The following is a 57,671-nucleotide window of genomic DNA, read 5'->3' as shown; positions in this document are numbered from 1 at the left end:
AACCGGGATATGTTTTCCGGTTTGTTCTTCTCTGTTTATACATCTTTTACGGAGTTCTTCAAGGCTAAGGTCAAAAAGTTTAAAAGATATGTCTGCATAAGAGTTAAATTTCTTAATGTATTCGGTAATATACTCTTTTTTACAATGGGTAGCATCTATAAGCACATTAGTCTTTTTTTTAATTAATTCCTGTATGGAAGCATCTACCAATTTTGTTATCAGATGTTCTTTTTCTCCTGAAAGATTTTCCTGGGAAAAGTTCATATGCCTAAAGTCATCCCGACAAACTCTCATCCAATTTTCTTCCGTTCTCAAAAAATATTTGGCAAATGTCGATTTTCCGCTTCCGGGTGGCCCTATCAAGAGTAATATCTGTATGTTTTTTTTCATTTTAAATCAGTCTCATTTATTTTAATTAATACACAATTTGTTTATTACAACCTTCTATCTAAATTTATTTCTGCTTTTTCCCCCATAATACGATCATATACTAAATTTTTAAGATAATAATTATCGGACTTAATTTCAGCATAAGGCACTTTAAGTAATTCCCAGTTAATCATCCAATCGTTGATAGAGCATTGTAACTTTCTTTCTATTTTTCTTTTTCTCAAGTAATAGTCATAATCTTCTAAAAAGTTAACTCCATATATCATGGTAAGGTATTGATCATTCCTTATTTTAAATGCGGGGGGAATATTTTTAATAAATGCTTTCCGTGGTTTAATTACAATTCCTTCTTCGTTTTCCGCATTTAATGTTTTATACCATGCATAAATTTCTTCAATGATAATGTCTACATTCTTTTCATTAATTTCTTCCAGATATAATAACCCGTCGTCGTTTACTTCCTGATAGCTCAGATTGTCATTTACCAAAATTTCCGTTCCGTCCTCATATACTTTTTTAAGAATGTTAAAGGGTTTAAAAAACATTTTTTCGGTTTTTCCAAAGTGAGCAATCTGTTCTTCATAAATGTCAATTCCCTGTTTATAAGCTTCAAGATTTTTAATTGTAAAATTTTCTACCGATGCGTATTGACGTATTATATGAGCAGGATACTTTTTAGCTACTTCTTTCTCGGAATGGCTGGATGTAAAGCTTATGAAATTTTTATATTCTTCAGACTTTTTAACCTGTTCAATTTTATGATATAATTCTGAATTTTTTAATTCATTGAAATGATTTTTATGCACGGTTAGATAGCCTCTAAACTCATTTTCAATTAAACCTTTACCTAAAGTACTCCAAGGCATGAGTTCAGATTGTATAATTGCAAGCTCCATAGTACTCCAATCGAGCTTTTTATATATCTCTTTACAGGCATTTAGCGCTTCTTCCTTGCTTATATGCTCTATTCTGAATCCATTGCGACTCACAAAATAGGTGTCCTCTATATTTTTATGTAAATATATATCACAATAGGAACCCATATATTTTCTCTGAACCACCAGTTGTGAGACACCATTTCGTAAAAAATAATATACGGCTTCATAAATACTTTCAATTTCTTTTCTTTCAGCTGATTTGGGTGCTGGAGAAATAGTTGGAGAAAATGCATTTACTTTACTTTTACAAAACCAATCGATTCTGCTTTTTAATTTCCTTAATTCACTGTTTTGCTGCATTTTTCTAATGTTTTGAAATTATTACTGCTTGTGTGGGTTGTATTCCGTTTATAGAGTCTCCTATTCCGCTATATTTTGTTATAATACCAGGAATTGAACTTGCACATTCTTCTATCAACTCTTTAAATTCTTTTTCACTGAGTTCAAAATCATGATCCTCATGTCTTTTATCCAAACTTTCCGAATAGTAAACATTAAAATCTGAATTCGGAGTAGTTATAATCATTTCGTTTATATTAAACTGTAATGCTTGTTTAATTAATTTTTTTGCTTCTTCTAAAGTATTATGTTCAATGACTTCAGTCATAATCACATTCACGAATTCATCGGTTCGAACTTGTTCTAAACGCGTATAAAATTCAAGGTTTTCTGCTTGATAACGCTGGGGAAGATATTCTGCCATACTTGCAAAATTTTCATTTTCATCCACAGCTATATAATGGGATCTAAATCCTTTATTCATCATTTTTTTATAATAAATAAACTCACCACAGCCTATATCCACAATTGGCCGGTCCAACTCAAGCTTATCCGTTATAAACCGAACCCTGTCAGCATGTGTTCCCAACCAGCTTAGTTCTGCTTCCATCCCGTATTTTCTTAAATATTCTTCAAAAACCGGTTTTATATTTTTAAACTGCTTCTCTGATTTGGTTGCCCTTTTAATAAATAAATAAAACACAAAGTACGGCACATGGTCAATATTCGTTAAAATTCGTGCATATTTTTGTGCAAACTGATCATCAATAAAGGTAAATAAGCCGTAATCATTAGTTATATGAGTTAAAAGCGCTACTAGGTTTAAAAGATTTATTGCTTCAAATATAGATTTACCTTTAATTTTAAGATTAAATACTTTACCCTGTACCTGTGTTAACTTAATCCCTTCAAAGTATTTGCTTAACAGAAATTCTTCGTCTCTATACCAGTTGGAATGTATAAAAAATGAGGGAATTTCAATAGTACATTCTTGCGTATCTGCTTCTCCTTGTGTAATTCCTAACCAGGAAATTTCTTTTTGAACATATTCTGATTTTTCTTTGAGTATATGATTAAACAATTCATTAGATATGTGTAATATTACTAAAGGATTGCAGTAACTCTGAAAATCTATCTGATTGGAATCTTCAGGTAAATAGCTGTATTTGGTATCCTGAAAGATTACTTCATATTCATAACTACTCACTATATTCCCTACTATAATACCTTTTTTAAGTGGTTTAAAATATAACCCGGCATCGGTTTCAGGATTTTTATGTAATATATCTAATAAATACTTATTAGCACTCTTTATCTTTAGAATCATGATTTATTTATTTTACCATGCAAAACTAAAATAAAAATGCGCAATACAACTACGCAATCAATCAGATAGTAAAATTTACACTATCAAAAAACGAAATCATTGACTTTACTTATATCATTTCCTATTAAAATCACACCATTAAAACAAATAAAAAATTAATATAAAATAATAATAAAATAAAAAAAACAAACAATTAACAAAGTTTTTAAAATAAATAATAACTTAATTATACTTTTATGTTGCAAAGAATTAAATTTTATCTTATATTTGGTTTAAATAATTAATCCTAATAGCCTATGAATTAAAAGTACTCATTTTCAAATATAAATTTTTCAAATTTATATAAACACTAAAAATAAGATACATTCAATTATCTTCTTACATTTAAGCCCATTAACTACTCTATCTATCGTTTACGAACCCTCTCTTGTCATAGATTAGACATATAACTTGTATACATTAAAAAACAAAAAATTAACCCTACAAAAAAAAAATTATGAGAAAATTACACCTGATATGTTTATATCTTAGTTTTCTTCCCTTATCAATTATTTCACAAACTAAGGAAGATATTGCAGTCATTCAAAAAGAAAGCAACACCAATCATTTGGAAGCAATATCCAAGCTGTTTGATGTGGAGGCAAAAGCTAATAAAGAAAGAGCTTTACAATTAATGAAAACCCGAAAGCTTCAGGAAAAAATTTATCATGAAGACGGAAATGTGTCGGAATTAATTGGTGTAACTGCAGATATGCGTCCTATATATTATATAACGGAAAATATCAAAGCCGCGAAATCAACAAGAGCCAATTACTTAAATTCAGGAGGAGGTTTACGACTAAATTTAGACGGTCAGAATATGACTGCCTACATTTGGGATGAAAATGCAGTGAGATCTACACATCAGGAATTAAAAGGACGAGTTTCCATAGGAGATGGTTCCACGGGAATGAGCAACCATGCCACCCATGTGGCCGGAACTATGATTGCTTCCGGAAAAGATCCTAAAGCCAAAGGAATGGCTTCTCAGGCAAAAGTGATAAGCAACAACTGGAACTCGGATGCTTCAAAGGCTGCTACTGCTGCCACAAACGGTATGACCCTATCCAATCATTCGTATGGTTTCCGGTTTTCGTCTATTACTCCCTGGATGTTTGGAGCCTACTCAAATGAATCAAAAAGCTGGGATGAAATCATGTTTAACGCCCCTTTTTATCTTATGGTATGTTCAGCCGGTAACGACGGATATGCTACCAATCCTAATCCTCTGGCTACAGGGTATGATAAACTATCCGGTTTTAAAACTTCTAAAAATAACCTTGTCGTTGCCAACGCAGAAAATATTGTTATTGATGCGAATGGAAAATTAGCACAAGCAAGCATCAATGGTTCCAGTAGTCAGGGACCTACGGATGATTTACGTATAAAACCTGATATTGCCGGAAATGGTACTGAAATTTATTCTTCCGTTGCTTCAAGCGATGTAAGTTATGCTACCTATACCGGAACTTCCATGGCATCTCCTAATGTTACAGGTACGCTTATATTACTTCAACAGCACTATAAAAATTTATACGGAACCCTTATGAAAGCTGCTACCCTGAAAGGACTCGCGCTACATACAGCAGACGACGCAGGAACGCCTGGCCCGGACGCCAAATTTGGATGGGGGCTGCTGAATGCTAAATTTGCCGCTGAGACGATCTCTAAAAAAAACAGCAATTCCCTCATTGAAGAAAATATCCTAACCAGCGGTTCTTCATACAGCATAACCGTAAATTCAGACGGCATCAATCCTTTAATTGCTTCCATTTCCTGGACAGATCCGGCAGGTAATGTTGTAAATAGTGGTACAATAAACTTATCAACCGCTGTGTTAGTTAATGATCTTGATATAAGAATTACAAAAAACGGAACCACCTACTATCCTTATTTACTTACCTCAGCAACTACCAGTAGTAAGGGGGATAACAAAGTAGATCCTTTTGAAAGAATTGATATACCAGGCGCGTCAGGGAGTTATACGATTTCCATCAAACATAAAAATAATTTATCCGGAGGAAAACAAAATTACTCTCTTATTGTTACTGGAATTATAAAAAGCAGTTGCTCGGCTCCCACAGGTTTGAAAGCTGAAAGAACTACTTCTTCAGGCACTATCCTAAAATGGAATGCAATTGCAGGTGTCGGAAATTATACGGTAGAATATAAAAAAGCTTCCTCTGCTTCATGGTCCGTTGCCTTAACTAATGACAATTCCTACACTTTAACAGGCTTGCAATCTGATACTTCGTATGACTGGCGGATTAAAGCTAATTGTTCGTCCGGGTCAAGTTCCAATTATAGCCAATCTAACTTTAAAACTTTGACAGTTGTTTCCTGTATTCAGAATTATGAGCCCAATGAATCATTTACCACTGCTGCTCCTATAAATACTAACACCAATTATTATGCGGGAATAGGAAGTGCTACCGATAAAGACTATTACAAATTTACAATAAGCGCTGTTTCAACTATCGTTGCCACTTTGGCTAATCTTCCTAAAGATTATGATTTAAAAATTTATAACAGCTCATTTATTCAAATAGGCAGCAGTACCAAGAGCGGCACATCCAGTGAATCCATCACTTTAAACAACCTCCCGGCAGGTACTTATTATGTACTTGTTTACGGTTATAATGGAAATTTTGATTTGTCTCAATGTTATCATTTAAAAGTAAGCACTACCCCTGTAACTTCATCATGTATCAATAATTACGAACCTAACGAATCTTTTGCAACCGCAGTGGCTTTACGTACAAATACGACCTATTCCGCAGGTATTGGCAGCGCAACGGATAAAGATTACTATAAATTTATTTTAGGTTCAAAATCTAATATCAATATTACATTACAAAATTTACCTAAAGATTATGATTTAAAACTTTATAACAGTTCGAAAACTCAAATTGGCAGCAGTACATTCAGCGGTACTACCAACGAAACAATTGCCATGAATAACTTAGCACCGGGCACCTACTATATATTAGTGTATGGGCATGCAGGAAATTTTGACTTATCAAAATGTTATAATTTAAGAATCAATGTTTCAAGTACGAATTCTTCAAATGCTGAATCAGAGTTAGCAAATCCTAATCCTGAGAATACTTTTATAAGTCCTTCTCTGTACCCAAATCCGGTAGAGAACACACTTTTTATAAAAGATATTAAGTATAGCTCCAACGAAGTGGAAGTAATAACTATTACGGACAGAAATGGAAGAGTGGTTAAAACCGCAACCGTTAAGTCTGGTACTGAAATCACCTTAGATGTATCCGAATTGCCTTCAAATTTATATTTTTTACGTATTCAAGATTATAATTTTAAATTTTTCAAAAAATAACTTCTTAGGGAGTATCTAAAATAAAACCGAAGGATTAGTTTTCTTCGGTTTTATTTTTCATTAACTATTAAACGAAAATAAACAACATTTAAATAGTATTTATTTCACAATCATTTATTATCATACTATAAAATAATTATTTAAATTAACTATTTAAAAGAATATAAAAAATATATATTTTATATAAATAAAAAATGAATTCTGTATATTTGAATACTAGTAATTCTAACGTATATGCTTATGAAATAACCTTTACTTTCTATTTCCCACACACTCTTTACTATTTTATTTTAAGTAATCTTAAACCAATTTATGCTGACCTGTTGATTGATATGTTTTTAATTCAATCTTAAGGACACGGATTCATTTAAATATTTTGTAATTAATCAAAAAACTAACTATGTGCAAATTCAAGCATTTTTTAATTGTTATAGGAATTCTTACTTCCTGCTTTTTTAAAGCTCAGGATATTTCTGAGGAAAAAGCTCAAATAGTAGCGAAAAATTTTATATCGCTTTATTCTAAAAATGGAAAATCATCTGAAATTCAATTAATCAACATAACTCATCGAATAAATAATAATTACAACGGTTTTTATGTGTTCAAAAACGCTACCGTAAACGGTTTCTATATCATTTCCGCTACCCGTAAAAACCATCCTGTTTTAGCTTATTCATTTGATTCTAATATAGATGAAAATAAAATTCAATCTCCTGAGTTTTTGTATTTACTTAACGGATATCAGGAATGCAATGCATATTTAAGTAAAAATAAATCAAGCAAAATCAGCTCTGAAGAAGACACAAAAATTTTTGATGAATGGGAAGCTTTACTTTCGGCAAGCAACCTTCCTCCTTCTCAAAATTCTAAAGTAACTTTTGCTTCCAGTGTTTCACCACTTATAAAAACTAACTGGAGCCAGTCAACCTACTACAATAAACTTACCCCCGTTACGTATGAAGGAAAATCATCTATGACCGGATGTGTAGCTACTGCCATGGCTCAAATTATGAAATTTTGGAATTATCCGGCTAAAGGAAACGGTAGTCATACCTACACCATTTCTGACCAAAGCTATAATTGGAAAGGAAAAACCTTAACTGCGAACTTTGGCAGTACTAACTATTCCTGGAATAACATGCCTAATTCACTCTCAGCTTCTTCATCTACCCAGCAAGTAGATGCAGTCTCCACTTTAATGCTTCATGCCGGAATTTCCATAGATATGATGTATGGCCCCACTGCTTCTATAGCTGGTAATTCAAATGTTGTTTCGGCTTTAAAATATTATTTTAAATATAGCTCTGATATTAGTCTTATATATAAGTCCCGTTACACTAGTGACTCCGAATGGCTAAACCTGATTAAAGAACAATTAACAAAAGGATATCCGGTTTATTTTACCGGAACTTCTTCTTTGGGGAGTGGACATGCATTTGTTGCTGACGGTTATGATGCTAATAATCTTGTCCACTTCAATTTAGGATGGGGAGGTTATGCTAACGGCTACTATCAGATTACCAATCCCGGGGGATTTTCAAATAATCAGGCTATAATTACCAACATTTCCCCTTTTACTCCAACGTGTACTTCTCCAACAGGGCTATCTGTTTCAAATATTTTAGCGAATAGTGCTACCCTTAAATGGTATGAGGTAAACGGGGCAAAAAGCTATACGGTAGAGTATAAGCCTGCTACTGCTAACAGCTGGACAGTTGCTACGGCTTCTACTTCTGCTTCTTCATTTACCTTATCCGGTTTAAAACCAACTACCGTTTATCTTTGGAGAGTAAAAGCCAATTGTTCCGCCTCTGATACTTCCCTATATGCTCAGAATGATTTCACCACTCAGTCCAGCTGTTCTGTACCTACAGGACTTTCCGCTTCCGATCTATCCGCCAACAGTGCTACCTTTAATTGGTATGTCGTAGACAATGCGCAAAACTATACCTTAGAATATAAGCTTGCTACTGCTTCAACGTGGACCGTTGCTGCTACTTCTACTAACGCCACCAATTTTACCTTATCCGGATTAAAACCCAACACGATTTATCATTGGAGGGTAAAGAGCAATTGTTCTACTTCCGTTAGTTCAGGATATGCTCTAAGTAGTTTTACTACTTTATCTAGTTGTACTAATCCAAAAGGTGGTGTTTATGCAGCGAATATCTCATCCAATAGTGCTGTTCTTAAATGGTATCCGGTAAGCGGATCTCAAAGCTATACTCTTGAATATAAAGCAGGTAATACTGCTAACTGGACAATTGCAAATGCTTCTATAACCACTCCTTATTTTAACTTAACCGGATTAAAGGCCAATACTGCTTACTACTGGAGAGTAAAAACCAATTGTTCAACCTCTAATAGTTCCGGATATACTGAAGGCTACTTTACCACTTCGAACAGCTGCCCAACTCCAACCGGCGCTTCCACCTACAATATTTTGACTACAAGTGCTGTCCTTAGGTGGCATGCCATGAATAATGCAAAAAGCTATACGGTAGAATATAAGATTGCTTCGGCAACTCAATGGACCGTTGCAGCAACATCTATTACTTCTACCTCTTTCACTCTATCCGGATTAGCGGCTAATACAACATATTATTGGAGAATAAAGACGAATTGTTCGGCTTTCGATAGTTCCGGATATGATCTCAATGCTTTTACCACCTTACCTACCTGCACTACTCCAACTGGTTTCACTATTTCAGATATCTCTTCCACCAGTGCTATACTCAGATGGTATGCAATGAGCGGAGCTCAAAGCTATACAGTAGAATATAAGCTTGCAACGGCTGCTAACTGGACCGTTGTTTCTGTTTCTACTAAAGCTACCTCATTCAGCCTATCCGGTTTAAAAGCAAATACCATGTATCATTGTAGAGTAAAAACCAATTGTCCAACCGATAGTAGTTCAGGCTATGCTCAAAGTGGTTTTACTACTTTAAGCAGCTGCCTTACTCCAACAGGAACTTCTACCTCTAATGTCTCTGTTTCGAGTGCTATCCTTAAATGGAATACAATGAGCGGTGCAAAAAGCTATACCATAGAATATAAGCTTGCAACAGAAGCATACTGGTCTGTTGCTACAACTTCTACCACCGCAACTTCTTTTACCTTATCCGGTCTAAAAGCCAATACAGCTTACCAATGGAGGATAAAAACTAATTGTTCAACTTCCGATAGTTCCGGATATGTTCAAAACGGTTTTACTACTTTTAGTAATTGCACAACTCCAACCAGTATTTACGCTTATGACATCACCACTACCAGTGCAGTGCTTAGATGGTATGCAATGAGTGGTGCCCAAAGCTATACATTGGAATACAGACCTGCTACATCAACCAACTGGACGATCGCTACGACTTCAACTACCGCATCCTATTTCACCTTATCCGGTTTAAAGGCTAATACTTCTTACTATTGGAGGGTAAAAACCAATTGTTCTGCCTCCGATAATTCAGGATATGCTCAAGGAATGTTTACTACTAAAAATAGCTGTTCCACACCAGCTGGTGTTACTGCCTCTAAAATTTCTTCTACGAGTGCCGATCTTACCTGGTATGCCGTGAGTGGAGCTCAGAGCTATACCGTAGAGTTTAAGCAATCTTCTGAAACTACATGGAAGGTTGCCACAGCTTCTACAACTTCTACTTATTTCACCTTATCCGGCTTAAAAGCTAATACAGCTTATGATTGGATGGTAAAAAGTAATTGTTCGGCTAACAGTAGTTCCGGATATGCCCGAACTGGTTTCACAACTTTAAGCAGCTGTGTTACCCCAACAGGTATCTCCGCCTTTGACGTCTCCTCTGGCAGTGCTGTTCTCAGATGGCATGCCATAAGTGACGCAAAAGGCTATACGGTGGAATATAAAATTTCTTCAGACATTAACTGGACAGTGGCAACTGCCTCAACTACTTCAACGTCTTTTATCTTATCAGGACTGAAAGCCGGTACAGCTTATCAATGGAGAGTAAAAACCAATTGTTCCGCTTCCAGCAGTTCCGCATATGCTCAAAGCCGTTTTTCTACTTTACCTGGTTGCTCTACACCTGAAGGTATTTACCTATATAATATTTCAGCCAACAGTGCCGATCTTAAATGGTATGCAGCAAGTGGTGTAAAAAGCTACACTGTTGAATACAAGCAGACTTCAGCAACCAACTGGACCTTAGCTACAGCTTCTACTACAACTCCTTATTTTACCTTCTCCGGATTAAAGGCTAATACAGCTTATCAATGGAGAGTAAAAACTAACTGTTCCGCTTCGGAAAGTTCCGGATATGCTCAAGGAAGTTTTTCAACTTTGAATAATTGTTCTGCCCCAACAGGGCTATCCGCTTCTAATATATCTGATTCAAGCGTTTCGCTTAAATGGTACGTAGTAAACGGAGCTCAAAGCTATCGTATTGAATATAAACTACCTACTGAAACTAATTGGACAGTGGCAACTGCTTCTACCTCCTCATCCTCTTTCACCCTATCCGGCTTACGAGCTAACACATTTTATATTTGGAGGGTAAAAACCAACTGTTCTACTTCCAATAGTTCTGAATACACCCAAAGTAATTTTACTACTTTGAGTAGCTGCACTACTCCAACAGGTCTTTTAGCCACTGATATCTCTGACAACAGTGTTATCTTTAAATGGTACGCCACAGCCGGAGCTCTAAGCTACACTGTTGAATATAAAACATCTTCAGCAACTAACTGGACGACTGCTACTTCAATGCCTACCTCCTCCTTTTTCTCCTTAACAGGATTAAAAGCGAATATAGATTATTATTGGAGGGTAAAAACCAATTGTGCCGCTTCTCATAGTTCAGACTATAATCAAAGTAGCTTTAGAACAAATTCATCTTCTACCAGTACTGACTTTATTGAGGATAATCCATATAGTAATAAAAGTAATGCTATCCCTTCCTCGATTTTAGTATACCCAAATCCAGTTGAAAATACAATTTTTATAAAAGGATTAGATTCTAATATTAATAACTATTATTTAATAACTATTCTGGACAGAAACGGAAAATTAATTAAAACTGCTACAATTAAACCCGCCAAGGAAATAACCTTAGATGTATCAGAGTTAACACCTAATCTATATTTCTTACGTATTAAAGATCGAACTTTTAAATTTATAAAAAAATAAAATTTACTAAAATTGTATAAAAAACCGAAGAAATTATTTTCCTCGGTTTTTTTTATTTTTAAATGTTGTACTTAGAAAAAGTACCAAACTAACAAAACATTAATAAAATAATTATTAAGAAATTTTTAAGTATTTCATAGTTTATTTTATAATATAAAAAGTTACAAATATTAAAAATCATAGCTGTTTTTTCTTTCTCTTTTTATAAAGCAAATAATAACAATAAATTTTATTACAAAAAATTGCAGCTAAACATAAGTTACATATATTTATTATTAAAATATATCATAAATTAAACTTATTTTATATATATTAATTATAAAATTAGTATATTTGAATAGACCAACATTAATTACTACTGCCTATGATAATGTAATATATCTAATCTCTGTCTTATATTAATTATACTCGGATTTAAAATTAAGACGACCCTGAACCTTTATATTCTATTTTGTCATTACTATTTGTTACTCTTATATAGAATACTTATTATTTTTTACCAATTATTATTACTAATTTACAAATAAGCATTTATGAATAATTATAAGTACATTATTATAGTTATAGGTATTCTTATACCTTATCTATTCCATGGACAAGATGTTTCCAAAGAAACTGCGGAATATGTTGCAAAAAATTTTCTAAATTTTAAATCAGAAAAGCATAAGTCTGGAAATATTGGATTGACGAATGTTACAGACCAACTTGATAAAAAATACGATGGTTTTTATATTTTTAAAAATACTGATGGAAATGGTTTTATTATTATTTCATCAGAAAGTGAAAATCACCCCGTTTTAGCTTATTCTCTTGATTCTCCCATTCCCCTAGACCAATCAATTTCTCCTGAATTACTATATATTCTTAACAATTACCAATTGGCTAATGAATATTTAAGAAAAAACAAAGCTCAAAAAGTTATCAATCAAGAGAATTCGTTAATCAAAGAAGAATGGAAAGCTTTACTTACAGGAAAAGCACTTCCTCTAGCTAAAAGTTCCAAGGTTTCTCTAGCTTCTAACGTTGATCCTCTACTTAAAACCATATGGAATCAGTATCCATACTATAATAAGCTGGCACCTGTTACTTATGAAGGAAAATCTTCTCTGACCGGGTGTGTAGCTACAGCTATGGCTCAAATAATGAAATTCTGGAATTATCCTGACAAAGGGAGTGGCTCACATACGTATACAATAGCTAATAATTTTTACAACTGGAAAGGTAAAACGTTAACTGCTGATTTCCAGAATACAAACTACCAATGGAATCAAATGCCTAATTTTCTTTCGAGCTCCTCATCCGCCCAACAGGTGGATGCTGTGGCAACTTTAATGTATCATGCCGGAGTTTCAGTGAATATGATATATGGACCTTCAGCTTCCGGAGCTTTTGACGCTAATGTTGTCCCCGCATTGAAAAATTACTTTAAATACAGTCCTTCAGCTGAAATAAAGTACAGATCAAACTATACCAGTAATGCGGAATGGCTAAACTTAGTAAAAGATCAGCTAACCAAAAACTATCCTGTTTATTTTATGGGAAGGTCATCCTCCGGCGGACATGCATTTGTTGCTGACGGTTACGACTCAAACAATCTGATTCACTTTAATTTAGGATGGGGTGGAAAGGCTAATGGATATTATCAAATAACCAATCCTCAAGGATTTACCAACAATCAGGCTGTAATTATCAATATTTTTCCTCCCGTACCCACATGCTCTTCTCCAGATGATCTTAGCATTACTTATATAAATGGTAGTGGTGCTATACTTAACTGGAAAGCAGTGAACGGAGCTAAGAACTATACCGTTGAATACAAAATGGAATCAGAGGATAACTGGATTGCCACTACTATTGAAAACACTGCTACATCTTTCACTTTATCTAAATTAAATGCAGGTACATCGTATCTATGTAGAATCAAAACAAACTGCTATAATTCAAGCAGTTCTATATACAAACAAAATTCTTTTACTACAAGAAACTGTCCATTTACTACCGGACTTAACGTTTCCAATATATCCGATACGAGCGCTTTACTTTCATGGAATCCTGGTAATAGAGTTAATAAATACTCAATTGAATTTAAAGCTTCTTCTGATACAATATGGACACGTGCCTATACAACTTCCAATTCATTTGAACTGAAGGGCCTACAAACTAACACATCGTACGACTGGAGAGTAAATACGTATTGTGATATGAGAATGAATTCAGGATATTCACAAAGTAGTTTTATGACCTCCGGTGGCTGTATATCCCCTTCTGGACTAAACACAACCAATATTTCAACTAATAAAGCAACTCTTAATTGGAATTTGGTAAATGGCGCAGTAAATTATATAGTGGAGTATAGATCTCTTTCAGATACCAACTGGAATACAGCCAGAACAACATCTAATGTTTATACAATTTCAGGATTAAAAGAGAATACTTCATATAGCTGGAGAATAAAAGCAAACTGTACCACGTCATCAAGCTCCGCTTATTCTCAAAGTAATTTTAATACTTCCGGGACTTGTATAAATCCTTCGGGGCTCAATACTAATAATATATCAAAAAATAGTGCTACTGTTAATTGGGAACAAGTTCCCGGTGCCTTCAGGTATAAAGTTGAATACAAAAATGAGACACTTACCAATTGGGTAACAGCTACAGTAACAACGGATAATTCTTTCACATTTACCGGACTTGAACCGAATACCTTTTATAACTGGAGAGTTATAACTTACTGTTCTCCCTCAATCAGTTCCGGATTTTCTCAAAGTGTTTTCAGGACTGCTGGCGATTGCTCAGCCCCATCGGGACTTAGGGTAATTAATATCACAAATAACAGCGCTTCACTTAACTGGAATCCAATTGCCGGAGTCGATAAATATAAGGTTGAATATAAAGCTGCTTATGATACTATATGGATAATGGTTAGAACAAAATCAAATGCTTTTACCATATCAGGATTGAAAGAAAACACTTCTTACACCTGGAGAGTGAAAACATACTGTTCCACGTCTTCAACCTCTGCTTATTCTCAAAGTGATTTTATTACACCAGAAACCTGCATTACTCCTTCAGACTTATCCGAAACAAATATATCAAGCAATAGTGCTAAACTTAGCTGGTTATCGGTTAACGGAGCCTACAGATACAAAGTTGAATTTAAGCCTACTAATACTTCTTTTTGGACCACAGCTGCTGTAACAGCTAACAATTATGCATCTTTAACTGGTTTATTACCTGATGCATCTTATGATTGGAGAGTAACAACCTATTGTTCTCCTTCAGTTCAATCCAGATACGCTCAAAGTAGTTTTAGAACCAATTTATCATCTACAAGTGATATAACTTTTGGAGACACCCTATCTTCCTCAGTTTCATTGCATCCTAATCCTGTAGAAGATATTATATATATTAAAGGGATTAAAGTGGAAGGAAGTAAAAATATAATAGCTACAATTATTGATAGAAATGGAAAAATTGTTAAAACTTTTGCCATTCAACCTGATAAAGAAATTTATTTGGATGTATCCGAATTAACCTCAAATGTATATTTTTTACGTATAAAGGAGCAAACTCTTAAATTTATAAAAAAATAATATTTATTGGGTATATATAACAAAAAACCGAAGGCAAGGATTCCTTCGGTTTTTTATTAATTTTATCTACTGTTTGTAAAAAATACAAAATAGCTATTTTTTAACAAGACTTTCGTAACAATCATTTATCCAACCTACTATTTTACTTGTTAATTTAAATAATTTCTTTTCAGACATAAATTCTAATATATCATCCGTATCACTCAGCATAATATAATTTATATATACTGTTTTTGTATCTACCCCTGATTTTAGATAAACTTGAACATCTGGCATATCTGTCATTACGAACTTTTCAAAATCATATTTTTCTTTAATAGTATCATATTTTTCTTTCATTAATGATGAAACCAATTGCCTAATATCATTGGGTAGATGGGTTTCTATTACAAAATGAAGACCATGTTCTGTGCTATCTTTAAATTTATCAAATGAGCCTAAGTAACATAAAAGCTTAAAATTTTTATCAATAAAAAATCAGCAGACAATAATCGTTCTGTAAAACCGTCAGAATATCTAAAAGCCATTATAAAGTCTTCATGCAAACTCCATAATTTATTTTGATTATCATAGTTTAAATAATTGCAAGCTATATACTTACTCATCTTAATTCTAATTTAACACTAATGTTAAATTTACAAATATTCCAATTATTATATCTTATTTTAATTAAAAGACTATTTTATTCTTTAATCATTTTATTCTTATCGAAAAAATACAAGATACCTCCAACTAATACTATACCTAAACCTATAAAACTTTCTCTTGGATGATTTGCAAAAGTAAAGTACAGAATGTAAAAACTAAAAAGTAAAAATATACTGGGTAATAGTAAAAACCAGTTACCTTTGAATAAAGTCCGGTCTTTTTTCTTAAGAAATAAAGAAGTGCTTACTGCCGCAGTGGCAAGTAACTGAAGTACAAAAGCGGTATAGATAAAAATTTCCTCGAATTTTCCACTAAGTATAATTATTATACTTATCAAAGTATGTATTAATACTGCCCGAATAGGGATTCTATTTTTATTTTCTTTTTCAAGATATTTCCATAAACGATTTTCTCTGGCTGTAGCTTGAGTAACTCTGGAACCTACCCATAAATATCCGCTTATAGTTGCTACTAATTGCAATGCTATAAAATAATTTACCCATTTTACGCCATCAGCTCCCAATACGTTATAAAATGTTATATTGGCAACGTCTTCCTTTCCGCTTAATTCACTGATAGAGGCGTGATACAGAAATACAAAATTGACCAGTACATAGCTTATGGTTACAAATGACGTACCTATAATTAATGCTTTGGGAAGGTTAACCTTTGGCTTATCCAGTTCTTCGACTATATAGGATGCTGAATTCCATCCGGTATATGCATAGGTAACAAAAACCAAAGAACTGGCAAATGCGGGCATCACTAATTCATTTTTCCATGTTGAATCCCACAATAAAGCATTAGGCTGACTGGGAAAAATAATAAAACCTATAATGATCAAAACTACTATAAAAACCACTTTCAGTATGGCAAAAATGTTTTGAAAATGACTACTTACTTTAAGGCTAAAACACTGAAAAACAGCAATAAATATAATAACAAAAATAGCAAATGTTTTAACTTGTTCTATTCCCAGATATTTAGCCATAGCCAATGCAGCTAAAGAAACGGGAGCAGAAAAGCCGACTATTAAAGACACCCAGCTGGTTAAATACCCGGCTAACGGATGATAGGTTCGGGAAAGATAAATATAATCACCACCGGATTGCTTAAAATGTGTTCCTAATTCTGCATATACAAATGCCCCAATTAAGGCCAATACCCCTCCTGCAAACCAAAGTAAAAGTAAGGTAAATGTATTATGCAATTCAGGAACCTGATACCCTAAACTGGTAAATACTCCTGTTCCTATCATATTGGAAACAACAATAGCCGTAGCTGTTTTCCATCCAATTTTTTTCATTTTACTTTTTTCGTGGTGAATAATTAAAAGTTCATATTTAACCTGGCAAACCAGTTGGCTCCTGTAATCCCCATTTGGACAGGAGCATATTTAAATACATTATAATATGAATTTTCATAAATTTGTTTATCAGGAAATATATCAAATACATTATTACCTCCCAAAGTAATTCCCAGATTTTTAGTCAAGCTATAACTGATACTAAAATCAGTAACGTACTTGGGGGAATGGTATTGTATTCCTCCATATGGATAACCGTTACGCGTAACTTTTCCATAATAAGTATTTCTCACTAAAAAATTCCATTTATTAAGCGTATATATTAATCCCAGACTTGCTTTTGATTTAGGTGTCAGCGATTCAATGATGTTTACCTGATCCGGGCCAAAGTACTCATTTCTGTCACCTCCGAAAACTTCAGGAAAATGATAATCAATGATTTTAGTTTCCGTATAATTACCTGACAAACTGACATCTAATTTTCCTGCCCCTACATAAAAACTATAAGCAGCTACCCAATCAATACCTTTAGTTTCTGTATCTACGGCATTCGTAAAAAACCGTGCCCCTTCTACTCCGTAAGATTGAATCAGGTCATTTACAAATTCACTGGTTAAAACAATTCTGTCATTTACTCTTATATAGTATCCATCTAAAGTTATATAAAGTTTATTTACAGGACGAAAAGTTAAACCTACACTCACATTTACAGACTTTTCATCTTTTAATTTTTCTATTCCTAAAGCTTTTGCCAGATTACTATCATTTGTAAAAATACCTTTAGCTACAATTTTATTTCCTGTAGTTGAAATATCTGTATATGAATTATTAAAATATTGTTGTTGAAGAGAAGGGGCTCTAAAACCAGTACTAACCGCGCCTCGTATTGCAAATCCCTGAGCATATTCATATCTCACAGCTAATTTTCCGGTTACTGAATTACCAAAATCACTGAAATGTTCATACCTGCCCGCTATATTTCCTGACAGACGCCCTAAAGTAAAAGCTAAATCTGCATAAGTAGCCACACTTGTCCTGTTTTTATTTATAGAATTTAATGGTGAGAATCCGACAAATCCCTGTGAGCCTCCTGCTCCTATTATATCTTCAGGCTTGGTTACTTCAGATACAATATTTCCATATTTATCATATCTGGCCCATGAAGCTTCTTCTCCTGCTGTTATTTTATATTGTTCATATCTGAATTCAGTACCTAAACCCAAAGAAAAATACGAATTTATTTTTTTTGAAACATCAAGGTTTATAGTGTTTTGTAAAAAACTGTGTCCGCCTGCATTAAATCTGGTTGGAGAATGTATTCCTAAAGAAGCATTGTTTGTATTTGCAACCTGATAATTGAAAATATTCTCTCCAAAAGTATTGCTTAAATCAATAATCCAGTTATCGTATTTATATTTGATCCCAGCTACCTGTGAGATATCATAGATGTTCGATTTTAACAAAGGCTGAAATCCATTAGGATAAATTTCTGATACGACATTATCCGTTTCACTGGGTAATCTTCTGAATTCGGCTCCTTCCCCTTGCCTTAGACTAGCTCCTCCGAAAATGTAAAACTCCAATTTCTGTGATAATGGATATATTACATTTATAAAAAATTGTTGATTTTTTATTTTGGCATCTCCTATTCTAAATCTGAAATCTTTTTGTGATAAACCTCTTGCAGCCATAATCGTTTCATCATTGGCACGAGCTTGAGCTGGATCCGGAGCAAAGTCATATGCAAAATTATCTCCAAATTTATCCAGATTATTTTCGTATGACCTATTTGTAGCATTCCTTTGACTAACGACAAATGATAAATTTATAGATCCTCCATCATTACCTAATTTAGTACCATAGTTACTACTTAAACTGTAGTTTTCTCCATCATTTCTGTTAGTTACCCCATAAGTAGCAGATATACTACCTCCGAAGCTTTTTTTTAGGACAATATTTATAACTCCTGCAATTGCATCAGATCCATACTGGGCGGCTGCACCATCCCGTAGGACTTCAATTCTTTCTATTGCTGAAGCTGGAATAGCACTTAAATCGGTTCCTACAGAGCCGTTTCCTACTGTATTCTGATAATTGACTAATGATGTTGTATGTCTTCTTTTCCCATTTATAAGAACCAGAACCTGATCCGGCCCCATTCCTCTTAATGTAGCCGGATCAATATGCTCCGTACCATCGGATGAAGATTGTTTTACGGAATTGAATGAAGGTACCAAATAGTTTAACAAATCATTAACAGTCGCCTGAGGTGATAATTTTTCTATTTTTTTCACATCGATAACATCAATAGCTACAGGAGAATTAATGGCTGTTCGCGCAGTATTTCTTCCCCCTACTATCACTATATTCTCCAAATTACTTATATTTTGCTGCAATGAGTCTGACTCTTGAGCATTTAATGTGAATAGGGAAAAAATAATAACACTTGAAGTAAAAAAATATTTGATTTTCATTCTTTAATTTTTCAATAATTTATACAAAAATGAGACTTGCTCTTCAAGAAAAGAAAAAACGAAATATCCCTGTGTAACATTTTTGTAATAAAATTGTTATCTTTCCCAAACCGGGCAGGAATTAGCACCTTGTTTACTAAAATAACCGGTTGCCAAGGTTTCTCAGGGCCTGTCCCTCCGCCTTTCTCGATAAGCTATGACAAAAGTATTACTTTTTTTCTTTAAAGAAAACTTGTTTCTTTTTAATTTCATTCAGGAAATTTTTATTTATAAAAAATTGAATATCAAAAAATTAGATATTTAAAATTAATTAACTAAAAAAAAAACAAGATAAATTAAATGTTTTTTAGTACATTTGTCATATAAATTATATTTTTTTAAACATCAATTATTAATCCATAAATACAGCTCTTATGTCATTTAAAGCAAATTTACAAGTAGCAGGGAAAAAGTATAACATTCTGAATGTTAATTATTCACTAGCTCAAGAAACAGACCCAACCGGACGTCCTTCTTCTCAGACAAGAGGAGGAAGAATTGAAGTAACTGTTGAATCTACCGGAGAAACTGATATCTTCGAGTGGATGACTAATAGTTTCGAAAGAAAAGACGGTAAAATAACTTTTATTAAAAGAGATTCTGATGCTACGCTGAAAGAATTAAACTTTTCTGAAGGTTATGTTGTTAAATACCGTGAAAATTTTGATTCTATCGGAAGAAATCCATTAACTGAGACTTTTGTTATTTCTGCAAAAGGTATCAAAATGGGAACAGGAGAATTCATTAATGAATGGGTTTAGTGTTACAACACAAAATTTAGGAAATATAAAAAAGAGGTAGTATTACCTCTTTTTTTTGTTCCAAATCTTTCATAAATAAAAAAAATGCCGATATGTATATATCGACATTCATCTATTCTATTTTATTTTTTTAATTATTAGTACTTGAAGAAGTCTCTTTTCCTTCGATTATTTTAATCACCGTATTGTCTTTTTCTTCATTTACTCCTACTTCAATAGAATCTCCTTCATGAATGGATGAACTTATAATTTCTTCCGCCAATAAGTCTTCGATGTATTTTTGAATAGCTCTTTTTAACGGACGTGCACCAAAACTTTTGTCCCAGCCTTTATCAATAATAAATTCTTTAGCTTCAGAAGTTAGTGTTACTTTATATCCGATTTTTTCAATTCTTTCGTAAACTTTCTGCAATTCCAAATCTATAATTTTAGAAATGTCATCTTTTTCAAGACTATTGAATACAATTACATCGTCAATTCTATTTAAAAATTCAGGAGCAAAAGTTCTCTTCAGAGCATTTTCCAATGTCGACTTTGCTCTGGCATCGGAAGATGTCTTTTTAGCAGATGTACCAAAACCTACTCCATCTCCAAAATCTTTTAGTTCGCGTGTACCGATATTAGAGGTTAAGATAATGATGGTATTTCTAAAATCAATTTTTCTTCCCAAACTATCTGTAACATGTCCATCGTCTAAAATTTGTAAAAGTATATTAAATACATCCGGATGAGCTTTTTCTATCTCATCTAACAGTATCACGGCATATGGTTTTCTTCTTACAGCTTCAGTAAGTTGTCCTCCTTCTTCGTAACCGACGTATCCCGGAGGCGCTCCTACTAGTCTTGATACTGCAAATTTTTCCATATATTCACTCATATCAATTCGTATTAATGAATCATCAGAATCAAACAATTCTTTGGCCATAACTTTTGCCAACTGAGTTTTACCAACTCCTGTAGAACCTAAAAATATAAAAGTACCTATGGGTCTGTTTGGATCTTTTAATCCGGCTCGGTTTCTTTGTATTGCCTTAACTACTTTATTCACAGCTTCATCCTGACCAATGATTTTTCCTTTCATCAAATCTTTCATTTGGGCAAGTTTCTGAAGTTCACCTTCAGCAACTCTCTGTACAGGAACTCCACTCATCATTGAAACAACTTCTGCTACATTATCTTCAGTAACAATCTCTTTGTGTTCTCTGGAAGATTTTTCCCATTCTCTCTGAGCATTTGCAAGCTTAGCTTCAATTTCTTTTTCTGTATCTCTGAGCCTTGCTGCCTCCTCATATTTCTGACTTTTAATTACCTTGGTTTTTTCTTCTCTAATTTTTTCCAAGTCTTTTTCATAAGTTAGAATTTCCTGAGGAACCTTAATGTTTTTTATATGAACTCGCGACCCTGCTTCGTCCAAAGCATCTATAGCTTTATCCGGCAAGAAACGATCGGTTATATATCGGGTGGTTAAATTTACACATGCTTTAATTGCATCATCTGTATAGGTAACATTATGATGTTCTTCATACTTATCTTTAATTTGATTCAGTATAATTACGGTTTCTTCCGGAGAAGTCTGCTCTACCATTACCTTTTGAAAACGTCGCTCAAGGGCACCATCTTTTTCAATGTATTGACGATATTCGTCTAAAGTGGTAGCTCCTATGCATTGAATTTCTCCTCTAGCTAAAGCCGGTTTAAACATATTTGAAGCATCAAGAGAGCCGGTAGCTCCTCCTGCTCCTACTATTGTATGTATTTCATCTATGAACAAGATTATGTCTGAATTTTTTTCCAATTCATTCATAATCGCCTTCATTCTTTCTTCAAACTGTCCTCTATATTTGGTTCCTGCCACCAGACTAGCGACGTCTAAGGTAACTACTCTTTTATTGTATAAAACCCTGGACACTTTTTTCTGTACAATTCTTAAAGCTAACCCTTCAGCAATGGCGGATTTACCCACTCCAGGTTCTCCTATTAACAAAGGATTATTCTTTTTTCTACGGCTTAAAATCTGAGAAACTCTTTCAATCTCTTTTTCTCTTCCTACTACTGGATCTAATCTTCCTTCTATGGCAGCAACTGTTAAATCCCTTCCGAAGTTATCAAGCACCGGAGTTCTGCTTTTTGCAGAAGCTCCACCAGTATTTCCTGAAGGTTTTGAACTTTCGTATTGACTACCTTCTGATGGTGAATCCTCTTCAAATTCTGCTGACGGTTGATCTGTAAAATCTTCCTGAAACTGAAATCTGTACTCTTCTCTCACTGTATTTGCATCTATGTTATACTTTTTAAAAACCTGAGTTACCGGATCGCTTTCAATTCTAAGAATGCATAGTAACAGGTGTATAGTTTCTATCTCAGGACTCCTGAAAAGCTTAGCTTCCAAGAAGCTTGTTTTTAAAGCTCTTTCTGCAGCTTTAGTGAAAGGAATATTATTTCTATCTACTTTTATAATTGAGTTCGATGTATTTAGATTTTCAATTTGTTGTCTCAAATCACCCAAATCAACATTCAGACTTTGCAATACAGTAATTGCCTTACTATTACCTTCACGCAAAATTCCAAGAATGAGATGTTCGGTTCCTAAATGGTCATGCCCCAATCGTAATACTTCTTCATTACTGAAGCTTATTACATCTTTTACTTGTTGTGAAAAATTCTCGTTCATGTATGACTCTTATATTCTAAATTATCTGAATTATACAAATATAATAATTCCGTTAAGATAATTGCATTTATCATGCCAGTTTATTATTCGGATATTCTGTCATATATATCTCTGAAAACAGGCTGTGTATTGCATCTAAAATAATTTTTAGTCCTTAAAATTCTAAAATTTTAAGGACTAAAACTTCAGGCAATATACAAAATTTACTTTATTTTATTTTAGTACAAAATATATATTTTTTTAATATAATTACTAATTTTCCGGAATATAAATAATTTCACCGTTTTCCATTTCATAGGCAATTCCAACCTTTTTCCCTTTTTTACCGGAAGATTTCTCCTGAGAGGGAGTGTATTTATTAATTTTATTGCCTTCTTTAGTGATTATTTCCATATTATCTTTACCCGGATTTTTTACAACAGTGAAATCTTCTTTGGAAAAAACCTCAGTCATATTAAGATTCATTACCATAGCCACCATAAGAGCAACTGCAAATACCATAGCCACGTCAAATAAATTAACAACTACACTAAGCGGATCTGTATCTTCTTCTTTTGAAAATTTATTAATTCTCCTTGGTCTTCTCATAATCTGTCTGATTTTCAGTTAAAACACGAGCAACAAAGTCCAAATTATTAAGATCGTTTGAGTACCATCGTTGCTTAGTCTGAAGAGTAATTAAACCAATCGCACTGACTACTAATCCTACAACAGTGGTAGCAAAAACCACTTGCATATTATAAGCCATATCTGCAATATCTCCGGTGGATAAGCCTACTAATGCAGGACTCATTGCTATTAAAGTTCCTATTAATCCTAATACCGGCCCTAATTTTGCTAATACTTTAGACAAGGATAAGTCTTTGTCTGCTTCATTTTCAAAATTTGAAATTGTATAATCTGAATATGCTTCTGTTAAAGGTTTATTTAAAATATTTCTTAAATATTTTATGTATAATGAATTATCATTTTTTGGCAATATTTCTTTAAGTTTATTAACGTCTGATTTTGAAAATGTTTCAATTAATCCGTTAATTTTTTTGTTGTTTTTACCTCTAACTATAAATTGATTGTAAAAACTACCTATTAAAAGTAAAGCCCGGGCAAATAAGAATAAAAGTATTATAATATCGGGTATTAATAAACTGTTAGCTACCCAAAATAATATTTTTGAAATTAGTTCCATTTTTTTATTTAATTTTCTTTTTTTATTTTTCTTGATTTAAGTATCCAGCTTATTTTATTTCCATAAAAACCAATTATTAATGCAAAAAATAAACCTGTAAGCGTATAAGCTAAATGTTTTAAATTTAAAGGTTCTTCTACTGCCTGATACACTACTTTTTCATTTACTGTTACAATTAACCCGGCAAAAGCTGTAATTAATCCTATTAGAAAATGCATTTCCAATCGTAATTCATTTTCAGGGATCAATTTCTTAATTAACAAACTTCCTATATTGATTAGTAGGCATACTGCAATCGCTACCACCATAGTTATCATTAAAAAATTTTCTCCGGTAAATATGAAAATGGCTTGTGTTTCTACATAAAATAATACAGGAAACAACAGAATACTTGGGTATGCTCCTAAAATTCTCTGCCATTTATTGGTTTTATTTTTCAATATTCCATTCAATGATACAAAACAAAAAGCAATACATACAGCTGACTCTATAGTTACTAAAACAGCCGTATCCTGCATCATGATGTTATTATTAAGAAATTCTGTAATCTGAACTTTGGATTGTTGAATGGCGTAGGGATAGCTTAGCAGAATGAAAACACCTGCTGCTAAGCTAAAAATTCCAGTTTGCCACCATTTCCAGAAACTAAGCTTTATTATACTATTAAAGACTATAAAGCCCATTACTATCTGAACAACTATTTCCATTCGATTAATAAATGTATATTATTGGTTATCCTGATGTTTTTTTCTTCTTTTAACTATAAACAAAATAATAAGAATGACTAAAACAGCTACTATTGAGACGATAATAAGTCCATTGAATGATTTTTTTCCAGTAATTGATTCACCTCCTTTTCTTATTTCATCTTTTTTAAGAACCATAGCATCTTTATTATTAGATCCAGCATCTACTCCTTTTTCCATAGCTGCTAAATTTTTCTTGTATTGGTCTGCTTGTTCCTTATTTACTTTTGTAGTAATAAAATTCTGAAGCTTAGTATTACTTCCGGAAAAACCTGATCCGGAATGACCAAATTCCTTAACTATTTCTGTATGTAGTAAGGCTGTTTGTTTCAATTGATCTTCAGAAGCTTTCCACATTCCTTTACGTGCTGTTTCCAACATGATTGCTGTTATTTCTTCTAAAGCTGCAGGACTGGAATTTTTGAAAAATTCTTTTGTTCCCAGATTTTTTTCATCTTTCACATAAGTACTATATATCTGATTCCACATTTCATTATCAATTACTTCCGGCTTCATTACATTCCAACCGTACGTATTTGTTATAATTTCTGTGAAATTAGCAGCACTACTAGCCCCACCTTTCATTCTTTCTTTAATATAAACCTCATTAAAAATAGTACTTCGCGCTTCTACCCCAATGGCTTCTTTTAAATCCTGCATTTTAAAGTTATTATGGTTACGGTAGTCTGCAAAAAATGCATCGGGCTCTTTTCCGGTAACACTTTTCACAGCTAAATTAACACCTCCCATAAATTCGTAGACATGATCTAAGCTTAATGCTCCCCAGGTATTGTTTTGTCTTGGCTGTATTACCATATCTGTATTCTTTAATGCTGCTCGTAATAGACCTTTATGGAATTGTCCCCAATCTTTATCACTAGCATATATAGCTCCCATATTATTAATATATGTATCTGCTATTTCATTTTTGTCCTCCCATTTATCTCCGCTTTTTACCATTTCCTGAATAGAAGCACCATACATCCCATTAATACCTCCGAAGATTCTTTGCGTGGAAAGCTGCCTTGCATCTTTAGGAGAAACCCCTTGTTCTACTAATGTTTTTTCAATATCAAGAGTACCTTTTGCAACTAGATTTTCATAGCGTGTATCTTTTGCTGTTGAGGCCATTTCTATAGCCCTTGATAATAAAACCAGTCTTGATGCTGCCAAATCCCTGAACTGTCCAGACGTTTGAACGACTACATCTATTCTTGGCCGGCCTAGGGTCTCAGAAGGTATAAGCTGTATATCTGATACTCTTCCAAAAGCATCTCTCACAGGCTCTACTCCAAGCATGTATAAAGCCTGAGCTATAGTGGTTCCTTCACTTTCTATAAATTCTCCACTCCAAAAAGTATAACTTACTTTTTTAGGATATTTTCCATGTTTCGCAACATATTGTCCTAATGTCTGATTAACTAACTCTTTTGCTCTATCCCAGGCTATCTCTGTTGGAGTTGCTTCTGCATTAATTGAGTATAAATTTCTTCCCGTAGGAACAGCGTTTGGATTTGCAACAGCATCCCCTCCTGAAGAAGGTTCTATATATCCTCCCGACAGAGCATTTAATAATGATCTGAATTCATATTCAGGACTTTTCTCCAATCCTTCTTTATAGTTTAAAATATTGGTTATTGTCCTTTCAATTTCAAGTATTGAGCGGGCTTTTATTTTTTGTTCTTTTGTATATTCTACTTTTTTGGGATGAGAAGGTTTCACATCTTTTCCTGAAGGTTTCATTGCTTCTGAATGTGGTGATTTTCCTTTACCCGTTTCTGACTTTTTAGGACTTCTGGTAAAAGTTCTCTTTACAGGGGTCATTATAATTTTAGCTTCTTCCAGCTCTTTTTCATTAATTCCGGCTATTGAGCATATTGTAGAATTATTTATAACCTTTCCTGATAGTATTTGTTTCACCAGTTCTTTAGATGGATTTAAATATTTTTGAGAAAAGAAAACTTTATTTTTCAACTGTTGCTCCGTGACTTTGCTTCGTTGCTTATCAAGTGCAGCCAGACTATATGCAATAGGATCTGCACTCATAGCAAGGACTGATGAATTTATTTTATCTGAGGTATACGGAACTCCTGAAGTATATAATTGCCCGTTCATTTTTTCATTAGCAATTTCTTCTGAAAAATTTTCTATTTTTTCAACTTCTTCTGTTGTGTACGGTTTTGTTAATATACTATCTAATCTCAAATCTCTGTGAATTCCCATTTGTACAGCTATTTTTTTCACTTCCAGTGATACCTGAGGCTGTTTGGATTCTTCAGATTTATAATAATATTGAATTTTATTTTGTAAATCTTTAAATTGTGAACGTGTCTGGCTCTCCATAAACGCTGGTGAGAGATAAGATATAAGTGTAGCATAAGACCGTCTCTTAGCCATCATACTTTCGCCTATATTAGCAATTGTGTAATAATAAAAATGAGGAACTGTTCCAACCATTCTATCCGGCCAGTCTTCATTACTTAGAGCAATTTGTTTCTGTGGCGTGAACTCGAGACTACCATGAGTTCCGAAGTGTATTAATGCATCAGCTTTAAAACCATACTGAGTCCAAAGATAAGAACCGATATATGTATGAGGTGGCGGACTCTTTGCACCATGAACTATAGCAAATGAGTCCCCTCCCAATCCCGCCATAGGTTGTGGCAATAAAACAATATTTCCAAATTGAACACGGGAGACAGCAATATAGGATTTGCCATTTTGACTTACATTCATGTAATTGCCCAGCGCTTGTCCATATAAATCGGTAACTTCTTTATATTTTTCTTTAGTTAATGATTGATTTACCCATGATTCATATACAGATTTTTCAATTAATTCCGGATTTCCATTTTTTAGAAATTCATCAAAAGCACCTTCGGCGTAGGTGCTCATAACAGATCCCTGAGACATTACAATTTTTTCGAATTCCTTTTCTGTGGCAGGCAGATCCTCTACTTTGTATCCTTCGGCTTTTAATCTTTTCAGTAAATTATATAAAGAAGGTATAGTTTCTAATCCCTGAGCTACTAATGATTCTTTCCCAGGACCTTTAAAGAAGTATATAGCTATTTTTTTATCTGAATTATTTTTCTTTTTCAGATTAATAAAATTTGTAATAATCTGAGTAAAATTATTTAAACGCTCAGGCACAGCTTTAAATACATATAAATTATCTTTATCTAATTCCTGGGTATTTAAAACATAAGGATAAATTCCTCCATCTATTTCCGGCATAACTACACTTTGAGATAAAAAACCTCCCATTAACCCCATAGGATCTTTTATCCATTCATTTTTTGTCTGCAATATGGTTACAGGTACGAAAACTGGAATATTTCTTTCTTTTAACCATCCAACTACCGAATCGGCCTGTCCAACGACCAATCTACCATGAGCAAAATGTATAACTGCATCCGGCTGAATTTCTTTCAAAAACTTTAATCTATCAAAAGTTGAAGAAACAGGATATACATTAAATCCTTTATTTTGGAGTTTTACTATTAAGCTATCCAGATTTTCTCTGTTACCGCTGTAAGGATCATTTAGCCCTCCAATAATTGCTATTTTATTTGCATTTTCTTTGAAAAAGTTATTTTTTTTCAAATATGATTCATATTCATTGATAGTTTTGAATGATAAATATTCATCTAAGTGATAATAAACATCTTCGGCTAATTCAACTAATTTATCAGGAGGGGTTACAAAAAACCTTTTTTGATCGATATTTTGACGTATATATCTTGCTAAACTCTGATAATTTTTTTTATTACCATTTTTAAGATATAAATCTATTTCTTCTTTTTGAATACTATCCAGATTGCATAAATTATTTTCCGGATTAGTTGCACTATAAAGATACATATGTGTACCTTCTTTCATCATTTTTTTTAAACGCTCTCTTTGTTCAGCATCCAATTTCATTCCCATTGCAAAACCTAATACGAAATCATAGTTTTTCAATTCGTCTAGATTATCGAAAGAAACTTCTTTAAACTCAATAAATTTATCTTTATTGGATTGGATTAAACTTGTGGTTTGGAATTTTTGAAAATTTACAAGTGCTACTTTTGTTTTTGATGCTGTTTTTTGCCAAATCAACCATCCGGCAGCCATCAAAATGACGAGTATTAAAATGCCAATTGTTAGTTTTACTTTTTTCATATCCTATTTTTTTAAAAAATATTTTATTTAGTGAATTAATAGTTTTTATATTGTTTAGTAATTATCACTTTCAGTAATTACTTTTGTAAAATTTGTATCAAATAGTATTTTGAATAACAAATTAAATAACTTCGTCTTACAGTATCATATCCCAACAATTACATAAGCACCTAATTTAAAACATTTTAGCTTATAAAAAAATAAACAATAAATTGTTTTAAATTTTTAACAGATGCAAATATAAAATTAATTTAGAACAAATCTAAGTAATATTTAGAACCAATCTAAATTAATTTTATATTTGCAAAAAAAAACTATGATAAACAACCTTGATAAAAAATTTATTTTAAGTTCTTTTTTATTTCTATTTAGCATTTGCGTTTATTCTCAAAATAAAGAAGACAGCTTAAAAAGTAAGGTAAAAGACCTTGACCATCTGGTAATTACCGGACAATATTCTCTTCAAAGTGTGGACAAATCTATCTATCAGGTAGAAGTAATTTCCCAACAAGACATAAGAAACAGAGCTGCAAGCACGGTAGCGGATATTTTAAGTTATAATTTAAACTTCACTGAAACTACAAGCAGTAAGTCGGGTGATTCACAAGCATCTTTATTCGGACTTGATAATCAATATTATAAAGTACTTATTGATAATGTTCCTCTGGTTAGTGATAACGGACTGGGAAGAAGCGTGGACTTATCCAAGATAAATCTGGATAACGTTGAGCAAATTGAGATTGTTAGAGGAAGCATGGGTGTTGATTATGGTTCTAATACACTTACGGGTCTTATTAACATTATAACAAAAAAACGCAGCTCTTCAAAATGGAAAATTTCCGGATATGTACAGGAAGAAACTGTGGGTAAAGAATATGACTGGAAAGAACAAGGCAGACATATTCAATCACTAAATGTTTCTCACAATATATCGGATAAATGGTCAGTAACTCTTGGTGCAAATCGTAATGATTTTAAAGGTTATTTAGGAGATTTAAATGGAAAAAGAGCCATAACAGACCGAGGATACGAATGGCTTCCCAAAGAACAATTAAATCTAAATGGGCTCGTTAACTATCGCTCTAAAAAATTTAATGCATTTTATAAATTCCAATATTTAAACGAGATGGTAAACTTATACAGAAGCAATATCTTGTATGCACCACTATCTGAAAACGGTCTTTATACATATTCATCACAGGATAGAGATTATAAAACGGATCGTTGGCTCAATCATTTATTTTTAAATGCAACATTATTCAATCAAATTGATTATAAAGGAGATTTTTCTTACCAGAAGCAAGAGAGAAATTACAGAGACTATACTTATGATATCGGTAACCGTAAAGTATTTGGTTCAAAAGCACCTTACTCAAAATATGCATCAACAGATGTTTGGTATAACAGAGGTACTTTCAGCAGATTAATAAATAGTGATATAGCCAATCTGCAAATTGGTTACGAATTCAGTTTTGTTGAAGGATACAGATCTTCCGGCTCAAATGCTATCGGAGGTTCTGATACTGGTTATGGATTTGATGATAATTTGAAAAAACATATGGATAATTATGATGTTTTCATAACCAGTGAACTGTTTGGTCAATCTGCATTTTCTATAAAGCCAGGTTTCAGAGCTAGTTTTAATACACAATTTGAAAACTTATATTCTTATTCCCTTGCAATGAAATATGAACTTTCAAAAAATTCAATTATACGTGCAGAGGTAGCTTCAAGCAACAGGACTCCAAATTATGACGAGCTTTATACTTATTTTGTAGATAGTAACCACAATGTACAGGGTAATAAAGATTTATCTCCTGAAAAGGGATATTCTACTTCTATACACTGGAATCAAAAGCTTACTACTAAAGGTGATTTTAAAGGAGAATTAGATTTAAGCACATTATATACAAGCCTTACGGATAAAATTGAATTGCTTGCTATTAATCTTCTTCCTTTAGAATATAAATATATTAACGTAGATAAATATAAAAACTGGGGGTTTATGTTTGGAAGCAGATTTGCCTATAAAAATGTTAATTTAAACCTTGGTGCTTCTTACATAGGAATAAGCCGCTCTATGGCTGATAAGGTTAATGGAATTGAAAAAGCAGTGCCAAATAATGATTTTAGATACACATTTCAGCTTAATTCTAATCTGAATTACAGAATAAAAAAATGGGGTACTACTTTATCTTTATATTATAAATATCATGGAAAAGAAACCGGTTATGTACTTAATAATATTAGCGATACTTACAGTCTGGGAAGACAAAGTGACTTTAGCCTGCTGGATGCTTCAATACGTAAATCTTTATTCAAGGATGCTATTGAATTAACTATAGGAGCCAGAAATATTTTTGATGTAAAAAAGGTTAAAAATACTTTAAGCAATACCGGAGCTCATCAGGAGAGTGCTTCCAGCATCAATTTATTTTATGGCAGATCGTATTTTGCTAAACTTGGATTTAATATAAACATTTAAAATTATGAAAAACACACTTATTATATTCATTCTATCCTTCGCTTTATTTTCAAGCTGTTCGGAAGATAACAGCCCTATAGATGTACCTCAACCTTCAGGTGCAATCTTAGACCTTAATGTAGGAGGACCTTCCGAACCTAATCAGGTCTGGGTTGCCCTGGATGTAAAAAACATGAAAGTCACCCCGAGAAATGCCTGGGATTTTGGATTTTACTGCGGAAACGAGTTCAGAGTTATTATTAATACTTCTTTGCAAATGGCTGCCGGAAAATTAGATGTAACCGATATAGATTCAGTTTCAGAAACAGATGTTGCCTCGCTAAAACCAATTATAGCCATCGGAACTTCCCAAACTGATAACATTAATTACGTAGACGATGTTAAGGGCAATTATCTTCAAAGAACTGCTATTGATGCTGTAAGCCAAAATAATGATGAAAACAAAGTATATCTTATAAACATGGGATATGATTTGTATTATGGTTCAAGTACTTCTTTAAATATTAAAGGAGAGCACAGAGGATGGAAAAAGATCCGAATATTGAGGAATGGTACGAATGGGTACAAAATTCAATATGCAAATCTTTCTGATACTACTCATGAAGAATTTGTAATTAACAAAAAAGCAGATTATGATTTTAATTTTTTAAGCCTTGAAAAAGGAATTGCAGATGTACAACCTCCAAAAACGGATTGGGATTTATGTTATACTGTCTTTGTTAATGAAATTCCTGGACACGGCACTTATTCATACTCAGATTTTATTACAACAAATATGATGAATAATGTTTCGGTATATATGGCAAGCGTTTCGGAAGTAGGAAGCTATGATGCTTTTGAAAGAAAAAATGTTGATTATACTAAATTTATTACTGATGATCAAAGAGTAATCGGCGCTAGCTGGAGAACTACATTTGGTGGAGCTACTGCTTACACTGACAGATTTTACATATTAAAAGATCATGTTGGAACCCTTTATAAAATCAGATTTATCAAGTTAACCGACAGCAATAATAACCGGGGATATCCTCAATTTGAGTTTGATGTTCTTAATTAACCTGCAAATGTTATGCTAAACTTAACAAGCTCAGTTTATATAAATAAACTGGGCTTGTTTATTGAATTATTGTATATTATTTGTGTAAGACTGCATCGTATTTTTAAGCAACATAGCTCTAGTCATAGGTCCTACTCCACCAGGAACAGGGGTAATCCAGGAAGCTTTTGCTGCAACTTCGGAAAAATCAACATCACCTGCTAAATAGAAACCTCTTTCTTTCGTAGAGTCATCTACTCTTGTGATACCTACATCTACAATAACAGCACCGTCTTTGATCATTTCTGCTTTTAAGAAATGAGGAACCCCTAATGCAGTGATCACAATATCCGCTTTTTTTGTATATTCTACTAAATCTTTAGTTTTTGAGTGAGTAAGAGTAACGGTTGAATCTCCCGGATTGCCTTTTCTGCTCATTAAAATACTCATAGGTTTTCCTACAATACGGCTTCTTCCAATAACAACTACATCTTTACCTTCTGTAGATATGTTATATCTTTCCAACATTACCATGATTCCATATGGGGTTGCGGGAAGAAAACCATCCATCTCTAAAGCCATTTTACCGAAATTCTCCGGATGGAATCCATCTACATCTTTATCAGGATTTATTGCCATAATTATTTTTTCCTGATCTATATGTTTGGGAAGAGGTAGTTGTACAATGAATCCGTCTAATGAATCATCAATATTTAATTTACTTATTTCATTAAGCAATTCTTCTTCAGAAATTGTTTCGGGGAGTCTTACCAAAGATGAACGAAATCCTACTGCCTGACAATCTTTAATCTTATTATCAACATAGGTTACGCTGGCCCCGTTTTCGCCCACCAAAATAGCGGATAAATGGGGAGCTCTATTGCCTTTTTCCACAAATTTAGAGACTTCCTCTTTAATTTCCTGTTTAATCTGTTTGGATAATTTTATTCCATCTAAAATATTAGCCATTGTTTATGTTGGTTTAGTTTAGCAAAGATACTTAAAGTTACCAGAGCAAAAAATGCAATATCTGAAAATTATATTTTAACTTTATATAAATTAGAGACTATGAATTTAAACAAACCATCTTTACAAAAAGAACAAGATTTTAGCAATGAGTTGAAAACCATAGATTTTGAAGATCTTCATTTTTGGATTTTAGATGTTGAAAAAAGTTACAATATTGAATTTGAAGATGGGGATTTATCAATAGAAATGACTTTTGGTGAATATATAGATGCAATAATCAATAAAATAAAATTAGAAAATTCAGATGAATGCACTACCCAACATTTATTTTATAAGGTAAGAAATTCTCTTTCAAAACAATTTAATATTGAACATAAAACTATTGTAACAAATTCGTGTTTGGATGAAATAATTCCTTCGAAAAAAAGAATCTCAATTCTTAAGGATATAGAAAGTTCGACAGGAATTAAATTTATTACACATTTACAATCTCCTGTTGACAACTATTTAATTTTTACCGCATTAATTTCTTTTCTTATTGCTGTTCCCTGGTGGTTTGCTTGCGATTTTATGAAACTGGGAAATTTATACTATAGTTTTCCATGTATTACTTTTGTTATTTGCGTAATAGGAATGGAAAATTTTTATAAGATAAAGAGTAATTTCAATGAGAAAACCATTAGAGATATCATTGAATATTCCGTTTCTCGAGACTATTTAAAAAACAGAAAAAATCCTGAAACATACAATCGTAAGGAATCTGAAAAATTACTTGTAAGCTGGTTCTGTGAGAATATGGCAATTAATAAACAGAATGTTTTTCGACATTCAAAATTTATTTAAAAAAATCTATTATTTTAATCTGGCTATAACTCTTTTTCCTCCATCAGGTATTACATCACCTACTTTAACTAAAATTTCTGTACCTAATGGAAGAAAAACATCCATTCTTGAACCGAATTTTATAAAACCAAATTCTTTTCCTGCATTTGCTGAATCATCTATTTCAGAATACATCACAATTCTTCGTGCCAAAGCCCCTGCTATTTGTCTGAATAAAACTTTTTGACCGCCCGGGTTTTCAACCACTACAGTAGTTCTTTCATTTAATTCAGATGATTTTTCATGCCATGCTACCAAAAATTTACCCGGATGATATTTTTTAAATATAACTTTACCAGTTACAGGATATCGACAAACATGTACATTCAAAGGAGACATGAAAACCGAGACCTGTATGCACTGAGCCTTTAAGAATTCTTTTTCATAAACTTCTTTAACAATGACTACTTTACCATCAACCGGTGCAATAATTTCATCAGTTTGGGCATCGTATTCTCTTATTGGATTCCTAAAGAACCAAATGACAAGACCTAAAATTACCGCTAAAGGAATTATTATTAATAACGCCCAGCAATGAATAAAATAGTAAGAAAATCCGCTTATTAATAAAAATAATAAAACACTTACAGTAATTATAGTTTTTCCTTCTCTGTGAAATCTCATAAAATGGTAATTATTAAATAATAAGCAAATATGGCGGGAATACAAAATATAAAGCTATCTAACCGATCTAAAACACCTCCATGCCCAGGCATAAGGTTTCCGGAATCTTTAACTCCAAACATTCGTTTTAACTTTGATTCTGCTAAATCTCCTATTGGGGCAAATATAGCAATTAATAAACTAATTATTATCCAATTTCCTCTTAAATCAGGATATATTGAATTTATAATAAATCCGGAGATACAGGTAAAAACAATTCCTCCCAATAAACCTTCAATTGATTTATTAGGTGATATTTTCGGTGCCAGCTTGGTTTTACCAAACTTACTTCCTACTAAATATGCAAATGTATCGCTGATCCAAATAAGAAGAAAAACATAAAATATTTCGGGAGTTAACGGACTGGTACTATTGGGAATAACTAAACTAAAACTAAAAGGGAGACCTATATAAATGGCTGAAAAAATGAGTTTAGCACTATCTGTAGAAAGTTCATTTGAAAATCGAAAAAGCGTGGTAACTGACATAAGAAACAGCAATAACATTAAAACATGCTTTAGATAAAGGTTACCAAAACTAAAACTATTCCAAAAAAAATCTTTTGAAAACATATAATAAATGATGCCTGCCAGGCCAAAAGACAGTATCTGATACAAAATGGAAGAAAATTTAAGCATTCTTGTAGTTTCCCATAAACATCCTAACAAGAAAAAACTCATCAATCCATATAAAAAATAGTAGGATGGAATTTTAATATCTAAAAATAAATAAAGTAAATCTGACAAATAATTAGTAGTGCAAAGAAAAATTATTAACACATACACTAAACCGGATAAAGACCGTACAATTAAAGTTTTCACAAAATTTTATTTATAATTTTTCTTCAACTAATAGTAAAAATATTTTTTTCGCCGTAGAAGAACTACTAAACCCCTGTACCTGATTTCCATGAATTGAGGTTATATTTGAAGGTATATTTTCTTTTTTATTAAATCTGATTTTAGCAAGTCCTGCGCTCGACGAACTAATGATTTGATTGGGGTGAGCCCAAACAATAATTTTCTGAGGCATATCGGATTTTTTCAGATACTGGGTTTGATCTGACGAAACCATAATTGAGCCATCAAGTGCAACTAAAAATTCACAGTTTATAAAGGCTATATCTTGTTTCCCGGAACATTGTGAAGTATAATTACAGTCTAATACGTTTACCAAAGAAATTAATTGTTTATCTACGCACAATATTTCACTGATATCTTCATTAATTAAAACTTCCTGCAGATGCTGAAGGGCTTCTTGTTTTGTTTCACAGTAAAAAAACATTCCTCCTCCTTCTTTAAACCTTTTAGTAAAAACAACATCTTCTTCTTCATTAAAATCTAGTTCCTCAGGATATTCTTTTTTTTTCTTTCCAAATATTTTATCAAGAAATCCCATTCTTTAATTTTAAGTTAAAAACTAAAATATTTTATATTCAAATATATAAAAAAAACAGCACAATTACATACAGAATCTCAATCAGTATCAATTGTGCTGTTTAATTATCTTTATTCAGTTTTTTCCTCTTTTTCTTCTTCCTCAACTATTTGTTCGGAAAACGTTTCTTCACCAAACAATCTTTTACCAAAAACTTCTTCCAGGTCTTCTTTAAATATAACTTCTTTTTCAAGGAGCTTATTGGCTAAGCTGGTAAGTTTATCTTTATTTTCTGTTAATATCTGAATCGCTCTTTTATATTGAATTTCAATAATTTTTGATATTTCTTTATCTATAGTTTCTGCTGTTACTTCTGAATAAGGTTTGGTAAACCCATATTCATTACCTGAACTATCATAATAAGATATATTCCCTATCTGATCACTTAATCCATAAATAGTAACCATAGCATTTGCTTGCTTAGTCACTCTTTCTAAATCAGATAAGGCTCCGGTAGAAATATTACCAAAAATAACTTCTTCAGCTGCTCTTCCACCTAAAGTAGCACATATCTCATCCTGCATTTGCTCTGTAGTTGTCAGTTGTCTCTCTTCCGGAAGATACCAGGCAGCTCCTAATGATCTTCCTCTCGGAACTATAGTAACTTTCAAAAGCGGAGCTGCATGCTCAACCATCCAGCTAATTGTAGCATGTCCGGCTTCATGAAAAGCTACTCTTTTCTTTTCATGAGGTTTTATCACCTTATTTTTCTTCTCAAGACCTCCAATAATTCGGTCTACAGCATCAAGGAAATCTTGTTTACCTACATTATCCTTATCTTTTCTGGCTGCAATAAGTGCTGCCTCGTTACATACGTTTGCTATATCAGCACCACTAAAACCTGGTGTTTGCTTAGCTAAAAACTCTATATCTAAATCTTCTTCAAGTTTTAATGGTTTTAAATGAACCTGAAAAATTTCTTTTCTTTCATTTAAATCAGGCAAATCTACATAGATTGAACGATCAAAACGTCCCGGGCGCATCAGTGCCTTATCTAATATATCTGCACGGTTAGTAGCTGCTAAAACGATAACACTTACATCGGTCGAAAAACCATCCATTTCAGTCAATAACTGATTTAAAGTATTTTCTCGTTCATCATTTGAACCTGTAAAATTGTTTTTACCTCGAGCTCTACCAATGGCATCAATTTCATCAATAAAAATAATTGATGGTGATTTTTCTTTAGCCTGACGGAACAAATCTCGTACTCTGGAGGCTCCTACTCCCACAAACATTTCAACGAAATCTGAACCTGAAAGTGAAAAGAATGGAACTTTAGCTTCTCCTGCCACTGCTTTGGCTAAAAGGGTTTTACCTGTTCCCGGAGGACCTACCAGTAAAGCACCTTTCGGAATTTTACCTCCTAATTTGGTGTATTTTTTTGGATTTTTAAGAAAGTCTACAATTTCTTCAACTTCCTCTTTTGCTCCTTCAAGACCTGCCACATCTTTAAATGTAACTCTCATATTGTCATTTTCATCAAAAAGCTTTGCTTTGGAACGGCCAATGCTAAAAATTTGTCCGCCACCACCTGCACCTCCTCCTGCCATTCTTCTGAAAAGAAAAAACCAGATTAGTGCAAAGAATAATATGGGAAGTAAAAGCTGTATAAATATTCCTCCCCAAGGACTTGGATTCTGAAATTCCAAGTTAGTCTTTAAGTTGAAATTGACTTTATCTTCATTGAATCTTTTTTCAAATAGTTGTTTATCCCCTGCTATGAATGAATATTGCGGACTGTCAGACATTTGACTAAACATACCAATTCCCTGATTATTATTTTTATATACTTCAGGATTTTTCATAGCCTCAGGAGTAAGGTAAACTTTGACCTCTGAGGACTCATTTACAAATACAACTTTATTTACATATCCTTTTTCAAGATATGTAAAAAATTTTGCTGAATCTATTTTGGCGTCGTTACTTGAAAATAAAAATTCATTTGAAAGTAACAAAACAGCAAAAATGATTAATATACCGTAAAACCAGTTAAATGAAAATGGTTTATTTTCCTTTTTCTTTTTATTATTATTGTTGTTTGTTTCCAAGATTTAATAAATTGATTTTTATTGGATTAATTTTTTATTAGTTAGTCTGCATTGGGAATCCTGGTCACTTCTACATCCCCCCATAAGTTTTCCAAATCATAATAATCTCTAAACTCAGGCTGAAAAATATGAACCACAATTGATACATAATCCATAAGCACCCACTGCTGATTATCTAATCCTTCAACATGCCATGGTTTTTCCCTTAATTGTGTTCGGACAAATCTTTCTACAGAATTAGCAATAGCAGAAACCTGAGTATTTGTTCCTCCTGTACAGACAACAAAATAATCTGTAATTGTATTCTCTAATTTCGTAAAATCTAAAACAGTTATGTCATATCCTTTAACCTCTTCTATACCTTTTATTATATTTTCTAATAAAACTTTTTTGTCAATCTGTGTCTCTGCCATCTATATTTTTTACTATATATAATTTTTATGTTAAGTTATGCAAAAATAATCATTTTACATATTAGTTTAATTTTATTTCAATAATTTTAACACCTGTTAAAAAGATTTCAAAACTTATGCCACTACAGTATTTTGACGAAATTAACTCAACAAATGAATATATACGCAATAATATATACAAATTTAAGGAGAATTTTTCTGGTATATTTACCTTTAATCAGCTTAGGGGAAAGGGACAACGAGATTCTGAATGGATATGTGAACCAGAAAAAAACATAGCTCTGACATTTTGTCTTTCAGATCCTTTTATCTCAATAATTAACCTTAGTTTCTGGGTTGGATTAATTAGCTGTGATTTTTTAGAAAAAGAATCTGGATTATCTGCCAGTATAAAATGGCCCAATGACATTATTATCAGGAAGAAAAAAATATCGGGCATACTTATAGAAAAAACTCAGGATACTTTTATTATAGGTATAGGCATCAACATTATGCAATCTACTTTTGATTCGCTTAGCAGTGCAACTTCACTTAATTTACTGACAAATAAGAATTACAACCTTGTCAATTTGACTGAAAAATTATATTTACATTTTCAAGAACACTACTCTCTTTTATTTGAAAATAAATGTCTTTTAGAAAAATATAATTTAAAATTATTTGGCAGAAATAAAGTGATGACTTTTTCCATAAACCAGAAACAGCATAATGGTATTATCGAAAAAGTCACCAAAGATGGTCTATTATGTGTAAATATTGAAAATATGGGAACAAAATTATTCAGAAATAAAGAAATAAAATTTTTGTATTAATACGAAATTAATAAATGTTAGATTATTGTGAATAAGTAAAATATCAGAAAATATATATTTATTTTTTTTTTTCTAACTTTACATAGTTTTAATTAAAATTACAATACCTTTTTTTCGTGGAAGATTTTTTTGACAATGAATTAGTTAACAGGTTTGAAGACATGCTTGATAAAAATGAATCGGTTTATTTTGAATCTGATGAGTTTTGTGAAATTATATCTTTCTATCTGGATATTTATGATTATGAATATGCTCTAAAAGCACTGGATATAGCATTTGCGTTATACCCAGCTAATATAGATTTAAAAATTAAACAGCTGGAATATTATGTAGGTATTGAAGATTTACATAATTCCTTTACGCTTATCGAGGAGCTAAGAGATCTTTGCTATACAGATACTGATTACCTCATCGCTACAGCTCGTTACTGGTCATTAAGAAAACTTCCGTATAAAGCTATCGATTTTTATAATCTTGCTTTGGAAAATGAAGAAGATGAAGATTATATTTTTAACTGTTTAGGAAATGAATATCTGGAAATCAATGAACCCGGACTAGCTTTATCTTCCTATAAAAAAGCTCTGGAATATAACAGCAAAGATGAGTATTCTTTATTCTCTTGTATCCATTGTTTCGAGGTTCTTCATCAAAACAGAGAATGTATTGCTTTTCTTAAACAATATATAGATATTAATCCATATTCAGAAGAAGCCTGGTTTCAGTTAGGATTGCAGTATCTTAATCTGAACCGTTATGAAAAAGCTCTCTATGCTTTTGACTATGTTATCATAATCAATCAAAAAAGCATTGCCGGTTATACTCAAAAAGCATTTTGTTTTGAAAAACTAAATCAGTGGAATAAAGCAATTGAAACTTATGAGGATTCATTAGACTTTGACGATACTGCTGCCTTTACTCATTTTAAAATAGGACAGGCATTTAACAAAATGCGAAAAAGTATTCAGGCTTTAAATTCGTTTCAGAAAGCGGTTAAAGAAGACCCTCAGTTTGATAAGGCTTGGTTTGAAATATCGAATATTCATGATTCTTTGGGCAACAATGAGGATGCTCTTTTTTATATAAAAAAAGCATTGGATATAGAATCCAAAGATGTTAATTACTGGAAAAAGTACGCCTATCTTAATATTCAGTCCGGAAGATACAAAGAAGCTTCAGATTCATTCGAAATCATTGTTGAGCTTGAACCCAATCATTTTCATAACTGGCTGGCTTATTCAGAATTATTAATTAGTTTAGGAGAATATTCCAAAGCTGCAGAAATATTGCATAAAAGCTTTAAAAACTTTAACCGAGCTGAACTTTATTACCAATTAGGGAACTGTTATTTCCTTATGAAAAATCTGGATAAAGGTGAACATTTTTTAAAAATGGCATTAAAATTGAACCCGACAATTAAAGAAGAAATGCAGGAAAAATATTCGATTTTCCTTAAAGATAGCAGAAAGTCAAAAAACCCTGATAAAAACTTAAATATCTAACGCAAATACTTAGTCGAATTAATAGAAAAAATGAACATAGTTGCCCATCAATTGCTTTCGTATAACATACCGGATATACAAGTCGGTAATATTTTGGGTGAAATTGTTCGTGGTAAAGATTATCAGAATTATCCTCCCACTATATCCGCCGGAATTCTACTTCATAGAAATATTGATTCTTTTACTGATTTTCACCCTATAGTTAAAGAAACTACCAGTATTTTTCATGAGTCTTACGGTAAGTTCGCACCTATTATTACTGACGTTGTCTATGACTATTTTTTAATTAAAAACTGGCATTTATTCTGTGATATTGAGTTTGAAAAGTTTAAAAAATCCTGCTATGATTTAGTACAGTCTAAAGAACTTCTTTTTCCTACCCGTCTTAATGACATTTTAAAATTACTTATTCAAGACGACTGGTTTGAAAAATACAGAACTTTTGAAGGTATTGAATGGACTCTTTATAATCTGAGTAAAAAATCAAAATTTCATTCTAATATGAGTAATTCTCTTAAAGAAATATACTTACAGGAAAAAAATATAGAAAGACAATTTATGCGATTTTATCCGCAACTTCAGACATTTTGCAGGGAATTTATTCTTAAACAGGTACCCGAATATAAAAAATTAATTAAAAGAAACAGTCCGAAACGTTTATGAGTTTTTCAATAATTTTTTTTGACGGAGTTTGTAATTTATGCAATTCAACTATTCAGTTTCTTATAAAACAGGATGTCAATAAGCAATTTAAATTTGCATCACTTCAATCTGAAACCGGACAAAAGTTTTTACAAGAGAGAGAGCTTTCAGATAAACAATTTAATTCCATAATATTTTACGAACCTAACCAAGCCTATTATACTAAAAGCACAGCCGCTTTAAAGATAGCCCAAAAACTTGGCTTTCCTTTCAATCTTGCTCAAGTATTATACATCTTACCTTCATTTATCAGAGATTGGGGATATAGTCTTATAGCCAATAACAGATATCGTTGGTTTGGAAAGAAAGAAAGTTGTATGATTCCTACTCCGGAATCAAAAGACAGATTTTTGCCATAGTAATGTACTTTTTTAATACTTTTTTCGTATTAATCGGTTGTTTATATCTCTCTATATTTTAAATACTATACATATTCTCACTATAGCTTTTCACTTTTTTATTTCTAAATATTTAAGAACGTTTCATTTTTTTTAGCAGCACAGCTAACAAGAAATAAACTCTTTCTCCAAAATAATTTATTTAAAATATTCTATATAAATAATTATCAATAAAATTTAAAATAATATTTTTTATAAAGAAAACTATTTATACAAACCGAAAAACAATTAACTAAAACAATATATGCTTAAAATCAGTTTTATCTTATCTAAAAAGATTAAGTTATAGAAATAAGAATTACGGAGGTTAAATTTGAAATTTTTAAAAATTAATAATCCTATATATACTATGTGCATTTTTTCTAAAGAACTAAGAAATATTATAAGTTTTTATTAGATTTGTTTTAAAATATCTAAATGAAAAATCTTTTAAAAGCAGAAGAACTTGCTCAGTTCGGTTTAGGTATCTATTTGTTTTCATTGACCGGATATTCCGGTTGGATATTTTCCTTAGTACTTTTACTTCCTGATTTATCTATGATTGGCTATCTAAAAAATGCTAAAACCGGAGCTGTACTTTATAATATTTTTCATCATAAAGGTATTGCTATATTAATTTATCTGGGAGGAGTTTATAGTAATATTTCCGAGATGGAACTTGTAGGAATAGTACTATATTCACATTCCTGTATGGATCGTTTTTTCGGTTACGGATTAAAATATTTTAAAGGCTTTTCGTATACAAATTTAGGCAGAATAGGAAAGATAAAAAATCATTAGATTTTTTCAATTTCATAAACAGAGATTTTAGTAGTAAACAGACCATAATTTAGAAAAGCAGTTTCACCCTCAATCTTGTCAATGGTTGCAGCACTCGAGCTTCCTTTAATTTTAACCCTTTTACCTTCCTTCATCCATTGGCTGGCCCTGTCTACTGTAGTACGAATTTCTTCAGCCTTAGTTTCTTCCAGCTGTTCTTTAATTTCTTCTTTTTTCAGCTCAGACTTTACCTTATTCCGTTGTTTTTTAGTCTGAATTTTTTCAACCTCCGTTACCTGTGTTTTTTTGTATTTTTCCTGCTCCAGAAATTTAGTAAAATCTTTAATAATATCCTTTTTACTTTTTCCTTTGGAATATCCTTCTATATACTTTTCAAATCGTTGTCCCAGCTGATTATACCGTGTTTCCTCGTCATATAATTTCTGAAAATTCACTAACTTTTGTTTATAGCTGTTTATAGTATTGGAAAGTTCCTTTGTTTTTTCTTCGGAATGGTCAATCTGTTTATTTAAATCTCCTTTCAGCTTTTCTACCTGATATTTTTCCTGTTGCAGACGCACAATAGTTTTATCCAGATTTACTTTATCTTTTTCAATTTTTTCACGAGCGTTCTGAATTATTTCTTTAGGAATTTTATTTTTTTCAGCCACTTCAAAAGTAAAAGAACTTCCTACCTGTCCTATCTCCAATTTGTAAATAGGCTGAAGGCTTTTCTCATTAAATAACATGGAAGCATTGCGGGTATGTGTCAGTTCTTCGATCCTTAATTTAATATTGGTGTAATGTGTAGTTATAATACCGTAGGATTGTGTTTCATAAAAATATTCAAGGAAAGATTCAGCCAAAGCTCCACCCAATTCGGGATCAGAACCTGTTCCAAATTCATCAATCAATAATAAGGTTTGATGATCAGACTGCTTAATTATCTGTTGCATCTTTCTTAATCGGGAACTATACGTACTTAACTGATTCTCTATAGATTGATTATCCCCTATATCAGTAAGAATTTTATTAAAAAAACCTATCCTGGATTTAGGATGTACAGGGACTAATATTCCGCTTTGAATCATAAGTTGCACCAAACCCACAGTCTTTAATGTAATACTTTTTCCTCCGGCATTAGGGCCTGAAATACATATAATACGGGTGTTTTCATCCAAAGCAAGAGTCTGAGGAATCGTAGACTTTTTCTCTCTCTTATTCGTCAAGTATAAAATAGGATGATAGGCATCAATAATATAAATTTCCTGCTTAGTAGTAATTTCCGGTAATATAGCATTCAGTTCATCTGCATATCTGGCTTTTGCGTGAATAACATCAAGCTCATAAATATATGCCTGATACTTTTCCAATAAAGGGTAGAATTCAAGAATTTTTTGAGTAAGATCAAATAGTATTTTTTCAATTTCTTTTTTTTCCTGACTAAGCAATTCTAATAATCTTACATTTGGCTGAATTACAGATTCCGGCAAGATAAAACAGATGGATCCGGTTTTAGAAAAACCTAACACTCTACCTTTAACTGATTTTTTTAAAGAGGATTTTACAGCCAATACCCGTTGATCGTCTACAACACTTTCCCTTATTTCATCTAATACACCGGTTTGAGAAAAATGAGTAACGGTTTTATCAAAATTTTCCTGAATAGCCTTTCTAACCAGCTGCATTTGCTCTCTTAGGTTTTGAAGAGTGAGGGTTGCATCATTTTTCACTTCCCCAAAACGATTAAATACCTTATTCACCAAAAGTATAATCTCTTTGGTAAATTCAACATGAGAAAGTTGTTTGTGTAAGGTAGGAAAATAATCTTTAAATTTTTCGAAGTGAACAATCAGTGAATTTATCAATTGAGATAAATTTCTGATTTTATGAAAAGAACGTGCCTCAAGTGTAAAATTTTCAATTAAAAGCATTTTAAGCTCTGTTTCAATATCATCATATTCCCTGAATGGAATTCTGTTTTCATTACTAAAACTTCCCAAATACTCATTAACGCAATAAAGATTTTCTTTTATACTATCTTTTTTGAGCGGACGAAGATTTCTAATTACCTCTTTAGCTTTTTCCGAATGACAAAAAGGTACTATTTCTTCTAGTATTTTCTGGTATTCTAATTCTTTTAATGTGTCACCTGATATCTGCATGTCTCCCTATCTCCGTGTTATACTGTTTTTTCAAATGCAAAAATAACTAATTTCTGCTTATAAATATTATAATGTCATTCCTATATCAATCCCCTTGATTTTGCGGTATAAATCGGTAGCGTAATTATCAGTCATTCCAGAAACAAAGTCCAACACTCCCAGGACTCTTTCATATTCGGATTTTTCTTCATATAAATACTGACGGGGAATCAGTTTTATAGCTTTTTTTTCAAATTCCTTACGGCTTTCTTTCTCTTTAATAACCGGAGGAATAAAATGATTTAATAATTCATACATAACATTATAACCGGCATTTTCAATTTGTACAACAGAACGGTGATTATAAATATGCTCAACGGAAAAATCTTCTATAATTTTAATTGCCTGACATTCATTCTTGATTTGATCAAAAATGGATACTTCTAATGTTCCTGCTATAATTTTCTCAAAATTATGTTTATAGAGTTCAATAGATCTGCCAATAAGTGTTCCAATACAAACCGCCCGTAAAAAAGAAATACGGTCATTTTTATCTTCAATACCCAATAATTTCCTGCTCACTCTTTCCCATTTTTCAGCTCCCTGCATTTCGGTAATGATTTGCTGGAGCAACTCTTCACAGGTTTGTGAATTTATGAAACCAAGCCTTTGAGCGTCTTCTAAATCTATAATATTATAACAAATATCATCTGCCGTTTCTACCAGCCATACAAAAGGGTGTCTGCGGTAGATAATTGGATTTTCCTGCTCTTTCAGCATGGAGGTTTCTCTGGCTATATCTAAAAAAGTATTTTTTTCCGTCTGAAAAAATCCGAATTTTTTTCGGTGCAGTATTTTTTTATTTTTAGCGGTTGATTCGCACGGATATTTGGCTATGGATGCAAGTGTTGAATAAGTCAGCATAATTCCTCCTTCTGATTTTCCGTTTTGTTGCTGAGTCAGGACACGTATAGCATTCGCATTTCCTTCAAAATTAATAAAGTCCTGCCATTCATGATCAGAAAAATGAGTTTTCAGTTCATCCTCATTTCTGTAAAAATAGCTGGCTATTGCATCTTCACCGGAATGTCCGAATGCCGGATTACCGATATCATGGCATAAGCAGCCGGTAGAGATAACATTATATAAACTGTGTTTAAAAAGCTCCTGAGTTTCTTTAGACATATCTGACGCATAGGCTTCAGACAAATAGGTTCCTATTTCACTTCCTAAAGAACGACCCACAGAGGCTACTTCCAGTGAATGCGTTAATCGGTTATGTACGAAAACACTCCCGGGTAAAGGAAAAACCTGAGTTTTATTTTGTAATCTGCGAAAAGAGGTTGAAAATATAACCCGGTCAAAATCTCTTTGATATTCACTTCGCGGATCAGATTTTTTATTTGTTGATTTATATTGAGTTCCGGTACGTTTATCCGAAAATAATTTATTCAAATCCATTATATCCTAGTATGGCTCAAAGGTAAGAATTTATAAAATATTTATATTATAGCTTAATATAATTATTAATCACTCATTTTTTTAATAAAAAAAGCTAATGAATTAAAGATAAATTACCTTTAATAATATTCAATATATAGTTGACTTTATCAACTATATATACATATATTTACCAAGTGAAAAATAATAGTAGCATAGATAAAATTAGAAGTTTCAATAGATTTTATACCGGATTCATAGGACATCTAAATAATAATCTAATTTATAGTAATTATACATTACAAGAGGTCCGTGTATTGTTTGAAATAAATTGTACCACTTATATTACTGCAAAACAAATCAGAGAAATGTTGCGTATGGACAAAGGATACTTAAGCCGAATACTCTTAAAGTTTGACAAATTAGGAATTTTAAAAAAAGAAATTGATATTACAGATGGCAGAACCTACAAGTTATCATTAACTCAAAAAGGAAAATTAGAATTTTCTAAATTAAATCAAGCAAGTGAACTCCAAATTATGTCATTCTTATCTAATTTAGATGAGCAGGATATTTGCATGCTCACCAAAAATATGGAAAATATTCAAAATATACTTTTAAAAATAAAGTAATGAAAGAATCAAACAATATCTTAATAAGAACTGATATAAAACGGTTATATCATGTATAGGCATGGTATATTGTACAATAAAGAATATAATTATGGCTTATCATTTGAGACTTATGTTGGATCATGACTTTATGAATTTTCTCAAAATTATGATCCGGCATTGGATCGAATTTGGTTCTGCGAGTCTGATAATAATATTATAGGTTCCATATTACTAATGCACAGATCTAATAAAACATCGCAACTTCGTTATTTTTATCTTGAACCTGAGTGGAGAGGAATAGGCTTAGGTAATAAACTGATGAATTTGCTGATTGACTTTGCTCATAAATGTGGTTATAATTCAATTTACCTTTGGACAACCCATGAATTGAATTCAGCTCATAAATTATATAAAAAATTTGGTTTTAAATTAACTGAAGAAAAATTTTCAAATGATTTTGGTAAATCTCTTATTGAACAACGACATGATTTAATCCTAGAAAATGAAATAAAAAATAATTAATTAGCTCAAAACAATTTAATAATATCAGTATTAATCCGTTTTCTTTCTACTAGCATTTTAATTATAAAAAAACTACATTTAATAATTTGATCGAAATATTCATAAAGATGGCTAAACATGAAATTAAAATATGTCCGAAATGTAACAAACCTTTTGAATGTAAAGTCGGTTCACCAGAGCTTTGTCAATGTTCTCGCATACAACTCAATCATGATGAAAGAGATTACATACAAAAATTATATGAAGATTGTTTGTGCATTTCCTGTTTGCATGACTTAAAAGCACACTATCATTACAATGTATTTAAGGAGAAACTAAAAAAAATTAGCAGCCTGTTTAGTTAACAACAAAAGTTATAAAAACTCGATTTGTCAACGTCCACATGATACTCTTAACTTAATCCCTCAATTTGACCGTTTATTAAATCAATTTTTAATGCTTGAGGAGTTTTCGGAAGACCCGGCATTCTCATAATATCTCCTGCTATAGCCACAATAAATTCAGCTCCGCGATTAATTACTATATCATTGATTTGAAAATTAAATCCTTTACTAACACCGAAGGCTTGCGGATCTGAAGAAAAAGAATATTGAGTCTTTGCAATACATACGGGAAAAGTCTGCATATCTGATTCCTGAATTTTTTTAATTTTTTTCATCGCCTCTTTATGAAATGAAACCGTTGAAGCTCCATAAATATTTTTTGCTACCTTGGTTATTTTTTCCTGAATGGAATCTTCATCAGGATACATAAAGTTGATAGCTCCCGAAGGATGCTTATCGATAGTTTTTACAACTAATTCGGCTAACTCTTTAGCTCCTTTTCCTCCTTCTGAATAAGAATTATTAATTGCAAAGCCAATATTTCTTTTTGTACAAAATTCTTTAATAATAGCTATTTCCTGTTCAGTATCGGTTTGATATCGGTTAAAAGCCACAATAACAGACTGTCCGAACAATTGTAAATTTTCAATATGTTTTTTTAAGTTTTCCAGTCCCTGGATCATGCCAACAATATTTTCCTCTTTTATATTTTGCAGAGGGACTCCACCGTGCATTTTCAGCCCCTGACCTGTAGCAACCAAGACTGTGAGTTTGGGACTTAGTCCGGATTTTCTGCATTTGATATCAAAAAATTTTTCTGCTCCCAAATCCGCTCCGAAACCAGCTTCCGTGATCACATAATCTCCATAGCTCATAGCCATCTGAGTAGCAATTACAGAATTGCATCCATGAGCAATATTTGCGAATGGCCCTCCATGAACAAAAGAAGCTGTATTTTCAGTAGTTTGTACTAAATTAGGATTTAATGCATCTTTTAAAAGTACCGTGATAGCTCCTGCAACTCCTAAATCTTTAACTGTAAACATCCTTCCATCTGCTCTATATCCTAACAAAATGTTTTCAATACGCCTTCTAAGGTCTTCGATATCGTTGGCTAAACATAAAATAGCCATAATTTCAGATGCAGGCGTAATATCAAACCCGGATTCCTGAGGAACTCCATTTGATGCCCCTCCTAAACCGGTAACAATATTTCTAAGAGCTCTGTCGTTAACGTCCAGAACTCTTTTCCATAACACCTCTTTTAATACTTCTCCAGTTCCTCGGTGTTGATAATTATAATTATCCAGCAAAGCAGTTATCATATTATGAGCAGAGGTGACCGCATGAAAATCTCCGGTAAAATGAAGATTGATATTTTCCATGGGAAGTACTTGCGCATATCCTCCTCCTGCAGCTCCTCCTTTCATTCCGAAGCATGGTCCCAAAGAAGGTTCTCTTAATGCTACCACAGCCTTTTCCCCTATTTGGGAAAGACCTAATGCTAATCCTATTGATACTGTTGTTTTTCCAATGCCTGCCTTCGTTGGAGTAATGGAGGTTACCAATATTAATTTTGACTGTTTTATTTTTTTATCTGACTTAAGTTCCCAAGGAACTTTTGCCATATATTTACCATACGAAATCAGTTGCTCTACCGGTAAATTTATGGATTCTGCAATTTCAGTTACCGGTTTTAAAATTGTATCCCGTGCTATTTCAATATCTGAGGGAATCTTGTTCTTATTATCTTTTGTATTCATTATTTTTTCAAATGATGCTATTCAAATATACTGATTTTATCTGTTTTGGTTTTTCTGAGATTTATCATCTTATTTAATGCCCACAGCTTAACGAGCGGATTAAAATCGGGCATTTAATTTCAGATTAAAAAATCTCCCCGTTAATTTATTGGGTACGGCATAATAGAGAGTTCTTTCAGTATTTAAATCCCGAATCCATTGATTGCTGATAGTGTTGCGTACATCAAAAACATTAAAGATTTCCACCCCTAAAGACAGTTCATCCCACTTATTCCATTTGCTTCCTTTACTGGGTTTATTCAGCTTTTGATCTACAAACACATAAGTAAGACCAACGTCTGCACGTTTATAAGCAGATAATGTGCTTTGATAACTGTATGGATCTGTAAATAAAGGGGCACCATTGGGCAGTCCCGAAGCATAAACCAGATTGACGCTGGCTTTTAACTGAGGGTATTTTTTCATATAATCCTGAAAATACAGCCCTACCTTAAATCTAGGATCAGTAGGTCTAGGAATATATCCCCGTCCATCTATATTTTCCTCTGTTTTTCCATATGAAACGGAAAGCCATGATTCTGCTCCAGGAACAAATTCTCCGTTTAATCGAGCATCAATACCGTAGGCATATCCTTTAGAGTTATTTTCTCCTGTATAGATAATCCTTACATTATCTACAAAGTATGGAATAAGATCATCCAGCTTTTTATAATATAGTTCCGTGGTCAATTTGAAAGGGCGGTTATTAAACATTTTAAATTCAAAGTCATTCCCTAAAACAAAATGAAGGGAACGTTGTGATTTTATATTTTTATTTAAAGAACCATCCAGTCTGAGAGCTTCTTTATAAAAAGGAGGTTGATAATACAAACCGGTAGCAAATCGGAAAAGCATATCTAATTTCCAGTCAGGTTTTACTGCTATTTGAGCTCTTGGACTCCAATTGGTTTCCTGATTATAATCCCAATGAGTGGCTCTTATACCTGCATTAACTAGTACACGTGTAGTATTCCACATAAATTTGGTAGTATATTGTAAATAACCATTAAACCTGTTTGACTTTAACTCGTTGTTTGCTCCTATTCTATAATTAAGAACCAAATCAGATTCATTAAGGTTTCCCGGATCAGGAATCTGCTTTGGAATAGAGTAGCCTAGAGAGTCTATCAGCTGCCATTCGTTTTTTAAGTTTCTGATATCTTCTGCCTGATATTGCAAGCCTGCTTCAAAGGTTGAATTTATATTAAGTTTATATTTTGCCTTTAACTGTGTACCGGCAACGAGCATATCTAAATTATTTCTTCCATGATCCAACTGCCCTCCGGAACCAAATGTACTAATAGCACCTCCGGTTTCCTGATCAACTGTATGCAATATGTAAGCAGAGGCTATATCAAAAGCTTCTTCTTCTTTTGAATGAAATGCATATCCGTCCAGACTTAATGTCCATGCATCAGAAGGCCTGAACTGGAACGCTAGAGTCCCATTCATAGTCCGATATTTATCCTTTTCTTTTCCTTTATAGGCTACGTTTAACTTGATGGGCTGATTGAGTGTTCCGAATTCAACCTCCCGTGATTTAGGTATCATCTCGTAATCATTAGATGAATAATTTCCTAAAAAAGAGATATTCCATTGCTTCGATACTTTATATTGCAAAAAAGTCTGAATATCAAAATACTGAGGGTTAAAATTAGTATCTCCGCTCAAAGTATTCAGTATTAAGTTTGTATTTCGATAACGTGCACCTACCAATCCGTTAAATTTTTGCTCTTTTATATCTTTTTTATCTGCAAATCCAAACGTTAAACTTCCTCCCAAAAGGCTTGCTTCCAAAGAAGTTTCCATCTTTTTGGGCCGTCTGTAATTAATATCTAGTACACTTGACATTTTATCGCCATATCTGGCTTCAAAACCTCCAGCAGAAAAATTTATGGTGGATACCATATCCGGATTGATAATGCTCATCCCTTCCTGTTGTCCGTTTCTTATGGTTAATGGCCTGTAAATTTCCACACCGTTTATGTATACGAGGTTCTCATCATAATTTCCTCCCCTTACTCTATATAAAGAGCTCAGTTCGCTGGCTGTACTTACGGCAAAAGTGTTTAAGATGCCTTCCACACCAGATCCCAGATTGGGCATATTTTGAATATTTTTTCTATCAATTTGTACCGAGGTCAAATCTCCTGATTTTCGTGTACCTGTAAAGGTTATTTCTGGAAGTTCTTTTTCTGAAAAGGTTTTCAGGATGATATCTTTACGCAAATTCTCAGGAGATGCAGGCACTTTAATAATATCCGGAGAAAAGTCTGAGTGCTTGACAATTAAATTAACCTGCGTATTTTTGGGCACAGAAATAGAATAATTCCCTAACTCATCCGACAAGGTATATTTATTTGACGTTACAGATATCTTCGCCTTGTTGATGGCCTTTCCTTCCGAATCTTTTACGATTCCGGAAATAGTTATACTTTGCGCTCCAAGTATTGTTGAAAGCATTACAAGAATAAAAACCTGAATGAATTTATAATTTTTCAAAATGGGTTGTATAAGTTTGTTCATTATTAGCATTATCTGTCACACGTACTTTTACCTTATGAGTTCCCGGTTGAATACCTTCTTTGGAAAGATCGGGTATAAATAGAGAATTTTGTTTATATTCATATTCTGCCAAAATCCACTGATCATCTATAAAAACATCGTAAGTATTGATTCCCGACTGGCTATCTTTTATAAAAAAGGCCAGCCGTTTTCCTATTTTGTCAGATTTTGCCAAGGAAGGACAAGATATCTGCGGGGCAGTATTATCCAAAATTAGTGTAAATATTCCTAAGTCTTTAGGATTGGCATAGTAAATACCATTTTTATAGGTGGTATCAAGATATTCAGATTTGCCAGAGCCAAAATTAGGTTGTCTAAATATTACGTAATGTTCTGCTTGATTTTGATCTAAAACTGTCCAGTCCGGAACTATGCTCATTTCGTATTTTTTGTGCACAGGAACTGAGTTATTATGTAATTGATATTTGTTACCCGCAAGTTTTTTAAAGTCAAATATAAAATTTTCATAAAACGAATGAGTTTCAAATGTTGCGGTCACACCATCCTTTTTTATTGAAAAAGATTTTGTAAAGTCAACCCGGTTATTTTTCGAGCTTTCATTGTCTACATCCGGTAAACCGTCATATTTAAGTCCTTTTACTGTAAATTTACGTGTACTTATATTTCCTGCATAATCTCCCACTTCAATTTTAATAGTATAGTCAATTCCGGGTTTTAATTCTAAAATTCCTCTGTTTGTACTTTGTTCATACATTTGAAGAGAATTTCCCGGAAGAAGATAGGTCCGGTATATCCAGCTATTTTTTGAAACTTGTTCCGGATAGTCTATAGTAGCATTTATTGCCCTTGTTTCATCAAAGGAATGTTTATCTGCTTTAAATGTTGACAGCAATACCTCATTTGCATAGGTTTTTATAGAATAAATTCCGTTTAGGTTCGCTGAACCGCTCTGCTGATCATAAGCTTTTACTCCAAACCCTACGGCTCCGCTTGCCGAATAAGTGCCTCCTTCGGTAACCGCTCGTTTACTATAATTCCCGTCAACTTCTCCTGTGATAGGATATATCCATACTCCGTTAATTTTAGGTTTAACAGTATCAGGAATGTTAAAACCAAATAAAAAAGGGTTAAGCACCTCTTCTGTTTTAGTATCTCTTACTTCAAAATGAAGGTGAGGGCCTCCGGAACCTCCCGTATTGCCGCTTAAAGCTATAAGTTCCCCCTGGGCAACAGATAATTCTCCCGGTTTTAAATATAAATCTATGGAGTAACTTTTTTGTTTGTATTGTTCTTCTCTGGCTTTTTCTTCAATTTTATCTGCTAATGAGCTCAAATGCCCGTATACCGTAGTATAGCCATTAGGATGATCAATATAAACTGCTTTTCCGTAACCATAGGCAGAAATTTTGATTCTAGATATATATCCTTTTTGTGGAGCAACTACTTTTAAACCTGTTCGCTGCTGGGTTCTCATGTCAAGTCCTGCATGAAAATGATTTTTTCTCAATTCCGCATAATTAGCTGAAAGAGTGATTGGAATTTGTAAAGGGGAAATAAAATCTTTTGGATAATCCTGTGCAGGTAGCAGACACGTAAACCAAAGAGATATAATAACTATTTTTTTCATTTGCAAACTTTAAGCATTTTCTTAAGTTCTTCAAAAATAAGAAATTCATTTTACTTGATTTTAATTAAATGTTAATTAAGTTAAATTTATATCTTTGGTGGTAAGTAATTTGGCTTGCAATTTGTTTTCTATGGTTAAATTGAAACAAATTACCCAGGCTGATTAGGTATGTAATTCTGAAAAATTCATTTGTTTTTACTGATACTAATAAATAATTTAAAAAAATAATTATCCGGTTGATTAAAATATAATATATTGAACCCCAAATAAAATCTAAACGTATGCTCAGATCTTCTTCTCTCAAAACAGTATTTTTTATTGCTTTTCTTATGTTTATGTCCTCATACTCACTTGGGCAAAAGTCAACTCATACTACAGATGATAAAATTTTTAAACAAAATGAAGTTAGTACCAAGGCTGAGTTTGAAGGAGGTTACCAGCACCTGTTATTATTTCTGTCTACTAATCTTAAATATCCGACTGCTGCTGTCAATTCAAATATTCAGGGAAAAGTAATCGTTAGATTTGTAGTGGAAAATAATGGTACAATCAGCAATATTAAAATAATACAAGACATTGGTGGAGGTTGTGGCGAAGAAGTGGTAAGAGTTTTACAAAAAACACAGTCAAGATGGAATTCAGCAAAGCGTAATAAAAAGCGTGTACGGTCTTATTATCAGCTTAGTATTTTATTTAAAATCCCAACGGATCATTCTCAGCCTTATATAAAAAGTGAAAATTTAAATTAATTTTTCATGTGCTGTATCCATCAACTTAATAAAATTTATATATGAAAAAAATAATTTCCAGTCTCTTTTGTTTTATTTCATTTATTTTATTTTCTCAAAGCCCTAAAAACTATGCGGAACAAGTAATCAAAAAGCTTACATCCGCAGAATTGTCCGGTAGAGGATATGTGGATGATGGAATGAAGAAAGCCTCAGAAGAAATAGCTTCTCAATTTGGTAAAATAGGATTGTCTCAACTAAACAGCAGTTATTTCCAGCCTTTTTCCTATCCGGTTAACATTATTGAAAAAAGTGAAGTTAGTATTAATAATAAAAAACTGACGTTAGGAACTGATTATTTACTAGGTGCAGGATCTCCTTCTATAAAAGGAACTTTTACACCTTTGCAATTCAATGCTTCTGTAATTGACAGCATTTTTGATTGGAATGACCGTTCGTATTTTGATAAAGAGATGGAAAGACTTAATCATCATCCGGTAGTTTTTCCTGATGTTCGATTTCCGGAAAATCTGATTATACGGGATGGTACAGCCAATCAGTTTTACCATGAAATTCCACAATTAATTAGCAAAGGCGTCTTGGAAGGAATTTCAATTCCCTTGGTAATTGAGCAGACTTCTTCTAAATTTATACACACATTGAGTCCTGTACAAACTCAAACGGTAGATATATTTTTAAGCAGTCAGTCGATACCTGAGCCTGTTACGAAAGTTGATATTGATTTACAATCCAGATTCGAACCTGCTTTTGAAGCCAATAATGTGGTTGGATACCTAAAGGGAAAACGTTCCGATAGCCTTATTGTTCTTACAGCCCATTACGATCATTTAGGAAAAATCAATGATGTTATCTTTCCGGGAGCCAACGATAATGCCAGCGGAGTTGCTTTGTTACTTTCTATGGCAAAAGCTTATGTGAAGGAAAAACCTAAATTCGACCTGGTATTTATAGCGTTTGCTGGAGAAGAGGCGGGTCTGAAGGGTTCCCAGTTTTTTGTCGATCATCCACTTTTTGACTTAAAAAAAATTAAGTTTTTACTCAATTTTGATATGGTGGGTACAGGAGAAGAGGGAATACAGGTAGTGAACGGAAAAGAATTTCCTAAATCTTTCTCTAAATTAGAAGCCATCAGTTATAATTTTAACTATCTTAAACAGGTAAAAGTACGTGGAAGTGCCTGCAATAGTGATCATTGCCCTTTTTACCAAAAAGGGGTTCCATCTTTTTTCGTTTATACTTTAGGGGGGAAAAGCGGATATCATGATATTTATGACACGGAAGTTTCTCTTTTTGCATTTGACAAGCTGGTTGCCTTGTTTACCCGCTTTATTAACGAATTATAATTGTTATACTACATATTACTAAAAAAGCGGTTGAATGACTTATTCAACCGCTTTTTTAGTAGTATCGTTTTTATAAACTTAATGAGGACTCAAGAGCCAGATGCATCATTTGATCAAAAGATGTCTGACGTGCTTCTGAGGAAATTTCTTCCTTTGTGATAAATGAATCCGATATGGTTAACAGGCAGGCAGCATGCTTACCTAATACGTTTGCATTATGAAAAAGCGCAAAACTTTCCATTTCAACACATCCGCAATTATGTTCTGCAACTAATTTTTTATAATCAGAACCTCCTTCTACATAAAAAACATCACTGGAATGTACACAGGTTTGAACCACCGGTATTTGTAATTCTACAGATTTTTCAAGCACTATTTTATTGATAATTTCGGAAGGATACGTTTTGTCATTTTCGTACCCTGATTGAATTTTAGCGTAGGTAGATTCGCTATAGGAACTATCCGCTAAAACAACATCATAAACTTTTATATTCTCCTGGTAGGAGCCTGCTGAACCTATACGTATAATATTTTCAACTCCGTATCGGGAAAATAACTCATACGAGTAGATGCCTATGCTAGGCATTCCCATGCCCGAACCCATAATGGATATTTTTTTACCTTTATAAATTCCGGTATAGCCCAACATGTTCCTAACAGCATTGAATTGTACCGGATTTTCCAGATAGGTTTCCACCAAATATTTTGCTCTTAGAGGATCTCCCGGCATAAGTACCGTTTGCGCTATATCGCCCAGATCTGCCTGTATATGTGCGGTTGCCATAGTATATAATTTTGATTTTTTAATACGTGTAAAAATACTATTTTTAAAGGAATTTGAGAAGTATATCTTTCGATATGATCCATTGCTCCTTATTAATGTGTAAGTTCTTCAATAGATTCAAGTATAATTTTACAACCTTTTTTTATATCTTCTTCTGTAATGGTTAAAGGTGGTGAAATTCTCATATATTCATTCCTGTAAAGCTGCCAAAAAACTATTAATCCTTTTTCCATACATCGTTTAGCAACAGCCAGGGTAAATTCCGGTGATTTTAGTTGTACGGCAAGCATTAACCCCCGTCCGTTTATAGAAATAATTTCCGGATGTTGTAAATTTTCCCTGAATATTTTTTCTTTTTCATGTACCTGATCCATTAAGTCGGTATTAAGAAGTTCTTCCAATACAGCACAGGCTGCTGCTGCAGGAATTGGATTTCCACCAAAGGTAGTTACATGTCCTAATTTAGGATGATCTGCCAAAGAATCCATCATTTCTGCGGATGCTGTAAATGCACCAATAGGTACGCCTCCGGCCATTCCTTTTCCCATTACCAATATATCAGGGACTATTCCGTACCATTGAAAGGCAAATAATTTGCCTGTTCTTCCAAATCCGGGTTGTATTTCATCTAA

At 32.7% G+C, this 57,671-nt stretch carries 42 protein-coding genes and 1 riboswitch (2 of these 43 cut by a window edge); of the genes, 17 read left to right on the top strand and 25 right to left on the bottom strand.

Going from position 1 to position 57,671, the window contains the following annotated elements:
- The 3 genes in view from EOV51_RS08225 to EOV51_RS08215 are tightly spaced (at most 44 nt apart) and all read right to left on the bottom strand, a layout consistent with a single transcriptional unit that may run on beyond the window.
- Positions 1-390, bottom strand: partial view of a phosphatase domain-containing protein gene (locus EOV51_RS08225; protein ID WP_128151715.1) — the start only. It extends 531 nt beyond the left edge of the window; 390 of the gene's 921 nt are visible here — the first part of the coding sequence; the start codon lies at positions 388-390; the stop codon falls past the left edge of the window.
- A gap of 44 nt (positions 391-434) precedes the next feature.
- Positions 435-1,628, bottom strand: coding sequence for a hypothetical protein (locus EOV51_RS08220; protein WP_128151713.1), 1,194 nt, complete (start codon positions 1,626-1,628; stop codon positions 435-437).
- Positions 1,629-1,632: 4 nt separating this feature from the next.
- Positions 1,633-2,934, bottom strand: a complete 1,302-nt coding sequence (locus EOV51_RS08215) for a methyltransferase domain-containing protein (protein WP_128151711.1) — start codon at positions 2,932-2,934, stop codon at positions 1,633-1,635.
- A gap of 496 nt (positions 2,935-3,430) precedes the next feature.
- Between EOV51_RS08215 and EOV51_RS08210 the strand changes: the two genes are divergently transcribed.
- The 3 genes from EOV51_RS08210 (at position 3,431) to EOV51_RS08200 (ending at position 15,064) form a co-directional block, all read left to right on the top strand.
- A complete protein-coding gene (locus EOV51_RS08210) occupies positions 3,431-6,316 on the top strand; it encodes a S8 family serine peptidase (protein ID WP_128151709.1) in 2,886 nt (961 codons plus the stop codon).
- A gap of 400 nt (positions 6,317-6,716) precedes the next feature.
- A complete protein-coding gene (locus tag EOV51_RS08205) occupies positions 6,717-11,471 on the top strand; it encodes a fibronectin type III domain-containing protein (protein ID WP_128151707.1) in 4,755 nt (1,584 codons plus the stop codon).
- A 533-nt stretch (positions 11,472-12,004) separates the two neighbouring features.
- Positions 12,005-15,064: a C10 family peptidase gene (locus tag EOV51_RS08200; RefSeq protein WP_128151705.1), complete on the top strand. Its 3,060-nt coding sequence runs from the start codon at positions 12,005-12,007 to the stop codon at positions 15,062-15,064.
- A 93-nt stretch (positions 15,065-15,157) separates the two neighbouring features.
- Here EOV51_RS08200 and EOV51_RS08195 read toward each other — a convergent pair whose 3' ends face one another.
- From EOV51_RS08195 to EOV51_RS08185, 4 genes are all read right to left on the bottom strand, one after another.
- On the bottom strand, positions 15,158-15,418 hold the full coding sequence (locus tag EOV51_RS08195) for a hypothetical protein (RefSeq protein ID WP_128151703.1): 261 nt from the start codon (positions 15,416-15,418) through the stop codon (positions 15,158-15,160).
- 83 nt (positions 15,419-15,501) lie between these two features.
- Positions 15,502-15,669 (bottom strand): hypothetical protein, encoded by a 168-nt coding sequence (locus tag EOV51_RS14660; protein WP_164875269.1) that lies wholly within the window; start codon positions 15,667-15,669, stop codon positions 15,502-15,504.
- 77 nt (positions 15,670-15,746) lie between these two features.
- Positions 15,747-17,018, bottom strand: coding sequence for an APC family permease (locus EOV51_RS08190; protein WP_128151700.1), 1,272 nt, complete (start codon positions 17,016-17,018; stop codon positions 15,747-15,749).
- 23 nt (positions 17,019-17,041) lie between these two features.
- Positions 17,042-19,492 (bottom strand): TonB-dependent receptor plug domain-containing protein, encoded by a 2,451-nt coding sequence (locus EOV51_RS08185; protein ID WP_128151698.1) that lies wholly within the window; start codon positions 19,490-19,492, stop codon positions 17,042-17,044.
- 93 nt (positions 19,493-19,585) lie between these two features.
- A riboswitch (SAM riboswitch) is annotated at positions 19,586-19,688 on the bottom strand.
- A gap of 217 nt (positions 19,689-19,905) precedes the next feature.
- Between EOV51_RS08185 and tssD the strand changes: the two genes are divergently transcribed.
- Positions 19,906-20,292, top strand: coding sequence for a type VI secretion system tube protein TssD (gene tssD / locus EOV51_RS08180; protein ID WP_128151696.1), 387 nt, complete (start codon positions 19,906-19,908; stop codon positions 20,290-20,292).
- 130 nt (positions 20,293-20,422) lie between these two features.
- On the opposite strand, the gene EOV51_RS08175 is transcribed toward tssD, so the two are convergent.
- The 5 genes from EOV51_RS08175 to EOV51_RS08155 form a co-directional block, all read right to left on the bottom strand.
- Entirely contained in the window at positions 20,423-22,963 is a 2,541-nt protein-coding gene (locus tag EOV51_RS08175) for an ATP-dependent Clp protease ATP-binding subunit (protein ID WP_128151694.1), read from the bottom strand.
- A gap of 252 nt (positions 22,964-23,215) precedes the next feature.
- Complete coding sequence (locus EOV51_RS08170) at positions 23,216-23,551, bottom strand: DUF2149 domain-containing protein (RefSeq protein WP_128151692.1); 336 nt, start codon at positions 23,549-23,551, stop codon at positions 23,216-23,218.
- A complete protein-coding gene (locus EOV51_RS08165; protein WP_128151690.1) occupies positions 23,529-24,149 on the bottom strand; it encodes a MotA/TolQ/ExbB proton channel family protein in 621 nt (206 codons plus the stop codon). The genes EOV51_RS08170 and EOV51_RS08165 overlap by 23 nt, the downstream gene beginning before the upstream one ends.
- Before the next feature lie 8 nt (positions 24,150-24,157).
- Entirely contained in the window at positions 24,158-24,856 is a 699-nt protein-coding gene (locus EOV51_RS08160; RefSeq protein WP_128151688.1) for a hypothetical protein, read from the bottom strand.
- An 18-nt stretch (positions 24,857-24,874) separates the two neighbouring features.
- Positions 24,875-29,059 carry a cobaltochelatase subunit CobN gene (locus EOV51_RS08155; RefSeq protein ID WP_128151686.1) on the bottom strand — a complete coding sequence of 1,395 codons (4,185 nt, stop codon included), beginning with the start codon at positions 29,057-29,059 and terminating at the stop codon, positions 24,875-24,877.
- Positions 29,060-29,375: 316 nt separating this feature from the next.
- On the opposite strand from EOV51_RS08155, the gene EOV51_RS08150 reads away from it, so the two are divergent.
- On the top strand, positions 29,376-31,544 hold the full coding sequence (locus EOV51_RS08150) for a TonB-dependent receptor plug domain-containing protein (RefSeq protein ID WP_128151684.1): 2,169 nt from the start codon (positions 29,376-29,378) through the stop codon (positions 31,542-31,544).
- Between the two features lie 4 nt (positions 31,545-31,548).
- Positions 31,549-32,601: an HmuY family protein gene (locus tag EOV51_RS08145; RefSeq protein WP_128151682.1), complete on the top strand. Its 1,053-nt coding sequence runs from the start codon at positions 31,549-31,551 to the stop codon at positions 32,599-32,601.
- Between the two features lie 66 nt (positions 32,602-32,667).
- Here the strand turns inward: EOV51_RS08145 and folD are convergent, their stop codons facing one another.
- Complete coding sequence (gene folD, locus EOV51_RS08140; RefSeq protein WP_128151680.1) at positions 32,668-33,549, bottom strand: bifunctional methylenetetrahydrofolate dehydrogenase/methenyltetrahydrofolate cyclohydrolase FolD; 882 nt, start codon at positions 33,547-33,549, stop codon at positions 32,668-32,670.
- Between the two features lie 99 nt (positions 33,550-33,648).
- On the opposite strand from folD, the gene EOV51_RS08135 reads away from it, so the two are divergent.
- Positions 33,649-34,392: a hypothetical protein gene (locus EOV51_RS08135; RefSeq protein ID WP_128151678.1), complete on the top strand. Its 744-nt coding sequence runs from the start codon at positions 33,649-33,651 to the stop codon at positions 34,390-34,392.
- Positions 34,393-34,401: 9 nt separating this feature from the next.
- On the opposite strand, the gene EOV51_RS08130 is transcribed toward EOV51_RS08135, so the two are convergent.
- The 5 genes from EOV51_RS08130 to rsfS all read right to left on the bottom strand — a co-directional run bounded on the left by EOV51_RS08130 (position 34,402) and on the right by rsfS (position 38,995).
- The gene (locus tag EOV51_RS08130) at positions 34,402-35,055 is read right to left on the bottom strand and encodes a phosphatidylserine decarboxylase family protein (RefSeq protein WP_128151676.1); all 654 of its coding nucleotides are present in this window, start codon (positions 35,053-35,055) and stop codon (positions 34,402-34,404) included.
- The gene (locus EOV51_RS08125; RefSeq protein ID WP_128151674.1) at positions 35,052-35,915 is read right to left on the bottom strand and encodes a phosphatidate cytidylyltransferase; all 864 of its coding nucleotides are present in this window, start codon (positions 35,913-35,915) and stop codon (positions 35,052-35,054) included. The genes EOV51_RS08130 and EOV51_RS08125 overlap by 4 nt, the downstream gene beginning before the upstream one ends.
- Before the next feature lie 10 nt (positions 35,916-35,925).
- Positions 35,926-36,492 (bottom strand): hypothetical protein, encoded by a 567-nt coding sequence (locus EOV51_RS08120; protein WP_128151672.1) that lies wholly within the window; start codon positions 36,490-36,492, stop codon positions 35,926-35,928.
- Positions 36,493-36,602: 110 nt separating this feature from the next.
- Entirely contained in the window at positions 36,603-38,582 is a 1,980-nt protein-coding gene (gene ftsH, locus EOV51_RS08115; RefSeq protein ID WP_394343655.1) for an ATP-dependent zinc metalloprotease FtsH, read from the bottom strand.
- Positions 38,583-38,623: 41 nt separating this feature from the next.
- Entirely contained in the window at positions 38,624-38,995 is a 372-nt protein-coding gene (gene rsfS, locus EOV51_RS08110) for a ribosome silencing factor (RefSeq protein ID WP_128151670.1), read from the bottom strand.
- Between the two features lie 116 nt (positions 38,996-39,111).
- Here rsfS and EOV51_RS08105 point away from each other — a divergent pair, with 116 nt between their 5' ends.
- The 5 genes from EOV51_RS08105 to EOV51_RS08085 all read left to right on the top strand — a co-directional run bounded on the left by EOV51_RS08105 (position 39,112) and on the right by EOV51_RS08085 (position 43,186).
- A complete protein-coding gene (locus EOV51_RS08105; protein WP_128151668.1) occupies positions 39,112-39,807 on the top strand; it encodes a biotin--[acetyl-CoA-carboxylase] ligase in 696 nt (231 codons plus the stop codon).
- Positions 39,808-39,923: 116 nt separating this feature from the next.
- Positions 39,924-41,306 carry a tetratricopeptide repeat protein gene (locus EOV51_RS08100; RefSeq protein WP_128151666.1) on the top strand — a complete coding sequence of 461 codons (1,383 nt, stop codon included), beginning with the start codon at positions 39,924-39,926 and terminating at the stop codon, positions 41,304-41,306.
- A 30-nt stretch (positions 41,307-41,336) separates the two neighbouring features.
- Entirely contained in the window at positions 41,337-41,969 is a 633-nt protein-coding gene (locus EOV51_RS08095; protein WP_128151664.1) for an acyl carrier protein phosphodiesterase, read from the top strand.
- Positions 41,966-42,367 carry a thiol-disulfide oxidoreductase DCC family protein gene (locus EOV51_RS08090; protein ID WP_128151662.1) on the top strand — a complete coding sequence of 134 codons (402 nt, stop codon included), beginning with the start codon at positions 41,966-41,968 and terminating at the stop codon, positions 42,365-42,367. The genes EOV51_RS08095 and EOV51_RS08090 overlap by 4 nt, the downstream gene beginning before the upstream one ends.
- Positions 42,368-42,823: 456 nt before the next feature.
- The gene (locus EOV51_RS08085) at positions 42,824-43,186 is read left to right on the top strand and encodes a DUF4260 domain-containing protein (protein ID WP_128151660.1); all 363 of its coding nucleotides are present in this window, start codon (positions 42,824-42,826) and stop codon (positions 43,184-43,186) included.
- Here EOV51_RS08085 and EOV51_RS08080 read toward each other — a convergent pair.
- Together EOV51_RS08080 and dgt are read right to left on the bottom strand one after the other, a co-directional pair.
- Entirely contained in the window at positions 43,183-45,330 is a 2,148-nt protein-coding gene (locus EOV51_RS08080) for an endonuclease MutS2 (RefSeq protein ID WP_128151658.1), read from the bottom strand. The genes EOV51_RS08085 and EOV51_RS08080 overlap by 4 nt on opposite strands.
- A 66-nt stretch (positions 45,331-45,396) precedes the next feature.
- Complete coding sequence (gene dgt, locus EOV51_RS08075) at positions 45,397-46,770, bottom strand: dGTP triphosphohydrolase (protein ID WP_128151656.1); 1,374 nt, start codon at positions 46,768-46,770, stop codon at positions 45,397-45,399.
- Between the two features lie 176 nt (positions 46,771-46,946).
- Between dgt and EOV51_RS14965 the strand changes: the two genes are divergently transcribed.
- From EOV51_RS14965 to EOV51_RS14960, 3 genes are all read left to right on the top strand, one after another.
- On the top strand, positions 46,947-47,381 hold the full coding sequence (locus EOV51_RS14965; RefSeq protein ID WP_164875268.1) for a MarR family winged helix-turn-helix transcriptional regulator: 435 nt from the start codon (positions 46,947-46,949) through the stop codon (positions 47,379-47,381).
- Between the two features lie 159 nt (positions 47,382-47,540).
- Positions 47,541-47,885 carry a GNAT family N-acetyltransferase gene (locus EOV51_RS08065; protein ID WP_228427601.1) on the top strand — a complete coding sequence of 115 codons (345 nt, stop codon included), beginning with the start codon at positions 47,541-47,543 and terminating at the stop codon, positions 47,883-47,885.
- Positions 47,886-47,992: 107 nt separating this feature from the next.
- Positions 47,993-48,229: a cysteine-rich CWC family protein gene (locus tag EOV51_RS14960; protein WP_128153324.1), complete on the top strand. Its 237-nt coding sequence runs from the start codon at positions 47,993-47,995 to the stop codon at positions 48,227-48,229.
- A gap of 47 nt (positions 48,230-48,276) precedes the next feature.
- Here the strand turns inward: EOV51_RS14960 and EOV51_RS08055 are convergent, their stop codons facing one another.
- From EOV51_RS08055 to EOV51_RS08045, 3 genes are all read right to left on the bottom strand, one after another.
- Entirely contained in the window at positions 48,277-49,971 is a 1,695-nt protein-coding gene (locus tag EOV51_RS08055; protein WP_228427600.1) for a formate--tetrahydrofolate ligase, read from the bottom strand.
- Positions 49,972-50,070: 99 nt separating this feature from the next.
- A complete protein-coding gene (locus EOV51_RS08050) occupies positions 50,071-52,536 on the bottom strand; it encodes a TonB-dependent receptor (protein ID WP_228427599.1) in 2,466 nt (821 codons plus the stop codon).
- Complete coding sequence (locus tag EOV51_RS08045; RefSeq protein WP_128151651.1) at positions 52,499-54,163, bottom strand: M23 family metallopeptidase; 1,665 nt, start codon at positions 54,161-54,163, stop codon at positions 52,499-52,501. The genes EOV51_RS08050 and EOV51_RS08045 overlap by 38 nt, the downstream gene beginning before the upstream one ends.
- A gap of 281 nt (positions 54,164-54,444) precedes the next feature.
- Here EOV51_RS08045 and EOV51_RS08040 point away from each other — a divergent pair, with 281 nt between their 5' ends.
- Complete coding sequence (locus EOV51_RS08040; protein ID WP_128151649.1) at positions 54,445-54,912, top strand: energy transducer TonB; 468 nt, start codon at positions 54,445-54,447, stop codon at positions 54,910-54,912.
- Between the two features lie 41 nt (positions 54,913-54,953).
- Positions 54,954-56,255: a M28 family metallopeptidase gene (locus EOV51_RS08035; RefSeq protein WP_128151647.1), complete on the top strand. Its 1,302-nt coding sequence runs from the start codon at positions 54,954-54,956 to the stop codon at positions 56,253-56,255.
- Between the two features lie 70 nt (positions 56,256-56,325).
- Here the strand turns inward: EOV51_RS08035 and deoD are convergent, their stop codons facing one another.
- Together deoD and EOV51_RS08025 are read right to left on the bottom strand one after the other, a co-directional pair.
- A complete protein-coding gene (deoD, locus tag EOV51_RS08030) occupies positions 56,326-57,039 on the bottom strand; it encodes a purine-nucleoside phosphorylase (RefSeq protein ID WP_128151645.1) in 714 nt (237 codons plus the stop codon).
- Positions 57,040-57,131: 92 nt separating this feature from the next.
- Positions 57,132-57,671: the 3' portion of an aspartate aminotransferase family protein gene (locus EOV51_RS08025; RefSeq protein ID WP_128151643.1), read on the bottom strand. The gene runs 651 nt beyond the window's last position; the window shows 540 of its 1,191 coding nt (coding positions 652-1,191); its start codon lies beyond the right edge, outside the window; its stop codon occupies positions 57,132-57,134.

The organism is Apibacter raozihei (genome assembly GCF_004014855.1).
GTDB lineage: Bacteria > Bacteroidota > Bacteroidia > Flavobacteriales > Weeksellaceae > Apibacter > Apibacter raozihei.
This window is presented reverse-complemented; position numbering and strand designations above follow the sequence as displayed.

Bases quoted from the DNA above. Each gene is read 5' to 3' on its own strand.
- EOV51_RS08090 (WP_128151662.1), top strand. From the start codon at position 41,966: ATGAGTTTTTCAATAATTTTTTTTGACGGAGTTTGTAATTTATGCAAT.
- EOV51_RS08155 (WP_128151686.1), bottom strand. From the start codon at position 29,059: ATGAAAAAAGTAAAACTAACAATTGGCATTTTAATACTCGTCATTTTG.
- EOV51_RS08175 (WP_128151694.1), bottom strand. From the start codon at position 22,963: ATGAACGAGAATTTTTCACAACAAGTAAAAGATGTAATAAGCTTCAGT.
- EOV51_RS08095 (WP_128151664.1), top strand. From the start codon at position 41,337: ATGAACATAGTTGCCCATCAATTGCTTTCGTATAACATACCGGATATA.
- deoD (WP_128151645.1), bottom strand. From the start codon at position 57,039: ATGGCAACCGCACATATACAGGCAGATCTGGGCGATATAGCGCAAACG.
- EOV51_RS14660 (WP_164875269.1), bottom strand. From the start codon at position 15,669: ATGAGTAAGTATATAGCTTGCAATTATTTAAACTATGATAATCAAAAT.
- dgt (WP_128151656.1), bottom strand. From the start codon at position 46,770: ATGGATTTGAATAAATTATTTTCGGATAAACGTACCGGAACTCAATAT.
- EOV51_RS08045 (WP_128151651.1), bottom strand. From the start codon at position 54,163: ATGAAAAAAATAGTTATTATATCTCTTTGGTTTACGTGTCTGCTACCT.
- EOV51_RS08050 (WP_228427599.1), bottom strand. From the start codon at position 52,536: ATGAACAAACTTATACAACCCATTTTGAAAAATTATAAATTCATTCAG.
- EOV51_RS08040 (WP_128151649.1), top strand. From the start codon at position 54,445: ATGCTCAGATCTTCTTCTCTCAAAACAGTATTTTTTATTGCTTTTCTT.
- EOV51_RS08200 (WP_128151705.1), top strand. From the start codon at position 12,005: ATGAATAATTATAAGTACATTATTATAGTTATAGGTATTCTTATACCT.
- EOV51_RS08210 (WP_128151709.1), top strand. From the start codon at position 3,431: ATGAGAAAATTACACCTGATATGTTTATATCTTAGTTTTCTTCCCTTA.
- folD (WP_128151680.1), bottom strand. From the start codon at position 33,549: ATGGCTAATATTTTAGATGGAATAAAATTATCCAAACAGATTAAACAG.
- EOV51_RS08055 (WP_228427600.1), bottom strand. From the start codon at position 49,971: ATGAATACAAAAGATAATAAGAACAAGATTCCCTCAGATATTGAAATA.
- EOV51_RS08190 (WP_128151700.1), bottom strand. From the start codon at position 17,018: ATGAAAAAAATTGGATGGAAAACAGCTACGGCTATTGTTGTTTCCAAT.
- EOV51_RS08085 (WP_128151660.1), top strand. From the start codon at position 42,824: ATGAAAAATCTTTTAAAAGCAGAAGAACTTGCTCAGTTCGGTTTAGGT.
- tssD (WP_128151696.1), top strand. From the start codon at position 19,906: ATGTCATTTAAAGCAAATTTACAAGTAGCAGGGAAAAAGTATAACATT.
- EOV51_RS08165 (WP_128151690.1), bottom strand. From the start codon at position 24,149: ATGGAACTAATTTCAAAAATATTATTTTGGGTAGCTAACAGTTTATTA.
- EOV51_RS08105 (WP_128151668.1), top strand. From the start codon at position 39,112: ATGCCACTACAGTATTTTGACGAAATTAACTCAACAAATGAATATATA.
- EOV51_RS08080 (WP_128151658.1), bottom strand. From the start codon at position 45,330: ATGCAGATATCAGGTGACACATTAAAAGAATTAGAATACCAGAAAATA.
- EOV51_RS08120 (WP_128151672.1), bottom strand. From the start codon at position 36,492: ATGGGATTTCTTGATAAAATATTTGGAAAGAAAAAAAAAGAATATCCT.
- EOV51_RS08215 (WP_128151711.1), bottom strand. From the start codon at position 2,934: ATGATTCTAAAGATAAAGAGTGCTAATAAGTATTTATTAGATATATTA.
- EOV51_RS08185 (WP_128151698.1), bottom strand. From the start codon at position 19,492: ATGAAAATCAAATATTTTTTTACTTCAAGTGTTATTATTTTTTCCCTA.
- EOV51_RS08170 (WP_128151692.1), bottom strand. From the start codon at position 23,551: ATGAGAAGACCAAGGAGAATTAATAAATTTTCAAAAGAAGAAGATACA.
- rsfS (WP_128151670.1), bottom strand. From the start codon at position 38,995: ATGGCAGAGACACAGATTGACAAAAAAGTTTTATTAGAAAATATAATA.
- EOV51_RS08130 (WP_128151676.1), bottom strand. From the start codon at position 35,055: ATGAGATTTCACAGAGAAGGAAAAACTATAATTACTGTAAGTGTTTTA.
- EOV51_RS08145 (WP_128151682.1), top strand. From the start codon at position 31,549: ATGAAAAACACACTTATTATATTCATTCTATCCTTCGCTTTATTTTCA.
- EOV51_RS08220 (WP_128151713.1), bottom strand. From the start codon at position 1,628: ATGCAGCAAAACAGTGAATTAAGGAAATTAAAAAGCAGAATCGATTGG.
- EOV51_RS14960 (WP_128153324.1), top strand. From the start codon at position 47,993: ATGGCTAAACATGAAATTAAAATATGTCCGAAATGTAACAAACCTTTT.
- EOV51_RS08160 (WP_128151688.1), bottom strand. From the start codon at position 24,856: ATGGAAATAGTTGTTCAGATAGTAATGGGCTTTATAGTCTTTAATAGT.
- EOV51_RS08150 (WP_128151684.1), top strand. From the start codon at position 29,376: ATGATAAACAACCTTGATAAAAAATTTATTTTAAGTTCTTTTTTATTT.
- EOV51_RS08135 (WP_128151678.1), top strand. From the start codon at position 33,649: ATGAATTTAAACAAACCATCTTTACAAAAAGAACAAGATTTTAGCAAT.
- EOV51_RS08205 (WP_128151707.1), top strand. From the start codon at position 6,717: ATGTGCAAATTCAAGCATTTTTTAATTGTTATAGGAATTCTTACTTCC.
- EOV51_RS08035 (WP_128151647.1), top strand. From the start codon at position 54,954: ATGAAAAAAATAATTTCCAGTCTCTTTTGTTTTATTTCATTTATTTTA.